General features: G+C 50.0%; 53 protein-coding genes, 1 other RNA gene, 3 pseudogenes and 1 riboswitch (2 of these 58 running past the window's edge). Of the genes and pseudogenes, 34 read left to right on the top strand and 23 right to left on the bottom strand.

The window, feature by feature from the left end; all coding sequences use genetic code 11:
* The 4 genes in view from PT300_14755 to dmsD are tightly spaced (at most 44 nt apart) and all read left to right on the top strand, a layout consistent with a single transcriptional unit that may run on beyond the window.
* Positions 1–1,685, top strand: the 3' portion of a protein-coding gene (locus PT300_14755; GenBank protein MDF7681773.1) for a dimethyl sulfoxide reductase subunit A. 742 nt of this gene lie to the left of the window's left edge; only the last 1,685 of its 2,427 coding nucleotides appear in the window; its start codon lies off the left edge, out of view; it ends in the stop codon at positions 1,683–1,685.
* Between the two features lie 10 nt (positions 1,686–1,695).
* Positions 1,696–2,313: a dimethylsulfoxide reductase subunit B gene (gene dmsB, locus PT300_14750; protein MDF7681772.1), complete on the top strand. Its 618-nt coding sequence runs from the start codon at positions 1,696–1,698 to the stop codon at positions 2,311–2,313.
* A 1-nt stretch (position 2,314) separates the two neighbouring features.
* Entirely contained in the window at positions 2,315–3,169 is an 855-nt protein-coding gene (locus PT300_14745) for a dimethyl sulfoxide reductase anchor subunit (GenBank protein ID MDF7681771.1), read from the top strand.
* Positions 3,170–3,213: 44 nt separating this feature from the next.
* The gene (gene dmsD, locus PT300_14740; GenBank protein MDF7681770.1) at positions 3,214–3,828 is read left to right on the top strand and encodes a Tat proofreading chaperone DmsD; all 615 of its coding nucleotides are present in this window, start codon (positions 3,214–3,216) and stop codon (positions 3,826–3,828) included.
* Positions 3,829–3,921: 93 nt separating this feature from the next.
* On the opposite strand, the gene lptG is transcribed toward dmsD, so the two are convergent.
* Complete coding sequence (lptG, locus tag PT300_14735; protein ID MDF7681769.1) at positions 3,922–5,004, bottom strand: LPS export ABC transporter permease LptG; 1,083 nt, start codon at positions 5,002–5,004, stop codon at positions 3,922–3,924.
* Positions 5,004–6,101 (bottom strand): LPS export ABC transporter permease LptF, encoded by a 1,098-nt coding sequence (gene lptF / locus PT300_14730; protein ID MDF7681768.1) that lies wholly within the window; start codon positions 6,099–6,101, stop codon positions 5,004–5,006. Before lptF ends, lptG begins: the two co-directional genes overlap by 1 nt.
* 249 nt (positions 6,102–6,350) lie before the next feature.
* On the opposite strand from lptF, the gene pepA reads away from it, so the two are divergent.
* From pepA to PT300_14710, 4 genes are all read left to right on the top strand, one after another.
* Positions 6,351–7,865 carry a leucyl aminopeptidase gene (gene pepA / locus PT300_14725; GenBank protein ID MDF7681767.1) on the top strand — a complete coding sequence of 505 codons (1,515 nt, stop codon included), beginning with the start codon at positions 6,351–6,353 and terminating at the stop codon, positions 7,863–7,865.
* A 30-nt stretch (positions 7,866–7,895) separates the two neighbouring features.
* A complete protein-coding gene (holC, locus tag PT300_14720; GenBank protein ID MDF7681766.1) occupies positions 7,896–8,339 on the top strand; it encodes a DNA polymerase III subunit chi in 444 nt (147 codons plus the stop codon).
* Complete coding sequence (locus PT300_14715; protein MDF7681765.1) at positions 8,339–11,194, top strand: valine--tRNA ligase; 2,856 nt, start codon at positions 8,339–8,341, stop codon at positions 11,192–11,194. The genes holC and PT300_14715 overlap by 1 nt, the downstream gene beginning before the upstream one ends.
* A 122-nt stretch (positions 11,195–11,316) precedes the next feature.
* Positions 11,317–11,814, top strand: coding sequence for a GNAT family N-acetyltransferase (locus tag PT300_14710; GenBank protein MDF7681764.1), 498 nt, complete (start codon positions 11,317–11,319; stop codon positions 11,812–11,814).
* Between the two features lie 95 nt (positions 11,815–11,909).
* Here PT300_14710 and rnpB read toward each other — a convergent pair.
* An RNA gene (gene rnpB / locus PT300_14705) (RNase P RNA component class A) lies at positions 11,910–12,283 on the bottom strand.
* A gap of 238 nt (positions 12,284–12,521) precedes the next feature.
* On the opposite strand from rnpB, the gene PT300_14700 reads away from it, so the two are divergent.
* From PT300_14700 to PT300_14685, 4 genes and pseudogenes are all read left to right on the top strand, one after another.
* Positions 12,522–12,881 (top strand): hypothetical protein, encoded by a 360-nt coding sequence (locus tag PT300_14700; protein ID MDF7681763.1) that lies wholly within the window; start codon positions 12,522–12,524, stop codon positions 12,879–12,881.
* Positions 12,842–13,450: a hypothetical protein gene (locus tag PT300_14695; protein ID MDF7681762.1), complete on the top strand. Its 609-nt coding sequence runs from the start codon at positions 12,842–12,844 to the stop codon at positions 13,448–13,450. The genes PT300_14700 and PT300_14695 overlap by 40 nt, the downstream gene beginning before the upstream one ends.
* Positions 13,425–14,265: pseudogene (locus PT300_14690) on the top strand (IS5 family transposase). Before PT300_14695 ends, PT300_14690 begins: the two are co-directional and overlap by 26 nt.
* Positions 14,266–14,331: 66 nt before the next feature.
* Positions 14,332–15,807, top strand: coding sequence for a hypothetical protein (locus PT300_14685; GenBank protein MDF7681761.1), 1,476 nt, complete (start codon positions 14,332–14,334; stop codon positions 15,805–15,807).
* A gap of 43 nt (positions 15,808–15,850) precedes the next feature.
* On the opposite strand, the gene PT300_14680 is transcribed toward PT300_14685, so the two are convergent.
* The gene (locus tag PT300_14680; GenBank protein MDF7681760.1) at positions 15,851–16,315 is read right to left on the bottom strand and encodes a hypothetical protein; all 465 of its coding nucleotides are present in this window, start codon (positions 16,313–16,315) and stop codon (positions 15,851–15,853) included.
* Positions 16,316–16,617: 302 nt separating this feature from the next.
* Positions 16,618–17,043 carry a hypothetical protein gene (locus PT300_14675; protein MDF7681759.1) on the bottom strand — a complete coding sequence of 142 codons (426 nt, stop codon included), beginning with the start codon at positions 17,041–17,043 and terminating at the stop codon, positions 16,618–16,620.
* A 112-nt stretch (positions 17,044–17,155) separates the two neighbouring features.
* Here PT300_14675 and PT300_14670 point away from each other — a divergent pair.
* The 4 genes and pseudogenes from PT300_14670 (at position 17,156) to PT300_14655 (ending at position 18,737) form a co-directional block, all read left to right on the top strand.
* A pseudogene (locus tag PT300_14670) lies at positions 17,156–17,576 on the top strand (IS5/IS1182 family transposase).
* 190 nt (positions 17,577–17,766) lie between these two features.
* Complete coding sequence (locus tag PT300_14665; protein ID MDF7681758.1) at positions 17,767–17,961, top strand: hypothetical protein; 195 nt, start codon at positions 17,767–17,769, stop codon at positions 17,959–17,961.
* A gap of 29 nt (positions 17,962–17,990) precedes the next feature.
* The gene (locus PT300_14660) at positions 17,991–18,122 is read left to right on the top strand and encodes a hypothetical protein (protein ID MDF7681757.1); all 132 of its coding nucleotides are present in this window, start codon (positions 17,991–17,993) and stop codon (positions 18,120–18,122) included.
* Positions 18,123–18,302: 180 nt separating this feature from the next.
* Entirely contained in the window at positions 18,303–18,737 is a 435-nt protein-coding gene (locus tag PT300_14655; protein ID MDF7681756.1) for a hypothetical protein, read from the top strand.
* A gap of 282 nt (positions 18,738–19,019) precedes the next feature.
* Here PT300_14655 and nadR read toward each other — a convergent pair whose 3' ends face one another.
* Genes nadR through serB form a run of 3 tightly spaced genes read right to left on the bottom strand, consistent with a single transcriptional unit; the run spans position 19,020 to position 22,638 of the window.
* The gene (gene nadR / locus PT300_14650; protein ID MDF7681755.1) at positions 19,020–20,252 is read right to left on the bottom strand and encodes a multifunctional transcriptional regulator/nicotinamide-nucleotide adenylyltransferase/ribosylnicotinamide kinase NadR; all 1,233 of its coding nucleotides are present in this window, start codon (positions 20,250–20,252) and stop codon (positions 19,020–19,022) included.
* A gap of 18 nt (positions 20,253–20,270) precedes the next feature.
* Positions 20,271–21,656, bottom strand: a complete 1,386-nt coding sequence (gene radA / locus PT300_14645; protein MDF7681754.1) for a DNA repair protein RadA — start codon at positions 21,654–21,656, stop codon at positions 20,271–20,273.
* A 10-nt stretch (positions 21,657–21,666) separates the two neighbouring features.
* Positions 21,667–22,638, bottom strand: a complete 972-nt coding sequence (serB, locus tag PT300_14640) for a phosphoserine phosphatase (GenBank protein MDF7681753.1) — start codon at positions 22,636–22,638, stop codon at positions 21,667–21,669.
* Between the two features lie 101 nt (positions 22,639–22,739).
* Here serB and PT300_14635 point away from each other — a divergent pair, with 101 nt between their 5' ends.
* Positions 22,740–23,390: a YtjB family periplasmic protein gene (locus PT300_14635; protein MDF7681752.1), complete on the top strand. Its 651-nt coding sequence runs from the start codon at positions 22,740–22,742 to the stop codon at positions 23,388–23,390.
* Positions 23,390–24,406, top strand: coding sequence for a lipoate--protein ligase LplA (lplA, locus tag PT300_14630; GenBank protein ID MDF7681751.1), 1,017 nt, complete (start codon positions 23,390–23,392; stop codon positions 24,404–24,406). Before PT300_14635 ends, lplA begins: the two co-directional genes overlap by 1 nt.
* A gap of 202 nt (positions 24,407–24,608) precedes the next feature.
* Here lplA and PT300_14625 read toward each other — a convergent pair whose 3' ends face one another.
* The 8 genes and pseudogenes from PT300_14625 to PT300_14590 form a co-directional block, all read right to left on the bottom strand.
* A complete protein-coding gene (locus tag PT300_14625; GenBank protein ID MDF7681750.1) occupies positions 24,609–25,511 on the bottom strand; it encodes a LysR family transcriptional regulator in 903 nt (300 codons plus the stop codon).
* A gap of 28 nt (positions 25,512–25,539) precedes the next feature.
* Positions 25,540–26,076: a substrate binding domain-containing protein gene (locus PT300_14620; protein ID MDF7681749.1), complete on the bottom strand. Its 537-nt coding sequence runs from the start codon at positions 26,074–26,076 to the stop codon at positions 25,540–25,542.
* Positions 26,073–26,426, bottom strand: coding sequence for a LysR family transcriptional regulator (locus PT300_14615; GenBank protein MDF7681748.1), 354 nt, complete (start codon positions 26,424–26,426; stop codon positions 26,073–26,075). Before PT300_14615 ends, PT300_14620 begins: the two co-directional genes overlap by 4 nt.
* 94 nt (positions 26,427–26,520) lie before the next feature.
* A protein-coding gene (locus tag PT300_14610) for an IS5 family transposase (protein ID MDF7681747.1) occupies positions 26,521–27,326 on the bottom strand; the annotation gives its coding sequence in 2 pieces (ribosomal slippage) (positions 26,521–26,973 and positions 26,976–27,326; 804 coding nt in all).
* A 338-nt stretch (positions 27,327–27,664) separates the two neighbouring features.
* Positions 27,665–28,359, bottom strand: a protein-coding gene (locus PT300_14605; GenBank protein ID MDF7681746.1) for an IS1 family transposase whose coding sequence is annotated in 2 segments (ribosomal slippage) — positions 27,665–28,110 and positions 28,110–28,359 — 696 coding nt in all. Because the reading frame shifts where the segments join, the coding sequence is not laid out codon by codon here.
* Positions 28,360–28,456: 97 nt separating this feature from the next.
* Positions 28,457–29,151 (bottom strand): IS1 family transposase gene (locus tag PT300_14600; protein ID MDF7681745.1). Its coding sequence is split into 2 segments (ribosomal slippage): positions 28,457–28,902 and positions 28,902–29,151, totalling 696 coding nucleotides; the frame shifts between segments, so codons are not numbered across the junction.
* A 271-nt stretch (positions 29,152–29,422) separates the two neighbouring features.
* Positions 29,423–30,274 (bottom strand): annotated as a pseudogene (locus tag PT300_14595) (IS630 family transposase).
* Between the two features lie 82 nt (positions 30,275–30,356).
* Complete coding sequence (locus PT300_14590; GenBank protein ID MDF7681744.1) at positions 30,357–30,629, bottom strand: DUF6402 family protein; 273 nt, start codon at positions 30,627–30,629, stop codon at positions 30,357–30,359.
* 425 nt (positions 30,630–31,054) lie between these two features.
* On the opposite strand from PT300_14590, the gene PT300_14585 reads away from it, so the two are divergent.
* On the top strand, positions 31,055–31,819 hold the full coding sequence (locus PT300_14585; GenBank protein ID MDF7681743.1) for a DedA family protein: 765 nt from the start codon (positions 31,055–31,057) through the stop codon (positions 31,817–31,819).
* Here the strand turns inward: PT300_14585 and thiQ are convergent.
* The 7 genes from thiQ to leuA all read right to left on the bottom strand — a co-directional run bounded on the left by thiQ (position 31,749) and on the right by leuA (position 40,057).
* Positions 31,749–32,507: a thiamine ABC transporter ATP-binding protein ThiQ gene (gene thiQ / locus PT300_14580; protein MDF7681742.1), complete on the bottom strand. Its 759-nt coding sequence runs from the start codon at positions 32,505–32,507 to the stop codon at positions 31,749–31,751. The genes PT300_14585 and thiQ overlap by 71 nt on opposite strands.
* A complete protein-coding gene (gene thiP / locus PT300_14575; GenBank protein ID MDF7681741.1) occupies positions 32,494–34,101 on the bottom strand; it encodes a thiamine/thiamine pyrophosphate ABC transporter permease ThiP in 1,608 nt (535 codons plus the stop codon). Before thiP ends, thiQ begins: the two co-directional genes overlap by 14 nt.
* Complete coding sequence (thiB, locus tag PT300_14570) at positions 34,077–35,060, bottom strand: thiamine ABC transporter substrate binding subunit (GenBank protein ID MDF7681740.1); 984 nt, start codon at positions 35,058–35,060, stop codon at positions 34,077–34,079. Before thiB ends, thiP begins: the two co-directional genes overlap by 25 nt.
* 31 nt (positions 35,061–35,091) lie before the next feature.
* A riboswitch (TPP riboswitch) is annotated at positions 35,092–35,212 on the bottom strand.
* A gap of 162 nt (positions 35,213–35,374) precedes the next feature.
* Positions 35,375–35,980, bottom strand: a complete 606-nt coding sequence (gene leuD, locus PT300_14565) for a 3-isopropylmalate dehydratase small subunit (GenBank protein ID MDF7681739.1) — start codon at positions 35,978–35,980, stop codon at positions 35,375–35,377.
* Positions 35,981–35,991: 11 nt separating this feature from the next.
* Positions 35,992–37,392, bottom strand: coding sequence for a 3-isopropylmalate dehydratase large subunit (gene leuC / locus PT300_14560; protein ID MDF7681738.1), 1,401 nt, complete (start codon positions 37,390–37,392; stop codon positions 35,992–35,994).
* A 2-nt stretch (positions 37,393–37,394) separates the two neighbouring features.
* Positions 37,395–38,486: a 3-isopropylmalate dehydrogenase gene (leuB, locus tag PT300_14555; protein ID MDF7681737.1), complete on the bottom strand. Its 1,092-nt coding sequence runs from the start codon at positions 38,484–38,486 to the stop codon at positions 37,395–37,397.
* Complete coding sequence (leuA, locus tag PT300_14550) at positions 38,486–40,057, bottom strand: 2-isopropylmalate synthase (GenBank protein MDF7681736.1); 1,572 nt, start codon at positions 40,055–40,057, stop codon at positions 38,486–38,488. Before leuA ends, leuB begins: the two co-directional genes overlap by 1 nt.
* A 776-nt stretch (positions 40,058–40,833) precedes the next feature.
* Here leuA and leuO point away from each other — a divergent pair.
* From leuO to ftsQ, 15 genes are all read left to right on the top strand, one after another.
* Entirely contained in the window at positions 40,834–41,802 is a 969-nt protein-coding gene (gene leuO / locus PT300_14545; GenBank protein ID MDF7681735.1) for a transcriptional regulator LeuO, read from the top strand.
* Between the two features lie 587 nt (positions 41,803–42,389).
* Positions 42,390–43,394 (top strand): catabolite repressor/activator, encoded by a 1,005-nt coding sequence (cra, locus tag PT300_14540; protein ID MDF7681734.1) that lies wholly within the window; start codon positions 42,390–42,392, stop codon positions 43,392–43,394.
* 523 nt (positions 43,395–43,917) lie between these two features.
* On the top strand, positions 43,918–44,376 hold the full coding sequence (gene mraZ, locus PT300_14535) for a division/cell wall cluster transcriptional repressor MraZ (protein ID MDF7681733.1): 459 nt from the start codon (positions 43,918–43,920) through the stop codon (positions 44,374–44,376).
* A 10-nt stretch (positions 44,377–44,386) separates the two neighbouring features.
* On the top strand, positions 44,387–45,325 hold the full coding sequence (gene rsmH, locus PT300_14530; protein MDF7681732.1) for a 16S rRNA (cytosine(1402)-N(4))-methyltransferase RsmH: 939 nt from the start codon (positions 44,387–44,389) through the stop codon (positions 45,323–45,325).
* A complete protein-coding gene (gene ftsL / locus PT300_14525) occupies positions 45,322–45,687 on the top strand; it encodes a cell division protein FtsL (protein ID MDF7681731.1) in 366 nt (121 codons plus the stop codon). The genes rsmH and ftsL overlap by 4 nt, the downstream gene beginning before the upstream one ends.
* Before the next feature lie 15 nt (positions 45,688–45,702).
* A complete protein-coding gene (locus tag PT300_14520) occupies positions 45,703–47,421 on the top strand; it encodes a peptidoglycan glycosyltransferase FtsI (protein MDF7681730.1) in 1,719 nt (572 codons plus the stop codon).
* 40 nt (positions 47,422–47,461) lie between these two features.
* Positions 47,462–48,949 (top strand): UDP-N-acetylmuramoyl-L-alanyl-D-glutamate--2,6-diaminopimelate ligase, encoded by a 1,488-nt coding sequence (gene murE / locus PT300_14515; protein MDF7681729.1) that lies wholly within the window; start codon positions 47,462–47,464, stop codon positions 48,947–48,949.
* A complete protein-coding gene (gene murF, locus PT300_14510; GenBank protein MDF7681728.1) occupies positions 48,946–50,304 on the top strand; it encodes a UDP-N-acetylmuramoyl-tripeptide--D-alanyl-D-alanine ligase in 1,359 nt (452 codons plus the stop codon). Before murE ends, murF begins: the two co-directional genes overlap by 4 nt.
* Positions 50,298–51,380 (top strand): phospho-N-acetylmuramoyl-pentapeptide-transferase, encoded by a 1,083-nt coding sequence (gene mraY / locus PT300_14505; GenBank protein ID MDF7681727.1) that lies wholly within the window; start codon positions 50,298–50,300, stop codon positions 51,378–51,380. The genes murF and mraY overlap by 7 nt, the downstream gene beginning before the upstream one ends.
* 2 nt (positions 51,381–51,382) lie before the next feature.
* A complete protein-coding gene (murD, locus tag PT300_14500; protein ID MDF7681726.1) occupies positions 51,383–52,699 on the top strand; it encodes a UDP-N-acetylmuramoyl-L-alanine--D-glutamate ligase in 1,317 nt (438 codons plus the stop codon).
* On the top strand, positions 52,699–53,907 hold the full coding sequence (gene ftsW, locus PT300_14495; GenBank protein ID MDF7681725.1) for a cell division protein FtsW: 1,209 nt from the start codon (positions 52,699–52,701) through the stop codon (positions 53,905–53,907). Before murD ends, ftsW begins: the two co-directional genes overlap by 1 nt.
* Positions 53,907–54,977 (top strand): undecaprenyldiphospho-muramoylpentapeptide beta-N-acetylglucosaminyltransferase, encoded by a 1,071-nt coding sequence (gene murG / locus PT300_14490; protein MDF7681724.1) that lies wholly within the window; start codon positions 53,907–53,909, stop codon positions 54,975–54,977. Before ftsW ends, murG begins: the two co-directional genes overlap by 1 nt.
* A 57-nt stretch (positions 54,978–55,034) precedes the next feature.
* Positions 55,035–56,510 (top strand): UDP-N-acetylmuramate--L-alanine ligase, encoded by a 1,476-nt coding sequence (murC, locus tag PT300_14485; protein ID MDF7681723.1) that lies wholly within the window; start codon positions 55,035–55,037, stop codon positions 56,508–56,510.
* On the top strand, positions 56,503–57,423 hold the full coding sequence (locus PT300_14480) for a D-alanine--D-alanine ligase (GenBank protein ID MDF7681722.1): 921 nt from the start codon (positions 56,503–56,505) through the stop codon (positions 57,421–57,423). The genes murC and PT300_14480 overlap by 8 nt, the downstream gene beginning before the upstream one ends.
* A gap of 1 nt (position 57,424) precedes the next feature.
* A protein-coding gene (gene ftsQ / locus PT300_14475) for a cell division protein FtsQ (protein MDF7681721.1) crosses the window boundary here: on the top strand, positions 57,425–57,671 show its 5' end (the start). The gene runs 584 nt beyond the window's last position; only the first 247 of its 831 coding nucleotides appear in the window; its start codon is at positions 57,425–57,427; its stop codon lies beyond the right edge, outside the window.

The following is a 57,671-nucleotide window of genomic DNA, read 5'->3' as shown; positions in this document are numbered from 1 at the left end:
AGGCGCGCGCCCGTTCTAATGCCCGGATGATTATGATCGATCCGCGTTATAACGACACCGCGGCCGGGCGCGAGGACGAATGGTTACCGATCCGCCCGGGGACTGATGGCGCATTGGCCTCCGCCATTGCCTGGGTACTGATCACTGAAGATTTAGTCGATCAGCCATTCCTCGATAAATACTGCGTCGGCTACGATGAAACCACCCTGCCAGCGAGCGCTCCGCGCAATGGTCACTATAAGGCGTATATTCTTGGTGAAGGGCCCGATGGGATCGCCAAAACGCCGCAATGGGCGGCACAAATCACCACCATTCCGGCAGATAAAATTATCAAGCTGGCACGGGAAATTGGCGCCGCCAAACCCGCTTATATCTGTCAGGGCTGGGGGCCACAACGCCACTCCAACGGTGAACAGACTTCCCGTGCGATTGCCATGTTGTCCGTCCTGACCGGTAATGTTGGCATCAATGGCGGTAACTCCGGTGTCCGGGAAGGGACCTGGGATCTGGGTGTTGAGATGCTTTCTTCCCTCAATAATCCGGTCAAGACACAGATTTCGGTCTTCACCTGGACTGACGCCATTGAGCGTGGCGCGGAAATGACCGCCACCCGTGATGGGGTACGTGGTAAAGATAAGCTTGATGTTCCGATCAAATTCCTCTGGTGCCATGCCAGTAATACCCTGATTAATCAGCACAGCGATATCGCCCATACCCATGATGTGTTGCAGGATGACAGCAAGTGCGAAATGATTGTTGGCATTGAGCATTTTATGACGGCATCGGCAAAATACTGCGATATTCTGTTGCCCGATTTGATGACTACGGAACAGGAAGATCTTATACCGCATGAATATGCCGGTAACATGGGATATGTGATCCTCGGGCAGCCAGCAACTTCGGCGAAGTTTGAAAGGAAACCGATTTACTGGATCCTCAGTGAGATCGCGCGTCGTCTCGGCCCGGATGTGTACCAGAAATTCACTGAAGGGCGCACACAGCATGAATGGGTGCAGTATTTGTATGCGAAGACCAAAGAGCGCAATCCGGAGATGCCGGAATACGAAGCGATGAAGCAGCAGGGGATCTTCAGGAAAAAATGCCCGCAGGAGCACTATGTTGCCTTCCGCGATTTCCGCGAAGATCCACACGCCCATCCGCTGAAAACCCCCTCGGGCAAAATTGAAATTTACTCTGAACGACTGGCCACTATTGCCGAGACCTGGGAGCTGAAAAAGGGTGATATTATCCATCCGCTCCCCGCCTATACCACCGGCTTTGATGGCTGGGATGATCCAGCTCGCCAAACCTATCCTCTGCAACTGATTGGTTTCCACTACAAAGCGCGTACCCACTCCAGTTACGGCAACATTGATTTACTCCAGCAAGCCTGTCCGCAAGAGGTATGGATCAATCCGCTGGATGCCAGCGCGCGTGGTATCCAGCACGGTGACACAGTACGGGTCTTTAACCGCAACGGACAGATGCTGATCGCCGCCAAAGTCACACCGCGCATTTTGCCCGGCGTCACCGCCATCGGCCAGGGGGCGTGGCTGAAAGCAGATATGTTTGGCGACAAAATTGACCACGGTGGTTCTATTAACATTCTGACCTCACACCGCCCTTCACCGCTGGCAAAAGGGAACCCCTCGCACAGTAATCTGGTTCAGGTTGAGAAGGTATAAGGAGTAACCGATGACAACTCAGTATGGATTTTTTATCGATTCCAGCCGCTGCACCGGTTGTAAAACCTGTGAACTGGCCTGTAAGGATTACAAGGATTTATCGCCCGATGTCCACTTTCGCCGTATTTATGAATATGCTGGCGGCAACTGGCAGCAGGACAACGGGATCTGGCAGCAAAATGTCTTTGCCTACTATCTGACCATTTCCTGTAACCACTGTATCGATCCGGCCTGCGCCAAAGTCTGCCCAAGCGGGGCGATGCACAAACGGGAAGATGGCTTTGTGGTCGTGGCGGAAGATGTCTGCATTGGCTGCCGCTATTGTCATATGGCCTGCCCTTATGGCGCACCACAATATGATGCGAAGAAAGGACATATGACCAAATGTGATGGCTGTTATGAGCGCGTCGCGGAAGGTAAAAAACCGATTTGCGTCGAGTCCTGTCCGCTGCGGGCACTGGACTTTGGCCCGATCGATAGTTTGCGGCAAGAGCATGGTGATCTGGCGGCCGTGGCGCCCTTACCGGCGGCGCATTTCACGCAGCCGAATATTGTCATCAAACCGAATGCTAACAGTCGCCCGACTGGCGATACCAGCGGTTATCTGGCGAATCCGAAAGAGGTGTAAAATGGGAAATGGATGGCATGAATGGCCACTGGTGCTCTTTACGGTACTGGGGCAATGCGTTGCTGGCGCACTGATTGTCAGCGGAGTGGGCTGGTTGGTCACCACCGAGGCCGCTGCCCGGCAGCGGCTGGTGCGTAATCTGTTTTTTCTGTGGCTGATGATGGGGCTGGGGCTGCTCGCCTCGACGCTGCATCTGGGGTCACCGCTGCGGGCGCTGAATTCACTCAATCGCGTCGGTGCCTCCGGGCTCAGTAACGAAATTGCGGCAGGCGCCACCTTTTTCGCTGTCGGTGGCCTCTGGTGGCTGGTGACCATGCTGGGCAAAATGCCGGAAGCGCTGGGTAAGATCTGGCTACTGGTCAGTATGGTGCTGGGGCTGATCTTCGTCTGGGCGATGACCCGCGTTTACCTTATCACGACGGTTCCCACCTGGAATACCGGATATACCACACTGGCCTTTTTCATGACCATGCTGTTAAGCGGCCCCCTGTTTGCCGCGCTGCTGCTGCGCCGCGCTGGCATTACCTTTAACAATGTCCTGCTTGCCCGTATCAGTGCCCTGGCGCTGATCGTCAGCATCGCAGTGATCATCTTACAAGGGATGTCGCTGGCGACCATTCACAGCTCCGTACAACAGGCGACGGCGCTGGAGCCGGAGGGGGCGACATGGCAGGTGTGGCGTGTGGTGTTGTTGACCGTCGGACTGGGTTGCTGGATTTGCCCGCTAATCCGCGGCAAAATGCCACCGAGCGGCGGATTATTCGCCGCTCTGGTGCTGGTACTCATCGGTGAGATAATCGGTCGCGGTCTGTTCTATGGCCTGCATATGACTGTCGGTATGGCGGTGGCGGGTTAGGCTATTTGTGCGGGGTTATCCCCGCACTTATCCGGATATGACAAATGACTGATTTTACAAAACATGATGATTTTTCCATCGCCGCACGCATCCTCGGTGCGCTGTTTTACTTTACCCCTGAGAGCACCGAGGCTTCACCACTGGTTCTGGCTTTTACCGCCGATGACTGGCAAACCCAATGGCCGCTGCCTGCCGAGACGCTGGCTCCGTTAGCCCCCGCCTTTAAATGTCACAGCGATGAACCCCTCGCCGACGCTTTCCAGCGTTTATTTATCGGCCCTTATGCGCTGCCCGCTCCTCCGTGGGGATCGGTGTGGCTGGATCATGAAAGCGTCTTGTTTGGCGACTCGACGCTGGCCCTGCGCCAGTGGTTGCGTGACCACAATATCCATTGCACAACCGCGCAAAACGAGCCGGAAGATCATTTTGGTGCATTACTGCTACTGACCGCGTGGCTGGCGGAAACAGGACGACACGACGAGTGCCAGCAATTGTTGGCGTGGCATTTGTTGCCGTGGTCTTCCCGTTTCCTTGAGGTGTTTATTGAACACGCAGGGCATCCGTTTTATCAGGCTTTAGGCGAGCTGGCCCGTCATACCCTGGCTCACTGGCGGTCTCAGCTGCTGATCCCAGTGGCGGTCAAAACGCTGTTTCGTTAATTATTCTGCTGCTGACAAGGCTGGCAGACTATCCGCGCTCTGCGACCAGGGGATAGCCTGTCGCTGACTAAGCGCCTGGCGTAGCAGAGAGCGTTAGCTTTTTCTCATCATCAGCCACAGGCTGATCAGGAAGAAACTGGCACAGGGCAGCAATGCACCAATCACCGGTGGAATACCGTATACCAGGGTCAGCGGGCCAAATATCTGATCCAGCACATAGAAAATAAAACCAAAGCTAATACCGGTTATCACCCTGACCCCCATGGGCACACTGCGTAATGGGCCGAAGATAAATGACAGGGCCATTAACATCATGACCGCCACTGACAGCGGCTGAAAGATTTTATTCCACATATTGAGCTGGTAACGACCCGCGTCCTGGCCACTGGACTTCAGATAAGTAATGTAGTTATACAGACCGCTTATGGATAATGCCTCGGGATCAAGGGCGACAACCCCCAGCTTATCGGGCGTCAGTTGGGTTTTCCAGACACCACTGACTTTCTGCGATCCAATAATTTGCTTCGGGTCAGTGAGGCTGGATTCATCGACCCGCGACAGTTGCCAGACCTTATTCTGCTGATCAAATTTGGCTGTCGCGGCATAACGTACCGTTTGTAAGCGATGCTGATGGTTAAAGGCATAGATGCTGATGCCGCTCAGTTCATTGTTTTCCTTAATGCGCTCGATATAGACGAAATCCTGACCATCTTTCGCCCATATTCCCTGCTGAGTGGATAACAATGAACCGCCATACATTTTCTGAGCGCGATAATTACGCGCGATTTGCTCCCCTTGCGGCGCTACCCATTCACCGATCGCCATCGTCAGTAGCACCAGCGGGATCGCGGTTTTCATCACCGCCAGCGCGACCTGAAAACGGGTGAAACCCGAAGCCTGCATTACCACCAGCTCACTGCGCTGTGCCAGCATGCCCAGGCCAAGCAACGCCCCTAACAACGCCGCCATCGGGAAAAAAATCTGCACATCTTTCGGTACGCTGAGTAGCGTATACAGCCCGGCGCCCAGCGCATCATACTGGCCTTTACCGGCTTTTTTTAACTGATCAACAAACTTAATAATGCCTGAAAGCGATACCAGCATGAATAACGTCATCATGATGGTGCTGAAAATGGTCTTGCCGATATAGCGGTCAAGGACGCCAAACGCTTGCATTATACCGATCCTTTACTAAAACGGGCGCGGAAGCGGCGCATAGGAAGTGTATCCCATAAATTTAATAAAACTGCCAGGGCAAAATAGGACAAATTGACGATCCACATCCAGAGTACCGGATCGATTTTTCCTTTACCACCGTTGGACTTAATCGAGGTCTGCAACAGAAAAAATATCAGATAGAGCAACATGGCCGGTAACATTGACAGTACCCGCCCCTGGCGTGGATTGACCACACTCAGCGGCACTACCATCAACGCCATGATGAATACCGCCAGTACCAGGGTGAAGCGCCAGTGTAGCTCCGCACGGGCGCGGTCAGTATGAGTATGCCATAATGTACGCATATCCATCTGTTCTGAATCATCCGGGTCGGCGGCGACCTCCTGATGACCGATGATGGCCTGATAGTTTTTAAAATCAGTGATCCGGAAATCGTGCAGTATCGCCGTTCCTTCAAAGCGGGTGCCCTGATTGAGAGTGATCACCTGAGTGCCATCCTGCAGGGGGGTGATATCACCGGAATTAGCGATCACAACGGAAGGCCTGGCGTTGCCTTTCGGCCTGATTTGCGCGAGGAAAACATCCTCAAAGTGCCTGCCGTGGACATTTTCAATAAACAGCACCGCGCTACCATCACTGGTTTGCTGAAATTGCCCCTGAACGAGCGCCGCAATCCCCGGATTGGCTTTCGCTTCCGCCAGGGTCGCATCCTGATAGCGAGACGACCAGGGACTGAGCCACATCACATTGATGGCGGCGATAGCCCCGGTAAAGCACGCCAGTATCATGGCTGATTTTATCAATACGCCCCGGCTCAGGCCGCAGGCATGCATCACGGTAATTTCACTGTCCGCATACAGCTTACCCAGTGTCATTAACAGGCCAAGAAACAGGCTTAGCGGCAGAATTAACTGGGCCATTTCTGGTATCCCCAGTCCCAGCAGGGAAAAGACTAAATTAGCCGGTACTTCACCATTGACAGTGGCATTGAGGATCCTTACCAGTTTCTGGCAAAAGAAAATAAGAAGCAGAATAAACAGGATCGCCAACTGGCTTTTCAGCGTTTCACGAACCAGGTATCTTATGATTATCACTATAAATACGCCCGTAAAAACCCATTTTATTGCAAGAAAATTGCTTGTTTCATGGCTTAAAGGTCATTTATTCTCTTTAATATCACTAAGATTAAATGACTCATCACTTCCCGATATCAGAGAACTTTTGCTGAATCCGGGTGGTAGTAAGATTAACATGAAGCTACCGCTACAACAGAGATAGTTACGAAAGATTGCCATCTTACCCGTAGCCAGCGCGGTTGTCTTTAAGATTCAGGAGCGTAATCCATGGAGTTCAGTGTAAAAAGTGGCAGCCCGGAGAAGCAGCGGAGTGCCTGTATTGTCGTCGGTGTCTTCGAACCACGCCGTCTCTCCCCGATTGCTGAGCAACTCGATAAAATCAGCGACGGTTATATCAGTTCACTGTTACGTCGGGGGGAGCTGGAAGGAAAAGCAGGACAGACACTCTTGCTGCATCATGTTCCCAATATCCTGTCAGAACGCATCCTGTTAATCGGCTGTGGCAAAGAAAGAGAACTGGACGAACGCCAGTATAAACAAGTCATTCAGAAGATGATTAACACCCTCAATGACACCGGCTCCATGGAAGCGGTCTGCTTTCTGACCGAGCTGCATGTGAAGGGTCGCAATAACTACTGGAATGTCCGTCAGGCGGTGGAGACCGCGAAAGAGACGCTGTACAGCTTCGATCAACTAAAAACCAACAAAAGTGAGCCTCGCCGTCCGCTGCGTAAAATGGTTTTCAATGTCCCGACCCGACGTGAACTGACCAGTGGTGAACGGGCGATCCAGCACGGTTTGGCCATTGCGGCCGGCATCAAAGCGGCGAAAGATCTTGGCAATATGCCACCCAATATCTGTAACGCCGCTTATCTGGCCTCTCAGGCCCGGCAACTGGCCGATAACTGGAGCCACAGTATCTCGACCCGGGTTATCGGTGAACATCAGATGCACGAGCTGGGGATGAACGCTTATCTGGCTGTGGGCAGCGGTTCGCAAAATGAGTCGCTGATGTCAGTGATCGAATATAAAGGTCATCCTTCGCCAGAAACGCGCCCGATCGTGCTGGTTGGCAAGGGGCTGACCTTTGACTCCGGCGGGATCTCCATCAAACCTGCCGCGAATATGGACGAAATGAAATATGATATGTGTGGTGCCGCGGCAGTTTATGGCGTGATGCGGATGATCGCAGAACTGCAGTTACCGCTGAATGTGGTCGGTATCCTCGCCGGTTGCGAGAATATGCCTGGCGGCCGGGCTTGTCGCCCTGGCGATATCCTGACAACGATGTCAGGACAGACGGTAGAGGTGCTGAATACCGATGCCGAAGGTCGCCTGGTACTGTGCGATGTGCTGACTTATGCCGAACGTTTCGAACCGGAAGCGGTGATTGATATCGCCACACTGACCGGTGCCTGCGTGATTGCGCTCGGCCACCATATTAGCGGTCTGATGGCTAACAATAACGCCCTCGCCCATGAACTGATCAGCGCTTCCGAACAGGCGGGCGATCCGGCCTGGCGCTTGCCGCTGGGCGAGCAGTTCCAGGAGCAACTGGAGTCTAACTTTGCCGATATGGCCAACATCGGCGGACGGCCTGGCGGAGCGATTACTGCCGGATGCTTCCTGTCACGCTTCACTCGCAAATATAACTGGGCACACCTTGATATCGCCGGTACGGCGTGGCGTTCAGGCAGCGCCAAAGGCGCGACAGGCCGCCCGGTGGCGCTGTTATCGCAATTCCTGCTTAACCGCGCTGGCTACACCAGCGAAGAGTCATAACCATTCAGGCGATAACCCGAAGCGAATACCATGAAAAACGCCACGTTCTATCTTCTCGACCACGACAATATCGTTGATGACCTTAGCGCTGTCGAACAACAGGTATGTGACATTGCGGCGGAACGCTGGCGTAGTGGTCAACGTGTGCTGATCGCTTGTGAAGATGAACAACAGGCTATACGTCTTGATGAAGCGTTATGGCGTCGGCCGGTTGATCATTTTGTTCCGCATAATCTGGCGGGAGAAGGGCCGCGCGGTGGTGCGCCTGTAGAGATAGCCTGGCCGGAAAAACGCAGTCATACGCCACGGGACATTCTGATCAGCCTGCGGCGAAGCTTTGCAGATTTTGCCACCGCTTTCACAGAAGTGATAGACTTTGTCCCTTACGAAGACACATTGAAACAACTGGCGCGTGAACGCTATAAAGCGTACCGCATGGCTGGTTTCACTCTGAATACGGCAACCTGGAAATAATGGACAAAACATATAACCCCCAAGATATCGAACAGCCGCTTTACGAACACTGGGAAAAGCAAGGCTATTTCAAACCTAACGGCGATGAAAGCAAGGCCCCTTTCTGCATCATGATCCCGCCCCCCAATGTTACCGGCAGTTTGCATATGGGGCATGCTTTCCAGCAAACGATTATGGATATCCTGATCCGCTATCAGCGTATGCAGGGTAAAAATACGCTGTGGCAGGTGGGGACTGACCATGCCGGGATCGCCACCCAAATGGTGGTCGAGCGCAAAATTGCCGCTGAAGAGGGAAAAACCCGCCATGATTACGGGCGTGATGCCTTTATCGATAAGATCTGGCAATGGAAAGCCGAGTCCGGCGGCACCATTACCCGTCAGATGCGTCGACTGGGCAACTCGGTAGACTGGACACGTGAACGTTTCACGATGGACGAAGGTCTTTCCAGTGCGGTGAAAGAGGTGTTTGTCCGTCTCTATCAGGAGGATCTGATTTACCGCGGCAAACGGCTGGTCAACTGGGACCCTAAATTACGCACCGCCATCTCCGATCTGGAGGTGGAAAACCGCGAGTCGAAAGGTTCGATGTGGCATATCCGTTACCCGCTGGCCGATGGTGCCAAAACCGCGGAAGGAAAAGATTATCTGGTGGTCGCCACCACCCGTCCGGAAACGCTGCTGGGAGATACCGGTGTCGCCGTCAATCCACAGGACCCACGCTACCAGAATTTAATCGGCAAATTCGTCATTGTGCCGCTGGTCAACCGTCGCATCCCGATTATTGGCGATGAACATGCAGATATGGAGAAAGGCACCGGGTGTGTAAAAATCACCCCGGCTCATGATTTTAATGACTACGAAGTTGGTCGTCGCCACCAGTTACCGATGATCAATATTCTGACCTTTGACGGCGATATCCGTGAAACTGCCGAAGTGTATGACAGCAAAGGTAATGCCTCCACGGTTTACCATGATCACATTCCGCCTGAATTGCAGAAATTAGAGCGTTTTGCGGCCCGTAAAGCGGTGGTCGCGGCCATCGAACAGCTGGGCTTGCTCGAAGCGATTAAACCCCATGATCTGATGGTTCCCTATGGCGATCGTGGTGGCGTGGTGATCGAACCCATGCTCACTGACCAGTGGTATGTCCGCGCCGATGTGCTGGCGAAACCGGCGGTGGCAGCGGTCGAGAATGGCGATATCCAGTTTGTCCCTAAACAGTATGAGAACATGTACTTTTCCTGGATGCGTGATATTCAGGACTGGTGTATCTCGCGTCAGCTATGGTGGGGACACCGTATCCCGGCCTGGTACGACGAGCAGGGCAAGGTCTATGTCGGACGCAGCGAAGAAGAGGTACGCCAGCAACATCATCTCGGTGCTGAGATTGCCTTACGTCAGGATGAAGATGTGCTGGATACCTGGTTCTCCTCCGCCCTGTGGACGTTCTCTACCCTCGGCTGGCCAGAAAATACCGACGCCTTACGCCAGTTCCATCCCAGCAGTGTAATGGTCTCTGGTTTCGATATTATCTTTTTCTGGATTGCCCGCATGATCATGATGACCATGCACTTCATTAAAGATGAAAACGGTAAGCCACAGGTTCCGTTCAAAACCGTCTATATGACCGGCCTTATCCGCGACGATGAAGGACAGAAAATGTCCAAATCCAAAGGTAATGTTATCGATCCGCTGGATATGATTGACGGTATTTCACTGCCCGATCTGGTGGAAAAGCGTACCGGCAATATGATGCAGCCGCAACTGGCCGCCAGAATTGCTAAACGCACAGAGAAGCAGTTCCCGCAGGGGATTGAGCCGCATGGCACTGACGCACTGCGCTTTACCCTGGCGGCGCTGGCCTCCACCGGGCGCGACATCAACTGGGATATGAAACGTCTGGAAGGTTACCGCAACTTCTGTAATAAACTGTGGAACGCCAGCCGCTTTGTGCTGATGAATACCGAAGGTCAGGATTGCGGCTTTCAGGGCGGCGAGATGACCCTGTCGCTGGCAGATCGCTGGATTATGGCTGAATTCAATCAAACAGTGAAAGCCTGCCGTGAAGCCCTGGATAACTACCGTTTCGATATCGCCGCCAGCTTGCTGTACGAATTTACCTGGAACCAGTTTTGTGACTGGTATCTGGAACTGACCAAACCGGTCATGAGCGGCGGAACGACTGAGGCATTACGTGGCACCCGCCATACGCTGGTCAGTGTGCTGGAGGGGCTGTTGCGTCTGGCACACCCGGTCATTCCTTTTATTACTGAAACTATCTGGCAGCGGGTCAAAGTGCTGTGTGGTGTCACCGCTGATACCATCATGTTGCAACCCTTCCCGCAGTACGATGCCAGCCTGGTGGATGAAGTCGCGACAGCAGATACCGAATGGCTGAAACAAGCGATCACGGCGATACGTAATATCCGTGCCGAAATGAACATTGCGCCCGCTAAACCCTTAACGCTGTTACTGCGTGATGCCAGCGCTGAAGTGGTGAGGCGGGTCAATGACAATCGTCAGTTCCTGCAAACTATGGCACGGCTGGAGAGTATCACCGTATTACCGGCGAATGACAAAGGACCTGTCTCGATAACCAAAATTGTCGAAGGGGCCGAACTGCTGATTCCAATGGCTGGCCTGATAGACAAACAAGCTGAACTGGCACGTCTGGAAAAAGAGGTGGCAAAAGTCACGGCCGAAATTGGCCGTATCGAAGGTAAACTGGCTAATGAAGGCTTTGTGGCCCGTGCCCCGGAAGCGGTGATTGCCAAAGAGCGTGAGAAGCTGGCAGGCTATATCGCCGCCAAAGCCACGCTGATTGAACAACGGGATACCATCGCTGCACTGTGATCCTGACGCCCTTACCCGATTGCGGTAAGGGCGTATCTGTCAGTCACAAACTGATAGCGTTGTGACTGCCAGTATAATGACCACCTTGTTCATCACTTTTATTTCGCTTATCGGGTGCGGATATGAATACAAACACCACCGTATTATTACGCCGTATTAGTGCCACAGATAATCGCGCGATCGCCGATGTGATCCGCCAGGTATCGGCAGAATACGGGCTGAGCGCTGACAAAGGCTATACCGTCGCTGATCCCAATCTGGATACGCTTTTCGAACTGTATAATCAACCACAATCGGCTTACTGGGTCGTGGTGCAGGATGGTCAGGTTGTCGGCGGGGGCGGTATCGCACCACTGGCCCAGGGGGCAGCCGATACCTGTGAATTACAGAAAATGTATTTTATGCCTTCTGTACGTGGACAGGGGATCGCCAGAAAACTGGCCGAACAGGCACTCGATCATGCCCGGCAGCTGGGCTTCAGACAATGCTATCTGGAGACTACTGCTTTTTTACAGCAAGCCACCCGGTTATACGAGCGTCTCGGTTTTGAATATATCGATAAAGCAATGGGATATACCGGCCATGTCGATTGTGAAGTCTGGATGCTGAAGCAATTATAGCCACGACGAGCGGGATGATCGCCGCGCTCTTCTCCCCTGCAGCGTGAATAGCAAAACGCCCTGCATCGCTGATACGACACAGGGCGTTTTCAAAAAGGTGAAGCTAACCGTTAAGCCGGGTTCTGTCGTGGACAGTCATTCATCTAGGCCAGTGATCGCTCACTGGCTCAAGCAGCCTACCCGGGTTCAGTACGGGCCGCACCTTATGAACCCCTATTTGGCCTTGCTCCGGGTGGAGTTTACCTTGCCATGAACTGTTACCAGCCACGCGGTGCGCTCTTACCGCACCCTTTCACCCTTACCTGATCCTGTTAACACAGGCCATCGGCGGTTTGCTCTCTGTTGCACTGGTCGTAGGCTTGCGCCCCCCAGGCGTTACCTGGCACCCTGCCCTGTGGAGCCCGGACTTTCCTCCCCTTCGCTTGTCTCTCACAGAGGACAGCGAAGCAGCGACTGCCTGGTCAGCTTCGGCGCGAAGTATAAAAGGTTTCCTTTTACTTGTCATCTTTCCCGTCTATCAATGACAGGCCGCGCCACTCCCATCCCCATGTGATACCGATCGCAAGATAAGCCTGAAAATGATTAAGCGCTGAATGATATCGTCGTTATCACTGGCCACCTGTGGTACGGTAAAGATAAAACATTTGTGGTGCTGGGTGCCGGGAATGCCAGATTACAGTTTCAGGGATTTTACTTAAGGAAAAAGAATGAACATACGTTATCCGGTACGGAAATCCGACGGACGGGAGTATAAGAACTATAACGAACTGCTGACCGATATCCGCAAAAACGCCCATGGCTGGTGGTTACTCGGCATTAATCGTTACTGGCATGGGGGCATCCATATCGGGACGTCATCATCTCCGGCTTCGGTGCTGGATCAGGAGACGCCGGAAAAATCGGTGCCGCTCCAGTTCATGATGGACGGTGAGGTGGTGGCATGGCGGGTTAACCGCGATTACGCGCTATCGAGTGTTATCAGAAACGCCCCTTGCGCCAGTCCGGCACCTTTGTGCTGGTCAAATCGGTGTACAAGCCCGACGAACAGGATGAATCCTGCTGGCTGACGCTGTATCAGCTTTACATGCACATCGCGCCATTGTCAGAATTTCCGAAACGTCCCCTTTACCGGGTCACCCAGCAAGGCCACGGGGTGCGGATGCGTCAATACTCCCGCCACGATGACAGCCGTGAAATCGCGCCGGAGGTGCTGACAAACAAACAGGGCCATGCCAGAACGCTCGTTCAGGATGACATGCTTGCCGTACTGCAACAGAAATCGTTTTTACTGGAACAACAGCCGGAGCCGTTCGCCCTGGTGCAGCATCTTCAGGACGGTAAACCCGCAGGCGATCTGTTCTGGGTCTCGATGCGTCCGGAATATCTGGAGTCTGATGGCGAATGTTACCTGTTTCTGCCTGACTGGATGCACAACGCACTGAATCATGGCGTGTTTGATGATGTGGTGGTGCCACCTGCGCCGCTGAAAGTGATGGTAAAAGCAGGGGATGCAGTCGGGTTTCTCGGTGCTCAGGATCAGGCTAGGGTGTGTCCCGTAACTATTTTTTGTACAATCTGGTATCTGTCTCACTATAGAAAGTCCTTTAGATATGGCTCGCTACGATTTCCCGGATGAGGCGTGGGCACTGATTTCTCCCATGCTACCACCTGAAAAAGCCTCTTCCAGAGGGGGACGCCCTTATTTTTCTCACAGACACGTCATGAATGGCATATTCTGGATCCTTTGTTCCGGTGCCCCATGGCGGGATTTACCTGAACGTTACGGCTGCTGGAAAACGATATATAACCGTTTTAACCGGTGGTCAAAAAGTGGCGTAATGAACAGTATTTTCAATAAATTACTTCAGATACTTGATGAAAAATCGTTAATTGACTGGGATGTCATCGCACTTGACGGAAGTAACATCAGAGCCCGAAAGCGGCTGCGGGTGCAAAAAATATCCCGATGACTCAGATGACCATGGGCTGGGTCGCTCACGCGGCGGCTTTGGCACCAAAATCCATCTGGCAACAGATGGTACAGGATTACCCTTAAGTTTCTGCCTGAGCGGTGGGCAGGCTCACGAAAGTCAGTACGCAAAACCCTTACTCAGACAAATCGGTGTTATTCGAAAAAGTGGTTGTCTGAAGTCGCGCCCCAAAGCTGTGCTGGCGGATAAAGGATACTCAGGCGGTAATCTTCGTATTTATTTAAAAACGAAGGGAATAAAGGCAGTTATTCCTTTCAAATCAAACGAAAAAGCAAGCCGTGATGGTCGTCGAACACTGGATCGTCAGTTATATAAAAAGCGCAATGTGGTGGAACGCTGCTTTGCAATACTGAAAGAAAACCGTCGAATAGCCACGCGCTCAGAAAAAACAGCCAGAAACTATCTGAGCATGCTAAAACTGGGGGCAATCAGGTTGTTTTTAAGGCGGTTGTTAGGTTAAGGGACACAGCCTAGCGAAGATAACTATCCGCAGACTATCACTACCGACTATAAGGCCCATATCGAGTTGCTGAGCCTTGATAAGCATGTGCCGGATTTGGTCGCAAACACGAAGGGGATTAAAACAGGTAAACAGTTCATCAAGCTGAAGCTGAAACGGCCGCTGTACCTGCGTAACGGCGAGGGAGAGGAAAGTACCTTTGTGCAGACGATTGCCGTTACACTCGTTGATGCCGGGAAAATTATTCCGCGTGATGCCACGTACCCGTTCACGGATAAAACCGGAGTCACCTACTTCCAGATCCGTCCGCATACGTGGATGCACCAGGACGATGTGGAGCAGCTCAGCCAGCATGATTTAGCCGGGCTAAATTTTCACTGTATTGAAGCTGAACCCACCACCGATTTTACCCGCACGCTGGATGAACGCTGGATTATTGATGCCATGAAAAGCATCTGCTCGCACTTTAACGGTGAAAAAGGCCCCGAATCGGCACAGGCAAAAATATTTTATGACAGCCTGATCCGCTGCGCTGAAAACAGAAGACCGCCCGCCCCGTATCCTGATAAATCCCAGGATGAATCACTGTTTGGCGCACTGCATACCAGCCAGATGAATATCCCGGAATATGCGCGACGGCTGATAGTGAAACACGACAGCGACTGGCACAGTACCCGCGAAGATACACGCTGGTCATCGATATTTAAGGCCAGGGATGAAAGTCCTGTGGTGAAAATGGCCAACGGAGGATTCCTGGACGCCACGCGCTGGATGGATAAGGTGCCACCGTTTGCCAGTCAGCGGTCAGTATGGCATTTTCATCCGCTGGAGTTTCTGGAGATGCTTAAACCCGCCGGAGGCAAAATCACGCTGCCAATGTTGCGAAAAATATGGACGAATACACGCAGGGGCAATGATGACGTTCTTCAACAGGTTGCCGATGAACTCAACGATAATCTGGAACGCTGCCACCTTAATACAGAAGTCAGGCTGTATCACTTTATGGCTCAGGTCTATCAGGAAACAGGCCTTGAATTTTCAATCAGTGAAAGTCTGGATTACGCTTCTCATGCCTTACCCGAAAATTTCAGATATTACAGATTACATCCAGATGAACAGCAAACAGATGGTCGTACCGAATCACATAAGGCGGATCAAGAGGCCATAGCCAATAAGGCTTACGGCGGACGGAATGGCAATACAGAGCCAGGTGATGGCTGGCGCTATAAAGGCAGGGGAATGAAACAACTTACCGGAAGAAATAATTATAGAGCGTTTACTCGGTATGCTAATAAGGTTTGGTGCGATACAGCGGATTATGAAGATAACCCAGAATTAATTACCGCATCCATAAAACAAGTTGTGCGCTCAGCATTGTTCTTTTGGGATTTTTATGGCGCTTACAAAGCAGCTGATAACGGCATAACAAAAGATGCATCATACGGTGTGACTAATATAGTAAACCCCGGTACTGGTACAAAAGATTTACGGTATGAAAATTTGATTAATTTTGTCAACGACAAAATATTTAATGGTTTTTAATGGGGGAAAAGAATAAGGACTCACCTAACGGTAAGCCCTTATTTTATTTATTGCGTGAGCGGTCATAAGAAAAAAGTGATTCGAAGTTATCTTGTATGCTTTCTTCTAAGCATTTGATTTCTTTGGTTTTCATGTTTTTCCCGCTAATTTCAACACCTGTGAATGTTGTATCCGATGGAACATTGATATCGCTTAGTGCGATAACTGAATAGTTATATTCTCCGTTATGGAATGTAATGGTATTGAAAAAATAAGGTCCAGATTTATTTCCGAGTTGAACATCTGGCGAGAAAATTCCCGAAAATTCTTTGCTGTAAAGCGGAGACTCCAGAGTTAAATCATTTTTTCTTTCATTGCCATACGTATACTTTAGAGTGTCATTCACTCGTTCTATCTTGATCGTTTTTTTGTTTTTAGTCATACACTGAAAAACTATTTCCGTATTTGCACTGGCGTTGAATGCGGAAAAAAACAGTCCAACTAAAAAAAACACAAAAAGATTTTTCACAAAATTCCCCTTAGTTTTCATCCGCACAAAGCGGTCAATTCTTCGTATTTTTTTGGCTCACATAGTGTAACACGCGTTATGTTGAACAGGCTACTGCGAGAATCGAGTACCGTAACGGCCTATTTACACATAGCCTCATTGTAAAACCAAATTACTTAGAGCTTATCTCACCAGGCATTATTGACGCAGCCAGTTTGGACACGGACAGCGCAGAGAAACCGGAGCGTACACGGAGTACGTGAGGATTTCGAGCACTGCCCAGAGCCAAAATGGCAAGTAAAATAGCCTAATGGGCCAGGCTCTTAATCATCAATAGCTATAAGTGCCCCAAGCTCACTGCCTTTAATACACTGCAAGGTAGTGAGATCTTTGTCATTCTTCATCACTGTCAGAGAAGTAGATGGCTCCTGAATATCTGCAATTCGGTCTATACTGGTTGTTAACCTGTAGCCATAATTACCATTTTTTATTATTATAGAATTAGTTGCATATCTCCCTGATAAAGCTTCAAAATTCGTTATGATTTGTTGCTTTTTTCTCGATAACTTAAGCTCAGGCTTTTTCCCAGCCTTGCCAAAAGAGTAAATGATATCATCAGAATTTTTATATAAATTTATTTGCTTGTGATTTTTAACGTCACACCTGAATATTAAATCGTTTGCGCTTGCATGAAAACATGAAACTAATAGTATCAGATAAATACATGCTAACTTTTTAGAGAATATCATAATTACTCCATTGTGTTGCTACAGTATCAATCATTAATATTTTAGTCTGAGATTAAACACATTTCCCACAAGGAATTTTAACCATATATGAAATAAAAATATAGTGCGTGGGATAATCTGTGCCGACTTATCGCTCAGCGGAACAACAGATGCACAGGCACCGCAGAGTTTGATAAACCAGAGCCACAGGAAAATCAGGGAAGCTTCAGCAGACGGTGCTTACGACACACGTTACTGCCACGATGCATTGTTGAGGAAAAAATCAGGCCACTCATCCCGTCACGAAGTGGTGCACAATACTGGTCTGAGAAGTACCATGAGCGTAACCACGCCGTAATGACGCCTGGAAAAAGAAAGTAGGCTATTACCGGCGTTCAGTGGCAGAAACAGCAATGTACCGCGTCAAAACGTTACCGGGAGGTCATCTGAGCTTGCGGGACTATGATGCGCAGGTGGATGAAGCGATGGCGATAATCAAAGCGCTGAACCGAATGACATCGTTGGGTATACCGCATAGTGTCCGGATCGCATAACGGATGTATTCGAAGGAACCATAGACTCTATCGACTACCCTTAATTTATTCAACAAAGCCCACAACATAACAAATAAACACCCATCCTTATTTGATGCGCATGTAGTACGCGTTATAATAAACAGACAGCTTAAATTAAACAGGGGTGATAACTGTCCTGATACTGAGGGGAGATGGAGAGTTAGATTTTATGAAAATTGAACATCTGTTATTTATTTCATTTGCTTTATATTCTGCGGCAGGCTTTGCCGCATTTTCCAAAACGGAAAATGTCCAACTAGCGAGTATTAACCAGAAAAGCACAGGAGAAGTTAAATCCTCATTAGACAGTTTGAATAGATCTATTGATAAACAAATTAGCAACAACCCAGGCATAATTCTTTGATTTTATCCCTGAAAGATTCATGGGGGCAGATGATTGATAAAAAATGCCAACTGGAAACCATTGATTCTAAAGGAACCGATGCACAAATAACTGAAGTGAATAATTGTCTTGTTAGAAATTATCAGGAAGAAAAGAAGTATTTTGATGCCATGCTTCCATAACCGAATTTCAAATCTCGTGGCGGTCTAAAATCTGAAAGGGTCACGGCGGAGAAGTCTCTCACGCAGAAAGCCTGAAATTGATTAACCGCTGAATGATATCGTCGTTATCACTGGCCGCTTGTGGTGCGGTAAAGATAAAACATTTGTAGCGCTGGGTGCCGGGAATAACAGGATGGGGCTGTGAGGAAAATAATAACCGTCTCTTTCGCTGTGCTGATATTGGCTGGCACAGGACTGGCTTTTAGCTGGCCCTATCTGAAAATGGGATTTGCGGATAGTGCGCATTATACCGAGGATGATAAACCGGAATACGAGTATTACACCCCTGACCTGCTAAAAAATATGCCACGCATATCTGATCATTATGAATTCAGTTTTAGCAATATCAGCGGTCCACAGGCATATGTTTTTTCAGTTCATTTTCAAGGCACGGCGGATAGTATTGCAATCCAGAATTACTTAAAAACGCAGGGATATGAAGCTCAGAAAACGTGTCATGTTGAGGCAGTATGCTGGCGTAGTTATAAGAGTAATGATGTTATTTCAATCGCTAAATTCACCTCTCCAGATGAAATTTTTGTCGATTTATACCGAAGTCCGTACACCAACCTTTAGAGCCTGGCCCATTAGGCTATTTTACTTGCCATTTTGGCCCTGGGCAGTGCTCGAAATCCTCACGTACTACGTGTACGCTGCGGTTTCTCCGCGCTGTCCGTGTCCAAACTGGCTGCGTCAATAACGCCTAATGGGCCAGGCTCTTAGTTGATGATAAATGATCTTCTTATGGTTATGACAACCGTTAACGTTCTCATCCACTGCGAAACCGGATGCAGAACTTCCGGAGTGAAACGCGATCCTTCACCCGGCGACAACCAGACCCTAGGTGAAGCGCAGCCGTTATCCTGTCTCACCCATCAACTGTTTCACCAGCCCGACGCAGCGCAGAAAACGTGAGTCATAATCGGATTCAGTGACATGTACGAAATGGATATTATTTTTCCTGAGCAATGATACCAGCAGAGACTGAAACGCTTTGCGATCCGCCGGACTGCCGAGGCTACGCAGGCCATCAGCCACCCACGGCGTGTTGTTCTCCAGCAAAATCACCAGATCAAAACGATACTCATCAATAAGCGCCTGAACAAAAGGATGTTCACATCCTTCATACTGCAGACAAAACGCCTGAGTACTGACAAAATCAGTATCGATAAATGCGACTTTGTTTGCATATTTCACTGCAAAATCAATATATTTTGCATGGCCCAGTGCGATTTTATCGTAGTCCGAATATTGTAATGCCATCTCGTCGCCACCAAGATGCGAAAAGACGTAATCGCGTCCATACTCCCAGGCGCTGGTTGTGTTAAAGATATTGGCCAGTTTATTGACCAGTGTTGATTTACCGCTGGACTCCCCTCCGAGGATGGCCACAGTACGCACAAAGAATGGTTTGACCTCAGTAGGGATATATTCCCAGTAGCGAAACGGATTTTCACGAATCTGGCTGCCACTGATATTCATAAAGGTTCGCTGTGGATCGATAAGCCGGCTTTCCAGTCCCAGATACTGCAGATATTTCGGTACATCGGCCTCTTCTGAGGTATAGACCCAATTGGGCGAAATGCCTTTATCGTGCATAAAAGCACTGATACCACGGCTCCAGGCCTCCCAGCCGTGTGGGTAAGATTCCATTCCGGCTTCATTAAACGCATGGATACGGATATTTTTCTGATATTTGAATGTTTGCAGCAACCAGCGCAATCGATCAGGCACCGTCGGCTGTTGTGACATGGCGCTCTGTTCAAACAACTGACGATCGCGAACCTCGTCAAAACCCATGATGACATGCAGCTCATCCACCTGGCTACAGGCGCGCTGAATCAGATAGATATGGCCGGTATGCAGCGGATAAAACTTACCAAAAACCACCCCAATCCGCTTTTCCTGCCAGGGAAACTCAAGATCGAGAAAACGATGTAATGCTTCCAGCTTCTGCGCACTGGGGCTTTTAATTTTAGCGTTCAGTAGCTGACTCAAATACCCTTTGGTCATACCACTGGCATCTGCCACCTGCTGTAACGTGCAACCCTGCTGCTTAATAGCAATTTTTAAGTAATCGAATGACGACATAGATAACCTCAATTGCAATCATGATAGATCGTCGAATACGCTAAGCGCATCTGAAAGCTTTTTCACTGCAAATAGCTGCATCCCATGCGGCGCTTTTTTCGGTACATTCGCCGCCGGGACGATCGCGCGACGAAAACCGTGCTTTGCTGCCTCAGAGATGCGCTCCTGGCCACCTGGCACCGGGCGGATCTCACCCGCCAGCCCCACTTCGCCAAATACCACCAGATCCTGGGGTAGCGGACGATCACGTAAACTGGAGACCATCGCCAGTAGCAGGGCCAGATCGGCACTGGTTTCCGTCACCTTCACCCCGCCAACAACATTGACAAAGACATCCTGATCAGCCATCTGCAATCCGCCATGACGATGCAGGACAGCCAGTAAAAGTGCCAGTCGGTTCTGTTCAAGACCCACCGCGACACGCCGGGGATTGGCCATCATCGAGTGATCAACCAGTGCCTGAATCTCCACCAATAGTGGCCGTGTCCCCTCCCGAATCACGACCACGGCGCTACCAGCCGTCACTTCATCACCCCGGCTGAGAAAAATGGCAGAAGGGTTGTTGACCTCACGCATGCCCTGTTCCGTCATCGCGAAGACACCCAGCTCATTCACCGCACCGAAACGATTTTTATGGCTACGCAATGTGCGAAAGCGCGAGTCAGTATCGCCATCGAGTAATACCGAACAGTCAATACAGTGTTCCAGCACTTTCGGCCCGGCCAGCGATCCATCTTTCGTCACATGCCCGACCATGATAATCGCAACACCACGCGTTTTCGCAAAGCGGGTTAAATAGGCCGCTCCTTCCCGTACCTGAGCGACGCTCCCCGGCGATGACTGCACATCCGCCATATGCATCACCTGAATTGAGTCAATGACCATCAACTGCGGTTTTTCGTCATCCGCTATCTGACAGATCTGCTCAATGCTGGTTTCTGAAAGCATATTGAGATTGGCTGTCGGTAAGCCCAGACGATATGCACGCATCGCTACCTGTTGCAGCGACTCTTCTCCGGTGACATAGAGAGTTTTCATCTCTTCAGCCAATCGGCATAATGTCTGCAACAACAATGTCGATTTACCAGCACCGGGATTACCGCCAATCAGAATCGCACTACCGGGAACGACACCACCACCCAGCACGCGATCAAACTCTTTAAAACCGGTGGAAAAACGCGGCAGCTCTTCAAGGCTGATTTCTGATAATTTCTGGACTTTCGAACCACCGGCATTGCCCGCGTATCCTGTCAGACGGTCATTTCTTGCCACCTGTGGCGAAGCAGCAAGACGTATTTCAGTAATCGTATTCCAGGCCTGACAGGCGCTGCACTGCCCCTGCCAACGCGGATAATCCGCGCCACACTCATTACAGACAAAGGCCCGTCTGGCGGCTTTAGCCACAACTCACCCCTTATTTTTGATTTATACTCGCTGAAAGGATACACAGTACGCCCAGCAAATCAGCATGACGGATGCTCACTTCCGTCTGTTCATTGACTTTTGGTTTAGCATGATAAGCAATCCCCAAGCTGGCGGCATTGAGCATGGGGAGATCATTCGCGCCATCACCAATGGTGACAGTTTGTCCATGGGGGATAGCATGCTTTTCCATTAATTGCCGTAACGTCGCGACTTTATATTGCGCATCAACGATATCGCCGCTGACCCGCCCCGTCAGCTTATCTGCGATAATCTCCAGTTCATTCGCCACGACGGTCGTCAGACCGAATTTATCGCGCAGATATTCGGCAAAAAAAGTAAAGCCCCCGGAGGCAATCGCCACTTTCCAACCTGATGCTGACAGCTTCGTCACCAGCGATTCAAGCCCCGGCATCAGCGGCAGAGACTCACGCACTTGCCACAGAATGCGGGCATCGGCATCTTTTAGCGTCGCTACGCGCTGGCGCAAACTCGCAGAAAAATCCAGCTCACCGCGCATTGCGCGTTCCGTGATGGCCGATACCTGTTCACCCGTACCGGCTAAGCGGGCGATTTCATCAATACACTCGATTTGAATCGCCGTGGAGTCCATATCCATCACCAGCAGCCCAGGGGTATGCAAATGGGGGATTTTTCCCAGCGGCGCGACATCCAGCCCTGCATCATGTGCCAGATCGGTGGTACGTGGTGTCAGCGTTCCTGCCAGCCGAATCACCTGATAATCTTCTACATTCCAGCAGGACTCGATGACCAGCGCCGCTTCCAGCTTGCGGTGCAAAGCCATCAAACGATGTTTATCAAGGCCCCGGCCATAAAGTAGCCAGCCACTACTTCCGGCATGATAATCCAGTGGCATCACTTCATCGCCACTGAGTGAGAGCGGTAGCCTCGTCCACAGAGAAACATCTTCAGGTAAGTCGCGCCAGGTCAAACAATTTGGCATTACGGCCCCACTATTTTATTCATCCCAGGAAAATGATGCATGAGGCTACCTTGTAACCCGCACTTCTGGCAACATGAAGCTGAAAATATTAAAGGTGGGATATGTTACGTGTAAAACTGAAAATCCGGCTGCATCGTGCGGTCATTATTCTGATCTGCCTCACATTACTGGTTGCGTTGATGCAGGGAGCCGCCTGGTTTAGTCAGAGTAACCAGAAACAGCGCAATCTGCCGTTAGAGGAGCTGGCGCGCACGCTGGCGCAACAGGTCGCACAGAACCTGATACCAATGATGGCCAGTGAAACTCCGGATGAAAAACAGATTAACCCGCTACTGGAACAACTCACACAACAGAGCCGGATCCTTGATGCCAGCGTCTATAACGAACGCGGCGATCTGGTGGCGCGCGCGGGAGAAAATATTCATGTTCGCGACCGGCTGGCGCTCGACGGCAAAAAAGCCGGTAGCTATTTTAATCGGCAAATCGTCGAACCGATTCAGGATAACCATAGTCTGCGCGGTTATTTACGCCTGACACTGGATACCCATACGTTAGCCACCGAAGCACAGCAGGTCGATAATACCACCAATATATTACGCCTGATGCTGCTGCTTGCTGTCGCTATCGGCGTGGTCATCACACGCACGCTGTTACACGGGAAACACACCCGCTGGCAACAATCGCTGTTTCTGCTGACCGCCAATAAAGTCACAGGCGATGAAGATAAAGATGAGCCGGAGGAAAAATATTAATGTCCACACTACGTCTGTTACTTTCCCACTCCACTGATCCGTGGTTCAACCTTGCGGTTGAAGAGTCCATTTTCCGCCAGATGCCCGCGACTCAACGTGTACTTTTTCTGTGGCGTAATGCCGATACAGTGGTGATTGGTCGGGCGCAGAATCCGTGGAAAGAGTGCAATACCCGCCGTATGGCAGAAGATCATGTGCGCCTGGCGCGTCGTAGCAGCGGTGGGGGGGCGGTATTCCATGATACCGGCAATACCTGTTTTACCTTTATGGCCGGAAAACCAGGATATGATAAAACGGTCTCAACCCAAATTGTTCTCAATGCGTTACATGCACTGGGCATCACGGCGCAGGCTTCCGGGCGTAACGATCTGCTGGTCAATACCACCCATGGTGAGCGTAAAATCTCCGGTTCAGCTTATCGTGAAACTGCTGAGCGTGGCTTTCATCATGGCACGCTGTTACTTAATGCCGACTTAAATCGTCTGGCTAATTACCTTAATCCGGATGAAAAGAAATTACAGGCTAAGGGGATTAGCTCAGTGCGCAGTCGGGTGGCGAATCTGGTCGAACTGCGGCCAGGGATCACACATCAGCAAGTCTGTACTGCAATAACGCAGGCATTTTTTGATCACTATGGTGAGCGTGTCGACGCGGAGGTGATTTCGCCCGACAATCTGCCAGACTTGCCTAATTTTGCAGATACTTTCGCGCGCCAGAAAAGCTGGGAATGGAATTTTGGCAAAGCGCCCGCATTTTCTCATCTGCTCGATGAGCGCTTTCGCTGGGGGGGCGTCGAGCTGCATTTTGATATTGAGAAAGGCCATATCAGCCGAACACAACTGTTTACCGATAGCCTGAATCCACTGCCACTGGAAACTCTCGCCACACGTCTGCAGGGTAGCCTATACCGTGCCGATGCGCTGCAGGCGGTATGTCAGACACTGGAGGCTGAATTTCCTGAGCAGAAAGATGAACTACACGAGCTTTCAGCATGGCTGGTAACGGCAATTCGCTGAATAATCTTATCAGCGGTTGTCGGTTAATGCTGCACTGGTGGGGTCACTGAGCAGTGTTAGAGCCTATCCCACCAGGCGTTATTGACGCAGCCAGTTTAGACACGGACAGCGCGGGAAACCGCAGCGTACACGTAGTACGTGAGGATTTCGAGCACTGCCCAGGGCCAAAATGGCATGTAAAATAGCCTAATGGGATAGGCTCTTATTTATTAAAACAATCTATAACGGATTGTGCATGTTCATTATTTAATGCCGCCTCCTTCCACACTAAAAATATGTCAATTAAAAATTTCTTTTCAAAATAAGGAATTAGTTTTTTATACACCACTCCAGGAACATCTGCTCGTGTATTTGATTTTGGTATGAAGAGCATTCCTCTACCTAAAGAAATATCTAATAACATAGAAAGAGTATCAGGTAACTCAGCGCGACGGATCAAGGGAAACAGTAAATTTTTAAATGCTTGTTCACATTGATCATAGTAAATTGGATTAACGTAACGATTAAACCAATATAACGGTAGATCCATAACGTCATTAAGATCTATGTACTCATTTTTACTAGCTGTGTGACTTTCTGGAATCGCTAACACCATAGGCTCTTGATGAATTAATCTATAAAAAATTTTGTTATCTTCAATGGGATGGTATGATACTACAGCAAAATCCATGTTTTTTTTCTGTAACTCTATTATAAGTTCCTTTGATGTATAATCATCTTTATAAATTATGCTATTTTCTTTAAAATCTGATAAAAATTGCTTAAATATAGGTATAAAATCAAAACTTAACGTTTTTGTCATACCTATTATTACCTTCCTACTTTCAACTGACTGAAAAGAATTTGTCAGCTGACAAAGTTTTCCCATCAATTTAATAGTTTCTTCTCTAAAAATTTCACCTTCTTTTGTTAAAAGAACATGTTGAGTGTTACGAATTAATAATTTTGAATTTAATTTGTTTTCTAATTCTTTTATTTGAACAGATAAAGGAGGTTGGCTGATTCCTAATTTTGCTGCGGCTTTCCTAAAATTGCGCTCTTCGCAAACAGCTAAAAAATATTGTAATTGTTTAATTGACGGCAATCTTCTACTATAAACTTGCATTTTTAGTCCCTCCTTTCATTTAACTAATTTATTTAATGTAACCCTCTATGTATTCTTTGAATACTTTAACTCTATTCGGGATATGACTTCTATCCCGAAATAATAAATATATAGATCTAGAGTGTCCCTCCCATTCAGGTAATACATGAATCAACGTATTATCTTTTATTGATGAATGAGTAAATTGAGATGGTACAAAACAAATACCTAAATCATCTTTAGATGCGAATATATTTACATCTACATCATCAGCTATGAAATATGCATTAACATCAATATTACAGGACTTTTGTGATCTTATGTTATTAAAAGCCCATACACTACTTGCACTCGAACCAATAATTTTGTGTTGAGATAATTCTGAAGGGTGTTTTGGGTAACCATTCATATCTAAGTAATTTTTTGAAGCACACAAAATATTTTTTGATATTAATAACTCTTTTGCAATCCAGTCACTATCTTTTAAAGTACCTACTCTTATTGCTATATCAATATTTAGAGCCGTAAGATCTACAATTCTATTACTAACCATCAAATCAATTTTAATTTCAGGGTATAACTTCATGAAAGAAAAATACATTTGCCAATCCATTGATTAGTTAAATTTATTGGTGCAGTAATTTTTATATTACCGGAAAGATTATGATAACATTCATCCAAATGCTCCGTAATCATAGCGCATTCAGATAATGGACCAAGGCATCTTTCATAATACATCTCTCCAAGACCAGTTAACGAAATTGACCTTGTACTTCGATTTAGCAACTTCCCACCCACAGAATCTTCTAGGTTAGTTAATCTACGACTAATTGAAGGAATTGGTATTGCTGTTTTTTCAAACGCCTTACTCAGACTCTCTTCTTTCACCACATTAAGAAAAAGATTAAGATCATCTAAAGAAATTGATTTTTTCATATTTGAAATTCTGTATTCATTTTTTATAGATTGTATTGTAAATGACGCAATAATAAAATCCTTTTTATCGAAAATCATTTGATAATTTAAGAGCCTATCCCAATAGGATTTTATTCCAGACAATGACACCGCAGGCAAAATGCAGCATCGCTTCATAATTTTCGACCTTCTTCTCCCAGCGCGTCAGGATACGACGGTAGCGATTCATCCAGCTGTGTGTTCTCTCTACCACCCAGCGGTGAGCCTTAAAATCTGTGGCTTTTATTGCTTCGGACTCATCTTTCCGTGACTGAATATGAGGTTCATAGCGACGACTTTTCAGATACAAATCCAGCCATTCCGCTTCATAGCCTTTGTCCATGCACAACCTGAGCCTCTTTCCCGGTCTGCCCGTCTGAGGGGCGTCAAGCGTATCCGCAACCAGCTTTATGTCGTGCGTATTTGCACCAGCGACTACCAGCGAGAGGGGAAGCCCGTTCGCATCAGTCATCAGGCTACGCTTTACGCCCTGTTTCCCCCGGTCTGTAGGGTTCCGTCCTGTTTTTTTGAACCAGCGAGCGGGGATTTCGTCATGCAGCCATCCATCGAGAGCCATGACCAGTCAATGGCATCCAGTTGTTCGCAGGCAAGCAACCCGTTCTGCCAGAAGCGTTCAAATACTCCGGCATCCCGCCACTCCTGAAATCGGCGGTGAGCAGAGCCTGGCGAGCATATATCGGTGGCATTCAGGGCATTCCACTGGCAACCTGTTCTGAGTACGAAGAAAATAGCGTTCATTGCAGCGCGATTATCAACCCGCTTTCGGTGCGTACCCAACGGGTGCTGAGTTTTATGTTCCGGAATGAGTGGAGCCATTTTCACCCAGAGTTCATCACTGCTCTGCCACTTGTTGGCCGGCATGCTTCGCCCTCAAAAATTACCATTATTTATTAGCTGACAACTCCTTTTGGGATAGGTTCTAAATTAGTTGATCTTCGCCAAAACAGTAGGTAGATGACTCCTCAATGATTTTGTTGTTTTGGTAATATTGTTTTTCATATTGCTCTGGCGATATCCCACCGTTGGCTAAATGACGACGAACCCGATTATAATAAATTTCAATATATTCAAATAGTGCTTTTTTTGTTAACTCCTAGGTTTTGTAATCACAATCATGAATAATATGGGTTCCTATACTATGAAAAAAGCTTTCCGTTACCGCATTATCCGGGTGATGTATTCAATGTGTTTATCTCGTCTCAAACATAATATTCGCGCTCAATAAAAGTACCGATGATCCTGTCATGCATTTCAAAAGATTTTGAGTACCCCAGAGTCTTACGATTCAGTCGCTTTAATCGGTTACGCAAATTCAGGTTTTCCCGTTCAATCCGCTGTGTATAAAGCTTACCCCTGATATGTTTTTCATCCGGCAGCAGATCATAAGCACTGAAGTTATCTGTACACCAGAAGGCAACATTAAAACCTGACAATAATTTCAGTAACCTGCGCAGTGTCTTTTTGCTTCTGCGTCCAAAAGTATGAGCAATAATTCGTGTGAGGCGAGGCTCCCATGCATACCACAGCCAGCGTTGCTGCTTTTTACTGCCGACAAAAGACCACATCTCATCCACTTCACAGATAAGCTGGATTTGCTGATTATCCAGCGGAAACGTGGTTACACATCGTGGGGCGAGTTTTTTAAAGTGCGGACAACGGCATTAATGCTGATATGCAGAGTCCTTGCGGTATCGCGGATACCGGCATTATTCATGGCAAGGTCAACAATTTGTTCTTTCATGCCGGGCTGGCAGGCACGGTAAGCGTAATCGACCTGGAAAGTACGGCAGCATGACTGACAGCGATAGCGCTGAAATCCAGCTTTGCCCAGACCATGCTTTTTAACGGGTTCAGTTTGTTGACAAAACGGGCATGTTACATCAATTTTAGCCATCTGGCGCACCGGTTAAAAAGAGTGATTATACAACATGATAAACACGTTGAATACATGACCATTATCCGGGTGATGTATTCAATGTGTTTATTTCGTCTCAAACATAATATTCGCGCTCAATAAAAGTACCAATGATCCTGTCATGCATTTCAAAAGATTTTGAGTACCCCAGAGTCTTACGATTCAGTCGCTTTAATCGGTTACGCAAATTCAGGTTTTCCCGTTCAATCCGCTGTGTATAAAGCTTACCCCTGATATGTTTTTCATCCGGCAGCAGATCATAAGCACTGAAGTTATCGGTACACCAGAAGGCAACATTAAAACCTGACAATAATTTCAGTAACCTGCGCAGTGTCTTTTTGCTTCTGCGTCCAAAAGTATGAGCAATAATTCGTGTGAGGCGAGGCTCCCATGCATACCACAGCCAGCGTTGCTGCTTTTTACTGCCGACAAAAGACCACATCTCATCTACTTCACAGATAAGCTGGATTTGCTGATTATCCAGCGGAAACGTGGTTACACATCGTAGGGCGAGTTTTTTAAAGTGCGGACAACAGCATTAATGCTGATATGCAGAGTCCTTGCGGTATCGCGGATACCGGCATTATTCATGGCAAGGTCAACAATTTGTTCTTTCATGCCGGGCTGGCAGGCACGGTAAGCGTAATCGAGCTGGAAAGTACGGCAGCATGACTGACAGCGATAGCGCTGAAATCCAGCTTTGCCCAGACCATGCTTTTTAACGGGTTCAGTTTGTTGACAAAACGGGCATGTTACATCAATTTTAGCCATCTGGCGCACCTGTTAAAAAGAGTGATTATACAACATGATAAACACGTTGAATACATGACCGTATTTCAGACTGTTGCGTACCATGTGAATGATGCACAACTGGACATGGGTCTGCGGGTAGACACTGTTGATGGCAAGCGATGGCGATGATCAAAGCGCTGAATCGAATGACGTCGTTGGGTATGCCGCATAGTGTCCGGATCGCATAACGGATGTATCCGAGGGAACCATAGACTCCATCGACTGCCTCTGATTTATTCAACAAAGCCTAAATTACCCTGAACTTCGGGTTCGCTTTCAGCCAGTCTCGTGTTTTCTCACTCTTGTGAATAATGTAGTTATCCACGATAAGTGTTATCGTCTTTGCCCGGCGATACGTTGCTTTCAGATGTTCTAACAGGCTGATAAATAAAGATGAGGCTTTGCTACTGCCGCCCACGTAACTGACTTTACCTGTACCACTATGCAATGCACCGGCCAGATAATATTTTTCATTCTGACCCGGTGTGACCACCCGTTTTTGCTGTCCGCGTAACTGCCAGTCAGCACCGATTTTCGGGTTGAGATGAATATCCACTTCATCCTCGTAAAACACCGGATTTTCTGCGCTGCATTGCTCCAGCGCGTTATGGATTGCCGCCATTTTCTCTTCTTTATGTGGATCGCGTATATGCAGAGTGGGTGCCGCTCTGCGCCACACCAGCCCCGCAGAAGGCAGCCAGCGGCGGACTGTGTCGGGATGAAGTTTGCATCCGGTTATCTCATTGATTTTTATTGCCAGCAGTTCGGTGCTCCAGCGGGAGCGCTGATAACCGAAATCACCGGGAGAGCGGCTGACGAGCAGAACCAGCAGTTTGCAGATTTGTTCAAATGGCCATTTGCGTTCACGGCCCGGACTCAGTGATATCAGGCCTTCCGCGCCATACAGGGTAAACCAGTTAATCCATCGGCCGATGGATGAGCGAGCACAGCAGAATGTTCGGGCAACATCGCTGACACTGAACCCGCGGCTCAACATCAGCATGGCGGTCAGCCTGCGGGCATGATTTTTATCGCGTGTTTTATGGATAGTTTTCTGCATCAGGCGTCGTTCGTCACGGGGTATTGGTGCTATGATCGTCATCGCTCAGTCCGGCTGGTGATTTGTGATGTTTGTCGATTGATCAGATCGCAAAATCCGGGCTGAGTTCCCTCAAAGTGATCTACTATTTGGCGCAGCTATTTAGTTGCTCCTTCAATCTTTTAATTCCTTTTATACTTTTCCATATCTGGGTAAGTTTAATTATCCCGTTATTTATCTGCTCATATTTCATAGCCCATGACATTTTCATAATGTCACTGTTAACCTGTGAATCAGGTAAGATTGTGGCATCAGATTCTAATGCCAATGTTCTCGATAGTGAATCAAATGCAAATGCTGGTTTTATGTTAAACCAGTGGCGTATTAGTTGTGCAGCTACAGGCCACCCGGCTGCCAGTTCACCACTTCCTATTTCATGGACCTCACAGCTCGTGATTTTCCGACTGTACAGGTCGGTTATCAGGTACAGATAAAACCAGCGGCCGCACCACGACGGGCAGCCAGATATCCCTCAATTTTTGGATCCTTTTCAGCGAGCCCCATTCAGGGTGCCATAACTGATATTTCTCAGCAACTCTCACTGGACGACAACAGACGTAAGAAAGCCCGACCTCAGTGTCAGGATAGCTGTCCCCCCCTCCCGCCGGTAAGTGCTTTGACACTTACCGATATCTCTATCAGGACAGCATATTCTGACTGATAGCCGCTTTTTTTCCTCAGAAAATAAGCGACACAGCTAATAACCTGCCCAGATCATTCATGAATTGACGAAAGCATGATGATTGTGGAAAAGTCATATTTCATTTTATGGACGAGGATATTATGCAAACAGTGCTGGATAACTTTGTCGCGCAGTCTGCGACCTGGGCGCTTATCGCGGTGATGCTGGTGGCTTTCCTCGAGTCACTGGTGTTGGTTGGGCTGGTATTTCCTGGCGCTTTCATGATGATCGGGCTCGGTGCGCTGATCGGTAGTGGTGAGATCGACTTCTGGCAGGCATGGCTGGCGGCGATGATTGGCTGTTTGTGCGGTGACTGGATTTCATTCTGGCTGGGGCGCCGTTTTAAGAACTCTTTACATCGCTGGTCTTTTATCAAGCGGTATCGTGGATTGCTCGACAAAACAAGCTGGGCGCTGCATCAGCACAGTATGATCACTGTCCTCGGTGGCCGCTTTATTGGCCCGGTGCGTCCCCTGGTGCCGATGGTCGCCGGGATGCTGGGTCTGCCGGTAAAAAAGTTCCTGTTACCGAATATCGCTGGCTGCCTGTTGTGGCCGCCGCTGTACTTTATGCCCGGGATACTTGCTGGCGCGGTGACGGATATTCCGGCGGATGAATACAGTGCCAGTTTTAAAGGACTGTTGTTAATCAGCACGCTACTGCTTTGTCTGGCAGGGTGGTTATGCTGGCGCTACTGGCGCGGTGATAAAGTGGATGATCGTCTGTCAGCTTATCTGCCTCGTGCACGTCTGCAATGGCTGGCTCCCGTGACCACTATCATGGCCGGGGGCGCGATTATCGCAGTGCTGAATCATCCGTTGATGCCGGTGTATGGCGCGATTCTGCGCCAGGTATTGAGCCATTAATTTCCGCGAGATGAACGGCGTGATAATGACCCCTTAACAGCGTCCGGGTTGCGCCATCCTGGGTTATCTGATGATTGGCCACGATCAGTGAACGCGGGGCAATGAATGCTGCATCTTCCTCGTTATGGGTGACCATTAACAGTGTCAGATGCTGTTGCTGGCAAATGTCGGCAACGAGTGCCAGCATCTCCTGACGCAGTGCCGGGTCGAGTGCCGAAAAAGGCTCATCCAGCAGCAATACCGGCTGGTTGCGTACCAGACAACGCGCCAGCGCAGCACGTTGTCGCTGACCGCCGGAGAGCTCGCCGGGTAATCGGTCAAGCAGCTCATATATCGCCATTTTTTTGGCCAGCGCGTACAGATGTTCTCGCTGTGTGGCGGTGATTTTGAGACCCGGATGGAGACCCAGCGCGATATTCTGGCCGATAGTCAGATGACTAAAGAGATTATTTTCCTGAAATAGCATGGATACCGGACGCCGCGACGGTGGGGTTGTCGTATGATCCTGACCGTTAAGTAACAGCGTACCGTGGCTGGCTGGCAAAAAACCGGCGATCATATTCAGTAGCGTACTTTTTCCGGAACCACTGGAACCCAGTATCGCGATACGTTCGCCTGGCTGCACTGTCAGGGAAAAACACAGGGTCAGATCGGGATACTGCCCGGTGAGTTGATTAAGTTTTAACATGGCGTCGTGGCAGTTTTTCTATCACAGTAAAGAGTAAAAAGCATAGCAGCAGCAGCAGCAAGGCGCTCACCGCACCTTGCTGGCTGCGATAAGCGCCCATTTGTTGATACAGATAAAAAGGCAGGGTGCGAAAGTCCGGATTGCCAAACAGGGCAATAGCGCCGAAATCCCCGACAGATAAGACGCAGGCAAAGGCCAGTGCCTGGCTGATAGGGCGTTGTAAGGCACGTAATTCAATGAGCCGCAGGCGATTCAGGCCGAGAATAGCGGAAGCCTGGCAGAGCATATTGTAGCGTATCGCGATATCGCGCATGGGATGGTCCAGCACTTTCAGGGCGTAGGGGATTGCCATCAGGGCGTTGATGACAATCACGATCATCTCCACCACATCAGACACGTTAGTGCGATTGTTGAATAATAAAAAGAGTCCCGTTGCCAGCACAATCCCTGGCATGGCGAGGATCACCATGCCGCTTAATTCCATTGCCTGGGCAGCCAGTGGATGGTGCTGAAGGCGCAGCTCCCGGCTACTCCACAGCAGCATGATGGTCAGGGTCACGCTCAGTAGCCCGGCGACCAGCGCGATACGCAGGGATGTCGCCACGGCCTGCCATAACCCCGGTTGCATTAACGCCGGGAGTAACTGATGATTGAGGCCATCGACGATCACCGCCAGCAGCGGTGGCAGTAATAACAGTAACATGCTGATAATCAGTATCGTGTCAGTCAGTCGGCTGAGCAGCGAATCATCGGGATCACGCCAGTGAGCACGGTACGAGGTGCCGATAGCCACCGTTTTACTCAGCCGCTGGGCGAGCAGTACCAGCCCGAGACAGCACGCTATCTGGATCAGCGCCAGCATCGCCGCGCGAGCAGGATCATAATCAAAATTGAGTGCCTGGTAGATCGCCAGCTCAATGGTTGTCGCGCGCGGGCCACCGCCCAGTGACAATACGACAGCAAAACTGGCGAAACAGAGCATAAAAATGAGTGCTGCGATTGGTAGCACAGGCCGCCGTAGCCAGGGCCATTCCACCAGGCGGAAAAAGTGATAGCCGCGCATACCGAGCTGTGCCGCCATCTGACGTTGTTCACCAGGAATGTTTTCCAGTGTCTGTAAGAGCAGGCGGGTGGCCATCGGAAGATTGAAAAAAACATGCGCCAGCAAAATACCCGCTAAACCGTAAGGCGAGTAATTCCATTGCCAGCCGAGAATATGGCACAAAGTCGCCAGCCAGCCCTCACGGCCATAGACGCTAAGAAGACCAAATACCGCGACCAGCACGGGCAGGATAAAGGTCATCGCACATAGCCGCAGTAAGAGCACGCGGCCGGTAAAACGGCGACGATACAGCGCTCTGGCGAGGAAGATCGCGGGAATAACCGACAGCAGGGTGGAGAGAGTCGCCTGGGTGAAGGAAAAACCGATCACATGCCACAGATAACCTCCCTCGAATAATGCCCGCCACTGCTTTTCTGGCGCACTGAACCACAGTGCCAGAAAAGCAGTCAGCGCGACGCTGCTCAGCAACAGACTGGCAATCAGTCCAGGTATCAGCGTTGCGCTATTTAGCGGCTGACCGCGCGTTGCCATGTATTCACCCAGCTCTGTCGTTGTTCAGCGACCTGTTGTGGCGTAAATTGCAGCGCCTGTTGTGGTTTTGCCAGTTCCGCAAAGCCAGCTGGCAGGGGGATCGCAGTGACCGGATACATCCAGTTACCGGTGGGGATCGCACTCTGAAAGGCGGGGGTGAGCATAAAGCGAAGGAATTTTTCTGCCAGCTCAGGATGCGGACTGGCGAGGGTTCTGGCTGCCACTTCGACCTGTAGATAGTGACCTTCGCTAAACATGGCCGCCGCATAGTGATCCTGTTTTTCGGCAATGATGTGGTAGGCTGGTGAGGTGGTGTAACTGAGCACCATATCGCCTTCCCCTTTCAGGAACAGACCATAGGCTTCACTCCAGCCTTTGGTGACCGTCACTGTTTTGCTGGCCAGCTTGTGCCAGGCATCGGCTGTCTGGTCGCCATACACTTTTTGCATCCACAATAGCAGCCCAAGCCCAGGGGTGCTGGTGCGCGGATCCTGATAGATGATGCGCCATTTTTGTGGGCTTTCGACCAGTTCGTGCAGGCTGGTCGGTGGATTTTTTAGCTTGTTTTTATCGTAGACGAAGGCGAAATAACCATAATCGTAAGGAACGAAAGTGTCGTTATCCCAGCCACCCGGTAGGGTGACGGCATCGGTGGCGATGTGGCTTTTAGCAAATAACTGACTCTGGGTCGCCGCTTCGAGTAAATTGTTATCCAGTCCCAGCACCACATCGGCTTTGCTGTTTTTTCCTTCCATCCGCAGACGATTAAGCAATGATACGCCATCTTCCAGCGCGATGAATTTCAGTTCACAATCACACTCATTTTCAAACGCTTTTTTGACAACAGGCCCGGGGCCCCATTCGGCGGCGAAAGAGTCATAGGTATAGACGGTGAGCGTTGGTCTGGCGAACGCGGGAATGGCGACCAGCGCCAGGAGTGGCAGTAATTTTTTCAACACTTTGCACCTCACAAAATAGAGTGGCAAAGGATTTTGAGTCAGCCTCAAATCCCTTCGCCGGCGTTATCCGGATCAGGTTCGACGGGTATCTTCTCAGCCAGATATGTCTGTTCAGCATAGACATATTTTTATCGGCACCCCGTTGAGTCCGGCGATAGTGTAATGATTTTGCCGGTGAAGGCAAAGCAGTTATGGTGCCGGTGATATTCCCCCGGATTTTCTGCCATGAAACGGGGCTGATGTTTCTTTACTGGCATGGCGTCGGTGATGGGCGCTGCCCACCGGCGAGGCCAGCAGGCAGTCAGTGAGCCGGATTAGCGCATAAAAGCCGGCAGATTATCCTCATAGGCAGCAATGGCAGCTTCGTGCTGGAGAGTCAGACCGATACTATCAAGGCCGTTGAGCATGCAATAGCGGCGGAAGGCGTCGATTTTAAAGGGGTAGATTTTATCTCCCGCTTTCACCTCTTCCGCTTCCAGATCGACTTCGAAGCGGATACCGGGGCTGGCCTGAACCAGCTGAAAAAGCGCATCAACCTGTTCTTCGCTCAGTTTTACCGGTAGCAATTGATTGTTAAAGCTATTGCCGTAAAAAATATCAGCGAAACTGGGGGCGATGATGACTTTGAAGCCGTAGTCCGTTAATGCCCACGGCGCATGTTCACGGGACGACCCACAACCGAAGTTTTCCCGTGCCAGCAGAATGGAGGCGCCCTGGTATTCCGGGAAGTTAAGCACAAAGTCCGGGTTGGGCTGCTGCCCTTTATCGTCCAGAAAACGCCAGTCATTAAACAGATGGGCGCCAAAACCACTGCGTGTTATCTTCTGCAAAAATTGTTTGGGGATAATCGCATCGGTGTCAACGTTTGCCGCATCCAGCGGAACAACCAGACCGGTGTGTTGGGTAAATTTCTCTGCCATGTCAGGGTTCCTTATTTAATATCGCGAATATCAGTAAAATGGCCCGTCACTGCGGCGGCGGCGGCCATCGCCGGGCTGACTAAGTGGGTACGTCCACCGCGTCCCTGACGGCCTTCAAAGTTACGATTGCTGGTGGCGGCGCAGCGCTCACCGGGTGCCAGGCGATCATCATTCATCGCCAGACACATGGAGCACCCCGGCAGGCGCCATTCAAAGCCAGCGTCGAGGAAGATCTTATCCAGCCCTTCCGCCTCTGCCTGCGCTTTTACCGGCTCTGATCCCGGAACGACTAATGCCTGCACTCCAGGGGCGACTTTACGCCCTTTGGCGATCGCCGCGGCAGCACGTAAATCCTCAATCCGTGAATTGGTACAGGAACCAATAAAGACTTTATCAATGCTGACTTTTGTCAAGGGAATGCCTGGCTGCAGCCCCATATAGGCTAACGCTTTTTCCACACTGGCCCGTTCGATCGGATCGGCAAAGGAGGCTGGGTCCGGGATGGTTGCATCAACGGAAATAACCTGGCCGGGATTGGTTCCCCACGTCACCTGTGGCGCAATCTCTTCCGCTTGCAGGGTGATGACCGTGTCAAAGGTAGCGTCAGCATCAGAGTACAGGGTTTTCCACCAGTTAACCGCATCGATGAAATCCTGTCCCTTTGGCGCATGTAAACGTCCTTTGACGTAGTTAAAGGTTGTTTCATCGGGGGCGACCAGCCCGGCTTTGGCACCCATTTCAATCGCCATATTGCATAAGGTCATCCGTCCTTCCATGCTGAGCGCGCGTATCGCTTCACCACAAAATTCAACGACATGCCCAGTTCCCCCGGCGCTGCCGGTTTTGCCAATGATCGCCAGGACGATATCTTTTGCCGTGATCCCCGGCGCGGCTTTCCCTGTCACTTCAATTTTCATGGTCTTCGCCCGAGCCTGCTTCAGGGTTTGGGTCGCCATCACATGCTCAACTTCTGAGGTGCCAATACCGAAAGCCAGCGCGCCAAAGGCACCGTGCGTCGCGGTATGGGAGTCACCGCAGACAATGGTCATTCCCGGCAAGGTGATCCCTTGCTCTGGCCCCATAACGTGAACGATACCCTGATAAGGGTGATTGATATCATAGAGTTCAACACCAAATTGCTGGCAGTTTTTCATCAGCGCCTGCATCTGAATGCGTCCCATATCGCCTGCCGCATTGATATCTTTAGTCTGGGTGGAGACGTTATGATCCATGGTGGCGAACGTTTTACCTGGCTGGCGAAGCCGACGGTGGTAAGCCCGTAAGCCATCGAAAGCTTGTGGAGACGTCACTTCATGCAACAGATGGCGGTCGATATATAACAAGGGTGTTTCATTTTCTGCCTCATAGATAACATGGGCATCGAATAATTTTTGATATAAGGTTTTTGCCATGATTACACTCCTTGCGCAATATAACGGGCAATAATGTCGCCCATTTCATCGGTGCTGACGGCAGCCGAACCGTGGGCTAAATCATGGGTGCGGATGCCTTCTGTCAGCACCTGGTTGATCGCGTTTTCGATCGCCGTCGCGGCTGCTTCAGCATGCAGGCTGTAACGCAATAACAGTGCCAGCGAGAGAATTTGCGCAATCGGGTTAGCAATATTTTTACCCGCAATATCCGGTGCCGAACCGCCAGCCGGTTCGTACAGGCCGAAACCGTGTTCATTGAGGCTGGCTGAAGGCAGCATCCCCATCGAGCCAGTTATCATGGCGCACTCATCAGACAGGATGTCACCAAATATATTGGAGCACAGCAGTACATCAAACTGTGCCGGATCTTTGATTAACTGCATCGTTGCGTTATCGATATACATATTATTCAGCGCCACATCCGGGTAAGCTGTCGCGATATCACTGACTACCTCACGCCACAATACCGAAGATTGCAGCACATTAGCTTTATCGATAGAGGTGACTTTGTGACGCCGTTTGCGGGCAGACTCAAAGGCGATACGGGCAATGCGTTCGATTTCAAACCGGGAATAGACTTCGGTATCGAAGGCTTTCTCATGTTGCCCGCTGCCTTCGCGCCCCTTTGGCTGACCGAAGTAGATCCCGCCTGTCAGTTCGCGAACGCACAGAATATCAAAGCCATTGGCGGCAATATCGGCACGCAGCGGACAAAAAGCGGTCAGTGCTGGGTACAGTTTCGCCGGACGCAGGTTACTGAACAGTTTGAAATGTTTGCGCAGTGGCAGCAACGCGCCGCGTTCCGGTTGTTCAGCGGGCGGCAGGTGCTCCCATTGCGGGCCACCGACAGAGCCAAACAGGATCGCATCAGCCTGTTCACAACCTTGAATCGTGGACTGTGGCAGAGGAGTACCATGATGATCAATCGCCACCCCCCCGACATCATACGAGTGGGGCGTGATGCTGATAGCGAAGCGCTGAGCAATCGCGTCCAGCACTTTCAGCGCCTGATTCATCACTTCCGGGCCGATACCATCACCCGGTAATACCGCAATATGATAATTTTTCGACATTACACGATTTCCTTTTTATTTTCTTTATGTTGCGCTTTACGTTGCAGCTCTTTTTCGACTTCACTGGCACGCCAGATGTTATTCAGTACATGAACCATCGCTTGTGCAGAGGCCTCAACAATATCGGTTGCCAGCCCGACGCCATGAAAATGGCGCTGGTGGTAATTGACCACAATATCCACTTGTCCCAGCGCATCTTTTCCCTGACCTTTGGCGCTGAGATCATATTTGATCAGTTCGACATCATAATGGGTAATGCGGTTAATCGCTTTGTAGACAGCATCGACCGGGCCATTACCGTTAGCCGCTTCCGATGTGATCACATCACCACAGATCAATCTGACAGAGGCAGTAGCGACGGCGTCAGAACCGGACTGGACACTGAAATAATCAAGGCGGAAGTGCTCTGGTTCTTCTTGTTGTTTATTGATAAACGCCAGGGCTTCGAGGTCGTAATCAAACACCTGACCTTTTTTGTCGGCCAGTTTCAGGAATGCCTCATACAGTGCGTCTGGATCGTAATCACTTTCCTGATAGCCCATCTCCGCCATATGATGCTTAACGGCCGCGCGGCCAGAGCGGGAGGTCAGGTTTAATTGCATCGCATTAAGACCGATGGATTCCGGGGTCATGATTTCGTAATTTTCGCGATTTTTCAGCACACCGTCCTGGTGGATCCCTGACGAATGTGCGAAAGCACCGCTGCCGACGATGGCTTTATTGGCCGGGATCGGCATATTGCAAATCTGGCTCACCGTCTGGCTGGTACGCCAGATTTCATTATGCACAATGCGGGTCTGGACAGGCAGGATGTCTTTACGCACCTTCACGGCCATAATCATCTCTTCCAGCGAACAGTTACCTGCACGTTCACCGATACCGTTCATCGCTCCTTCGACCTGCCGTGCCCCGGCGTGAATGGCAGCGATGGCATTGCCCACCGCTAACCCCAGGTCGTCATGGGTATGGACGGAGATAATCGCTTTGTCGATATTGGGAACCCGATGGTACAAATCGCGAATGATCGCGGCGAACTCAAACGGCATTGTATAGCCGACAGTATCCGGGATATTAATGGTGGTTGCCCCTGCGTTAATGGCGGCCTCCACAACCCGTGCCAGGTCGGCGATGGGGGTGCGTCCGGCATCTTCGCAGGAGAATTCGACATCATCAGTATAGCGACGTGCACGTTTGATGATTGCGACAGCGCGTTCGATGACCTCATCAAGGGTGCTGTGCAGTTTGGTCGCGATATGCATCGGCGAGGTAGCAATGAATGTATGGATCCGAAATGCTTCCGCGACTTTTAATGCTTCTGCGGTGACATCAATATCTTTTTCGACACAACGCGCCAGCGCACAGACGCGACTGTTTTTGATTGCGCGTGCGATAGTCTGTACTGATTTGAAGTCGCCAGGTGAAGAGACTGGAAAGCCAACCTCCATCACATCGACTCCCATTCGCTCAAGTGCCAGCGCGATTTGCAGTTTTTCTTTAACACTCAGGCTGGCCTGTAATGCCTGTTCTCCGTCACGTAACGTGGTGTCAAAAATAATGAGTTGCTGACTCATAATTTAAATCCTTAACCGATATTCGGGATACGATATTTGCGAACATAAAAAAACCCGCGCTGCTGCGCGGGTTTTGGTTTTTGCCGGGAGATGACTTAGTGATGAACGTCGCCCAACAGCCTGCCGCGCACAGAGGATGCGCTTAGTAGCAGGAGCGTGTTGAAATGAGCGTTAAAAATCATGGAGTCATTCTCCAGATAGAATCGATATGTACTTAGAGTTACCGGATATATCTTTTAATGTCAATCTCTGGTTGAGAAAAATATTTTCAGTGCACCCAGGCGACCCCCTTTGCATTGAGGAGCTGTCTCTGATTTTCAGTAAGGTGGCCATGCATTTCGCATCAGATAGATTCATCGATCATCCATTGTTATTTATACATCACCGAAAGGAAAAATATGATTTAAAATCAATGCATTGTTCATTATTTACAGCATGAGTAACGTAGCGTTCGGTCTCCGCTTCTCATCCACAGATCGCGATAATGGCATGATCTATTTTTATTAAGATTTTACTTATAACGTTATTGTGGTCATCAAAAATTACCGCTAATGGTTAAATAATGACCAATTCAGATTTGTTTGTTATTGTGATTATAGATATTAATGATAATAAAATGTTAACTTTGAATATCAATTACCAACAAATTTATCATATTTTAATTAAAGTAGATGAAATTGAATCTTAACTCTTTTGTAAAAGTAATAAATATGGTAAATGATATTTCTATTACCACACATTTTGAAAATGGACTTTAGTATGATGGTGACGCTAGTATGACAAGTGGAAATTCAGTACCTGAACCTCACAATACCCCTGTGCCTCACAATGGGGCAGAAGTCATAAAGCCTCAACTCAGAACCGTTGATCTTAACTTACTGACCGTTTTTGATGCGGTGATGAAAGAGCAGAATATTACACGCGCCGCTCTTTTGCTGGGAATGTCCCAGCCTGCGGTGAGCAATGCCGTTGCGCGCCTCAAAATTATGTTTAATGATGAGTTATTTGTTCGCTATGGTCGAGGGATCCAGCCAACCGCACGCGCTTTTCATCTCTTTAACGCGGTACATCAAGCCCTGCAGTTAGTGCAGAATGAGCTCCCCTCTTCAGGATTCGAACCACTCAACAGCGAACGCCTTTTCAACCTCTGTATCAGTAGTCCTCTGGATATCCATCTGACATCGATTATTTTTAATAAAGTGAGCGAAATCGCCCCCAATATCCAGTTAGTTTTTAAAGTTTCACCCAATAAAGATGCCGAATACCAATTACGTTCTCAGGAATTTGACTTTATTATTGGCTATGAAGAGTTTCGTCGACCTGAATTTTCCTGTATTCCTTTATTCAAGGATGACATGGTGTTAGTGGCTCGGTGTAAGCATCCACGTATTATCCATCCGCTGAATGAAGCCGGGATTTATCAGGAAGAGCATGCGGTTGTCGCGCTCGATAATTATGCTTCATTTAGTCTGCCGTGGTATAGCTCGGCAGGCAGGCAGGTGCGTATCGCTTATCAGGGGAATGCCCTCGATAGCGTATTAAATGTGGTTTCACAAACCAATATGGTGGCAATAGCACCGCGCTGGCTGGCCAGTGAATTTGCTACCCGGCTCCCATTGCAATTACATCCGTTACCGGTCAAGGGAAATAATCGGATATGCTATCTTTCCTGGCATGAGTCTGCCGGGCGTGATAAAGGGCATCAGTGGATGGAGAACTTACTGACAAAAATTTGTCAGCGTTAAAAGATTCTTTTATAGCTTGTTGTTTTTTTGCCATATTATATAAATTATGCCAGAATAAACCGGGTTTTATTCTGTTTATAGCGATGAGTTATACCGATTATTACTTTTATTTTTTATTAGTCAGGTTATTTAACAGAATAATGAATATATTGATTTTATGCTGTTTGCAAAACCTGACTCAGCGGGATTATCTGATTGATCATTTTATCCTGGGTAATGGCGCAATCTGAGCGCGTTACCTGTTTCGTGTACGATGCGATATCCCCGTGCTGTCTGCCCCTCGCCAGGTGATGCCAGTCACGGCGGAGACGTCATTTCGATAAATCTGATTTTGGGGAGATACGGAACCGCCTGTTTACTGTATCATTCAGGGTCTGTCACTCCCCACGTAGTGCATGTGGTACGGTGATAAAGTGATATCTCCCTGTTCTGATGCCAGATGACCACGCGGGTTATTTTTATGTGGAATGCCTGCGTGTTATCAGTAAAAGAAGTTGCTGTAGCAGCGATTCTGCGTTTAGATTTGATCAGAATGAAGCCTGGGTTAAAAAAGGTTATATTTTGCGCTTGTTATTGAAGGGGCCATTGTGAAACTGGATGAAATCGCCCGGCTGGCGGGGGTCTCGCGAACCACTGCCAGCTATGTGATTAACGGTAAAGCGAAGCAATATCGTGTCAGCGATAAAACTGTCGATAAAGTGATGTCGGTTGTTCGTCAGTACAATTATCACCCGAACGCCGTTGCTGCCGGATTACGTGCCGGTCGCACACGCTCTATTGGTCTGGTGCTGCCGAATCTGGAAAATTTGAGCTATACCCGGATTGCTAATTATCTCGAACGTCAGGCGCGTCAGCGTGGTTATCAACTGCTGATCGCCTGCTCCGAAGATCGACCTGATAACGAAATGAAATGTATTGAGCATCTGCTCCAGCGCCAGGTGGATGCCATTATTGTTTCGACCTCATTACCGCCAGTACACCCATTTTATCAGCGCTGGGCGAACGATACATTTCCGATAGTGGGTTTTGATCGCGCACTGGATCCCGAACATTTTTCCAGCGTTGTCGGTGCTGATCAGGATGATGCGGAATTACTGGCTACGGAATGGCGTCAGTTTGCCGGTGACCCTGTTCTTTATTTGGGCGCATTGCCGGAGTTGTCGGTCAGTTTTTTGCGCGAACAGGGATTTCGTGCCGCATGGCGTGATGATCCGCGTGAAGTCGATTATTTATATGCCAATAGTTTCGAGCGTGAAACCGCCGCTCATCTGTTTGATAGCTGGCTGAATACACATCCGATGCCACAATTGCTGTTCACCACATCATTCTCCTTATTACAAGGGGTGATGGATGTGCTACTACGCCGGGAAGGGCGATTGCCCTCTGATCTGGCGATCGCCACCTTTGGTGATAACGAATTACTGGATTTTGTGCAATGCCCGGTGCTGGCCGTCGCCCAGCATCATCGCGACGTTGCTGAAAGGATCCTGGAGATTGTCCTTGCCAGCCTTGATGAGCCACGAAAGCCGAAGCCGGGTCTGAGCCGCCTGCGGCGTAATCTGTATCGCCGTGGGAGCCTGAACCGAGGCTGACGGGTCATCTGATAACCGGCCAGGCGCGACGGTGACTGGCTGCCGTCGCGCTATGAAAATTAACGTTATCATCACGATTCATCGACTGCCCATCACATCGCTTTTTTGTAATATTGAGCGTCTATCTTGTCATGCGTTCCAGACTGGCTGCGTCAATAACCAAGTGGGCCAGACGCTAAGCTGTGTATTTTTGGTTACAATAAATACTAATAATAAACGCTTTTACAAGTTAAAATATCGTATTTATTGAAAATAAATAAATTATATTCTGTTGCACAGCTATTTTTTCAATCCATGCCATTGCTGATTTTTATATATTTTCAGGTCTTTTTTTTACCTGCATTGATAGTGATAAACACCATTCTTATCAGCGGGATATTTCGTCAGATCTGATACTGGATGTAAATAATCGTCTTTTAGTGTCATTGCTATTCATGTCAGCTTGACAAGCTTTTCTCCTGCTCCGTAAACTTCCTGTGGTGGGAATTTGTGGTGTAAAGTGGCAAAAGGAGAACAAGCTGGCATGTTCCGTGGGGCAACGTTAGTCAATCTTGATAGTAAAGGCCGCCTATCAGTGCCGGTACGCTATCGTGACGCGTTGCTTAAAGAGGCTAGCGGGCAATTGGTTTGCACGATAGATATCCACCATCCGTGTCTGTTGCTTTATCCCTTGCCTGAGTGGGAAGTCATTGAGCAAAAATTGTCACGTTTATCGAGCATGAATCCGGTTGAGCGGCGTGTACAGCGCTTACTTTTAGGGCATGCCAGTGAATGTCAGATGGATAATTCTGGTCGCCTTTTGATTGCACCGGTATTACGGCAACACGCCGGATTAATAAAACAAGTGATGCTGGTTGGGCAGTTTAATAAATTTGAACTGTGGGATGAAATGACCTGGTATCGACAGGTCAGGGAAGATATTGACGCTGAAAAATTCGCGACAGACGCATTACCAGAGCGTTTGCAGGATTTATCTCTATAACTATAAAACGATGGAAGATTTTACACATACCACAGTATTGCTTGATGAAGCCGTTAATGGTTTGAATATTCATTCCGAAGGTGTCTATATCGATGGCACTTTCGGTCGCGGCGGACATTCACGTCTTATTCTTTCCCGACTGGGTGAGAAGGGGCGCTTGCTGGCGATTGATCGTGATCCGCAAGCTATCGCAGCGGCGAAAGCGATTAACGACCCGCGTTTTTCTATTATCCACGGCCCTTTTTCGGCACTGGCAGAGTATGTGAACCAACGTCAGCTGATGCATAAAATTGATGGAATCCTCCTCGATCTGGGGGTCTCTTCACCGCAACTGGATGATGCCGAAAGAGGTTTTTCATTCATGCGCGATGGCCCTCTGGATATGCGCATGGATCCAACACGCGGACAATCTGCCGCCGAGTGGTTACAGAGCGCGGAGGAAGCGGATATCGCCTGGGTGCTTAAAACGTTTGGCGAAGAGCGTTTTGCGAAGCGAATTGCGCGCGCCATTGTTGAACGTAATCGCCATACCCCGATGACCCGTACCCAGGAGCTGGCTGAGGTGGTAAGCGCCGCCATGCCAGTGAAAGATAAATTCAAGCATCCAGCGACACGGACTTTCCAGGCGGTACGGATCTGGATCAATAGTGAGCTGGACGAGATAGCGCAGGCGCTGGAAGGTTCACTGAGCGCGCTGGCAGCAGGCGGTCGACTATCAATCATCAGCTTTCATTCGCTGGAAGACCGTATTGTGAAGCGTTTTATGCGTGAACACAGCCGTGGCCCACAGGTTCCCGCCGGGGTGCCAATGACAGAAGCACAACTGAGCAAACTGGGGGGACGTGAGTTACGGGTAGTCGGTAAGTGGATGCCAGATGAAAAAGAGGTCGCAGAAAATCCCCGCGCGCGTAGTTCGGTGCTGCGAATTGCAGAAAGGATGAACGCATGATCGACAATGTGACTGAAGCACTCAGTAAAGTCAAAGGATCGTTAAGTAGTCACACCCGGCATGCGCTGCCGGGTGTTATTGGCGATGATTTACTGCGATTTGGTAAACTGCCAGTCTGTCTGTTCATTGGTATCATCATTACAGCAGTCAGTGTTGTGACTACGGCGCACTATACCCGCCTGCTCACTGCGCAACGTGAGCAGCTGGTTCTGGAGCGTGATGCGCTGGATATTGAATGGCGTAACCTGATCCTTGAAGAGAACGCCTTCGCTGATCACAGTCGCGTGGAACGGATTGCGACTGTGAAGTTGCAGATGCAGCATGTTGATCCGGCGCAAGAAAATATTGTGGTACAAAAATAAGGATGATTGTGACGCATGAAAACCGCGCCCAAAATGCCAAAAGCAAAGCACAAGGAAGAGCAAACCAGCTTTATCGCGTGGCGTTTTGCTTTGTTGTGCGGTTGTATTCTGCTGGCTTTGCTGTTCCTGCTGGGGCGTGTCGCCTGGCTCCAGATAATCAGTCAGGATATGCTGGTACGCCAGGGAGATATGCGTTCTCTGCGGGTACAGGAGGTGGTGACGGCTCGTGGCATGATCACTGACCGATCCGGGCGTCCTCTGGCGGTGAGTGTGCCGGTAAAAGCCATTTGGGCCGACCCTAAAGAGCTCTATGACGCGGGCGGCGTCACGATTGATAATCGCTGGAAAGCCCTGGCGGATGCGTTAAATATGCCTCTCGATCAACTGGCATCACGTATCAATGCTAACCCCAAAATGCGTTTTATCTATCTGGCACGCCAGGTAAACCCTGATATGGCGGATTATATTCAGAAGCTCAAATTACCGGGGATTTATCTGCGGGAAGAGTCCCGTCGCTATTATCCCTCAGGCGAAGTGACCGCTCACCTTATTGGTTTGACGGATGTGGATAGTAAGGGGATTGAGGGCGTCGAAAAAAGCTTTGATCAATGGCTTACCGGTCAGCCCGGTGAACGTGTGGTGCGTAAAGATCGTTATGGCCGTGTGATTGAGGATGTTTCCTCCACTGACAGCCAGGCAGCACATAATCTGGCGTTAAGCATTGATGAGCGCTTACAGGCGCTGGTTTATCGCGAACTTAACAATGCAGTGGCATTTAACAAAGCGGAATCGGGCAGTGCGGTACTGGTGGATGTCAGTACTGGTGAAGTTCTGGCGATGGCGAATAGTCCCTCATATAACCCCAATAATTTCTCCGGAACGGCGAAAGATATCATGCGTAACCGAACGATCACTGACGTGTTTGAGCCAGGATCAACCGTCAAACCGATGGTAGTGATGACGGCGTTGCAGCGGGGTATTGTCAATGAAAAAACCGTACTGAATACATTGCCGTATAGTATTAATGGCCATGAAATCAAAGATGTGGCACGCTATGGTGAGCTGACACTAACCGGGGTGCTCCAGAAATCAAGTAACGTCGGTGTTTCCAGACTGGCGTTAGCGATGCCGTCCTCAGCGTTAGTAGATACTTACTCACGTTTCGGACTAGGAAAAACAACAAATCTGGGGTTAGTTGGCGAACGCAGTGGTTTATTTCCGCAAAAAAAACGGTGGTCTGATATCGAAAGAGCCACCTTTTCTTTTGGCTACGGGTTGATGGTAACGCCGTTACAGTTAGCTCGCGTCTACGCAACCATCGGCAGTTATGGTATCTATCGCCCATTATCGATTACCAAAGTTGACCCGCCAGTTCCGGGAGAGCGTGTGTTTCCTGAGCCGCTGGTGCGAACGGTTGTGCATATGATGGAAAGTGTAGCGCTGCCGGGCGGCGGCGGTGTGAAAGCAGCCATTAAAGGCTATCGTATTGCGATTAAGACCGGTACGGCAAAAAAAGTAGGCACCGATGGCCATTACATTAACAAATATATTGCCTATACCGCCGGTGTCGCGCCCGCCAGTCACCCTCGTTTTGCGCTGGTGGTGGTCATTAACGATCCACAAGCGGGTAAATACTATGGCGGTGCGGTTTCGGCACCGGTGTTTGGTGCCATCATGGGGGGCGTACTGCGCACGATGAATATCGAACCTGATGCATTAGCCACCGGTAATTAACAGAGAGAGTCAATTGTGATGAATCAAGGTGAGGGAACAGGTGGCAGATCGTAATTTACGCGACCTTCTCGCTCCGTGGGTGCCCGATGCACCGGAGCGAATATTGCGTGAGATGACACTGGATAGCCGGACAGCGGCGACCGGTGATCTCTTTATCGCCATCTCAGGCCATCAGACCGATGGCCGTTGTTATATTCCCCAGGCGATAGCGCGCGGGGTCGCCGCCGTGATTGCAGAAGCCAGCGGCGAGGCCAATGACAAAGACATCACGGAACGGGATGGCGTCCCGGTGATTTATCTGAGCCAGCTTGATCAGCGTTTATCTGCCCTGGCCGGTCGTTTTTATCATCAGCCAGCACAACGTTTACGTCTGGTCGGCGTGACCGGAACCAACGGTAAAACAACGACGACACAACTGCTGGCACAATGGACGCAACAACTGGGGGAAACCAGTGCGGTGATGGGTACTCTGGGGAATGGTTTGCTGAATCATATCATCACGACAGAAAATACCACCGGTTCTGCGGTAGCAGTACAACACGAACTGTTTCGTCTGGCCGGGCAAGGGGCGATCTTTGCCGCGATGGAGGTCTCTTCTCACGGTCTGGTTCAGCATCGGGTTGCAGCGCTGCCATTTGCGGCCTCCGTATTCACTAATCTGAGCCGTGATCATCTCGATTATCATGGTGATATGGAACATTATGCGGCAGCGAAGTGGCAGCTTTTCGCCGCGCATCATTATGGTCAAGCGATCATCAACGCGGATGATGAAACCGGCCGCCGCTGGCTGACAAAATTGCCGGATGCCGTTGCGGTATCGATCAATAGCACGGCGGATCTCAACGGCGCGGGTCGCTGGTTATCGGCGACCCGCGTCGACTACCACGATAGGGGCGCGACTATCTGTTTCGATTCCTGTTGGGGACAGGGTATTCTCGAGAGCCCTCTGATGGGGGCTTTCAATGTCAGCAACCTGCTGCTGGCACTGGCAACCCTGCTGGCACTGGGTTATCCGCTGGCAGCATTGCTGTCAACTGTTTCCGGTCTGCGCCCTGTTTGTGGCCGGATGGAAGTATTTAGTGCGCCAGGTAAACCGACCGTGGTGGTCGATTATGCCCATACCCCGGATGCGCTGGAAAAAGCATTACAGGCGGCGCGGCTGCACTGTGATGGCAATTTGTGGTGCGTGTTTGGCTGTGGTGGTGATCGTGATAAAGGCAAGCGTCCATTGATGGGAGCGATTGCCGAAGAGTTTGCTGATCGGGTAGTGATCACCAGTGATAATCCACGCACAGAAGATCCGGATGCCATTATCAACGATATCCTCACAGGGATGGTTGATGCCGGACGGGCGGTGGTAAAACCGGGGCGCGCGGAGGCGGTAACATATGCCGTAAAGCAGGCGCGAGAGAATGATGTCTTACTGATCGCCGGAAAAGGTCATGAGGATTATCAGATAGTCGGCCATCGCCGTCTTGACTACTCGGATCGGCTGACTGTAGCCGATCTGTTAGGGGTGGTGGCATGATAGAACTGACGTTACGCCAGCTTGCGGATATCACTCACGGTAAACGCTATGGCGACGATCGCTGCATTGATCAAGTGATGACAGACAGCCGAAAAATCACTCCCGGTTGCCTGTTTGTGGCACTGAAAGGCGAGCGTTTTGATGCCCATGACTTTGCTGAACAGGCAAAACAAAAAGGGGCCGGAGCATTACTGGTAGACCATCTGCTGGCGTGTGATTTGCCGCAGGTGGTGGTAAAAGACACCCGACAGGCTTTGGGTGAACTGGCTGGCTGGGTGCGTCGACAGGTTCCGGCACGTGTGGTGGCGCTGACCGGTTCCTGCGGCAAAACATCGGTCAAAGAGATGACGGCCTCGATCCTGAGCCAGTGTGGCAAAACGTTATATACCGCTGGCAATCTGAATAACGATATCGGGGTACCCATGACCCTGCTACGCCTGACCCGCGAAGATCGTTATGCGGTTATCGAGTTAGGGGCCAATCACCGGGGAGAAATCGCATGGACGGTCAGTCTGACTGCTCCCGATGCCGCGCTGATTAACAACCTGTCTGCTGCGCATCTTGAAGGTTTCGGTTCGCTAGCGGGCGTGGCAAAGGCAAAAGGTGAAATCTTTACCGGCCTGGCACAAGATGGTATCGCCATTATTAACGCCGATAACAATGACGAATTAAACTGGCTGAAAACCCTTGCTGATCGCAAAGTGTGGCACTTTTCACTGAATAGCACGCAAAGTGATTTTACGGCGACGGATATTCAGGTCAGCGGGCAAGGTACAGCATTTACCTTGCAGACGCCAGCGGGCAGCATCGCTGTTCAGCTCCCTTTACCGGGACGCCATAATATCGCGAATGCGCTGGCCGCCGCCGCACTGGCGATGGCGGCAGGGGCTGATTTATCTGCGATCAGAAACGGACTGGCGCAACTGAAAGCGGTGCCAGGTCGCTTATTCCCGCTTGTTCTCGCGAAAAATCAGCTACTGCTTGATGATACCTATAACGCCAATGTGGGCTCAATGCTCGCGGCAGTACAGGTATTGTCGGAAATGCCGGGCTATCGCGTACTGGTGGTGGGTGATATGGCCGAACTGGGAGAGGCGAGCGAAGCCTGTCACCGCCAGGTGGGAGAGGCCGCAACAACGGCAGGAATTGACTGTGTACTGAGTGTGGGGGTCATGAGTGAAAAAATCAGCCGTGCCAGCGCGACAGGTGAACACTTCAGCAATAAGACCGCGTTAGTGACACGTCTGCGCGAACTCTGCGCACAACACAGCATCATAACAATATTAATAAAAGGTTCACGTAGTGCTGCTATGGAAGAGGTAGTACACGCATTACAGGAGAATGGGACATGTTAGTATGGCTGGCCGAACATCTGGTCAAATATTATTCCGGCTTTAACGTCTTTTCCTATCTGACATTCCGCGCCATTATCAGCCTTTTGACTGCGCTATTCTTCTCGTTGTGGATGGGGCCACACATGATCGCCCGTTTGCAAAAACTCGCGTTTGGTCAGGTAGTACGCAATGATGGGCCGGAATCGCATTTTAGTAAACGCGGAACGCCGACGATGGGCGGTATCATGATCCTGATGGCGATTGTGGTTTCCGTGCTGCTCTGGACGGATCTTTCTAATCCGTATGTCTGGTGTGTACTGGCTGTGCTGACAGGTTATGGTGTTATCGGGTTTGTCGATGATTACCGTAAAGTGGTGCGTAAAGACACCCATGGATTGATTGCGCGCTGGAAATATTTCTGGATGTCAGTGATTGCGCTGGTTGTCGCCTTTGTATTGTATATCACCGGCAAAGACACCGCAGCAACGGTGCTGGTGGTGCCATTCTTTAAAGATGTCATGCCACAACTGGGGATGCTGTATATTTTGCTGGCCTATTTTGTGATCGTGGGTACCGGTAATGCCGTCAATCTGACCGACGGTCTCGATGGCCTGGCCATTATGACAACCGTCTTTGTCGCCGCCGGTTTTGCGCTGGTCGCATGGGCAACCGGCAATATGAACTTTGCCAGTTATCTGCATATTCCTTATCTGCGTCATGCCGGGGAACTGGTGATCGTCTGTACCGCCATTGTCGGTGCTGGCCTCGGTTTTCTGTGGTTCAATACCTATCCTGCACAGGTTTTTATGGGCGATGTCGGTTCACTGGCGTTAGGTGGTGCGCTGGGTATCATTGCCGTGTTATTGCGCCAGGAATTTCTGCTGGTGATTATGGGCGGTATCTTTGTCGTAGAAACGCTGTCGGTCATTTTGCAGGTCGGTTCCTTTAAACTTCGTGGCCAGCGTATCTTTCGCATGGCGCCGATCCACCATCATTACGAATTGAAAGGCTGGCCTGAGCCACGGGTTATTGTTCGATTCTGGATTATTTCGCTGGTGCTGGTACTGATCGGCCTGGCGACGCTCAAGGTGCGTTAATCATGGCAGATTATCAGGGTAAAGAAGTCATCATTATTGGGCTCGGTATGACCGGGTTATCCTGTGTCGACTTTTTCATGGCTCGCGGCATCACGCCTCGGGTGATGGATACCCGCAGCGCACCGCCGGGGATAGAAAAATTACCGGCAACGGTGGAATGCCATACCGGGGGACTGAATGAAGAGTGGCTGCTGGCGGCTGATCTGATTGTCGCCAGCCCGGGTATTGCGTTAAGTCATCCGCTGTTGAATGCGGCGGCCAATATGGGTATCGAAATTATCGGTGATATCGAATTGTTCTGTCGTGAAGCACAGGCACCGATTATCGCGATTACCGGCTCTAATGGTAAAAGCACGGTCACAACCCTGGCAGGTGAAATGGCAAAAGCAGCAGGGGTCAATGTAGGGGTCGGCGGTAATATCGGCCTGCCTGCCCTGATGTTGCTGAATGACCCATACGAACTGTATATCCTGGAGCTGTCCAGCTTCCAGCTGGAAACGACCTTTAGCCTGCGGGCAGCGGCGGCAACGATCCTTAATGTGACTGAAGATCATATGAATCGCTATCCATTAGGGATGCAGCAATATCGCGCGGCCAAACTTCGGGTGTATGAGAATGCCCGGGTCTGTGTTGTGAATGCGGATGATGCGTTGACGATGCCGGTGCATGGCGCGGATGAACGTTGCATTAGCTTTGGTGTGGATATCGGTGATTATCATCTCAACCATCAACAGGGGGAAACCTGGCTGCGGGTAAAAGGTGAGAAAGTACTGAATGTCAAAGAGATGTCTGTCAGCGGCCAGCATAACTACAGCAATGCGCTGGCCGCGCTGGCGCTGTCAGACGCGGTGGGGCTGCCGCGTGCCAGTAGCCTTAAGGCACTGACCACATTTGAAGGTCTGACACACCGTTTTCAGCTGGTGTTCCGGCATAATGATGTCCGCTGGATAGATGACTCTAAAGCGACGAATGTCGGGAGTACCGAGGCAGCCCTGAACGGTCTGCATGTCAGCGGTACGTTATATTTGCTACTGGGTGGCGATGGAAAGTCGGCGGATTTTACGCCGCTTAAACGCTATCTGACCGGTGATAATATTCGTCTGTATTGTTTTGGCCGTGATGGTGAACAGCTGGCGGCGTTACGCCCGGAAGTGGCGACACAAACCGAGACGATGGAACAGGCGATGCGCCAGATTGCGCCGCAACTGAAGCCGGGTGATATGGTACTGTTATCACCCGCATGTGCCAGTCTCGATCAATTTAACAATTTTGAACATCGCGGTGAGGTTTTTACCCATCTGGCGAAGGAGTTAAGTTGATGCGTTTGTCCCTCCCTGTTTTTAGCGGATTATTGCGTGCACTAAAAGGCGGGGTAATGAGCGACTGGCGGAAAGCTAACGATAACCAGATCATGTATGATCGCCTGTTATTATGGCTGACGCTTGGCCTGGCGGCGATCGGTTTTATTATGGTCGCCTCTGCCTCGATGCCCGTGGGTCAGCGTTTGGCGAATGATCCCTTCTTATTCGCCAAACGTCATGGAATCTATATTTTGCTGGCACTGGGGCTGGCGATGGTGACGTTACGTCTGCCGATGTCATTCTGGCAACACTACAGTAGTATCATGCTGATTGCCTCCATCGTGATGTTGTTGATTGTGCTGGTGGTGGGAAGCTCAGTGAATGGTGCGTCGCGCTGGATAGCCCTCGGGCCACTGCGTATTCAGCCCGCGGAGTTTACTAAACTGTCGCTGTTTTGCTATATCGCCAATTATCTGGTGCGTAAAGGCGATGAGGTACGCAACAATATCCGTGGCTTTTTAAAACCAATGGGGGTGATTTTTGTCCTTGCGATCCTGCTACTGGCACAACCGGATCTGGGAACCGTGGTTGTCTTGTTCGTCACGACCCTGGCAATGCTGTTTCTGGGAGGGGCGAAACTGTGGCAGTTTATCGCGATCATTGGTATGGGAGCGTCTGCGATCATTTTGCTAATCATTACCGAGTCCTATCGTATTCGTCGAGTTACCTCTTTCTGGAACCCGTGGCAGGATCCTTTCGGCAGTGGTTATCAGTTAACCCAATCGTTGATGGCGTTTGGCCGGGGCGAAATATGGGGACAAGGTTTAGGTAATTCAGTACAAAAACTGGCGTATTTACCTGAAGCGCATACTGACTTCATCTTTGCCATTATTGGTGAAGAACTGGGATATATCGGTGTGGTGCTGGCGTTATTAATGGTATTCTGCGTCGCTTTTCGCGCGATGATGATTGGTCGTCGCGCGCTGGAAAGAGAACAGCGGTTCTCAGGTTTTCTGGCCTGTGCGATCGGGGTCTGGTTTAGCTTCCAGGCACTGGTCAATGTCGGTGCGGCGGCAGGCATGTTGCCCACCAAAGGATTGACGCTGCCCTTTATCAGTTATGGTGGTTCCAGTTTGCTGATTATGTCAACAGCCATCATGATGCTGTTACGAATTGATTATGAAACACGTCTGGAAAAAGCGCAGGCGTTTACCCGGGGTGTGTAATGAGTGATCGGAAAAAGCGGTTAGTGGTGATGGCCGGAGGTACGGGAGGGCATGTGTTCCCCGGCCTTGCGGTGGCGCATCACTTAATGAAACAGGGCTGGCAGGTACGCTGGCTTGGCACCGCTGATCGCATGGAGGCGAATTTAGTCCCGAAGTACGGGATTGAGATTGATTTTATCCGGATATCGGGTTTGCGTGGCAAAGGGCTAAAAGCATTGCTCTTTGCCCCCGTGCGTATCCTTAACGCCTGGTATCAGGCACGCCGGATTATGCGGCGTTTCAGGCCTGATGTGGTGCTGGGCATGGGGGGGTATGTGTCGGGGCCTGGTGGACTGGCGGCATGGTCGCTCGGCATTCCGGTCGTATTGCATGAACAAAATGGCGTTGCAGGTCTGACCAACAAATGGCTGGCGAAGGTGGCGACCACGGTATTACAGGCCTTTCCTGGTGCATTTCCTCAGGCGGAAATTGTGGGTAATCCGGTGCGTGATGATGTACTGGCGTTACCCTTTCCGGAGCAGCGCTGGATGGGTCGTCAGGGGCCGATACGTGTGCTGGTCATGGGAGGTTCACAGGGGGCGCGGGTGCTGAATCAGGTCATGCCACAAGTCGCTGCTCAGTCAGGTGACGCGGTGACTATCTGGCACCAGTGCGGTAAAGATAACCAGCAGGCAGTACAGCAGGCGTATGCTGATGCCGGACAAGCACAGCATAAGGTCACAGATTTTATCGATGATATGGCTGCCGCCTATAGCTGGGCTGATGTGGTGGTGTGCCGTTCCGGGGCGTTAACGGTAAGTGAAATTGCCGCCGCAGGTCTGCCTGCGCTATTTGTGCCGTTTCAGCATCAGGATCGCCAGCAATACTGGAATGCATTACCGCTGGAAAAGGCTGGGGCAGCGAAAATCATTGAACAACCACAGTTCACACCAGAGGCTGTGGCGCAGACACTGGCTGGCTGGGATCGGAAAAAATTGCTGGAGATGGCACAATGTGCTCGTCGTACTGCGATCCCGGATGCCACCGAACGTGTTGCAGAGCGTGTTAATGCCGTGACAGAGAAGCGATAATTGTGGTGAACACCTCATCAGCTGAGATAAAAAAGAAGTGAGTGAATAGCGTAAAGAATGAATACACAAGATCTGGCAAAACTGCGTTCTATTGTGCCTGAGATGCGTCGCGTCCGGCACATTCATTTTGTTGGCATTGGCGGTGCCGGTATGGGAGGGATTGCGGAGGTTCTGGCTAACGAAGGCTACCAGATTAGCGGATCGGATCTTGCGCCCAACCTGGTGACACAGCAGCTGGCAAAACTCGGCGTGACTCTCTATTTCAATCATCGTCCGGAAAATGTGCGTGATGCGAGCGTGGTGGTGGTCTCCAGCGCCATATCGGCCGATAACCCGGAAATTGTTGCCGCATACGAAGCACGTATTCCGGTGATTCGTCGTGCAGAAATGCTGGCTGAACTGATGCGTTTTCGCCACGGTATTGCGGTTGCCGGAACGCATGGTAAAACCACCACAACGGCGATGGTCGCCTGCATCTATGCAGAAGCCGGTCTTGATCCTACCTTTGTTAATGGTGGTTTAGTGAAGGCGGCGGGGGTGCATGCGCGTCTCGGCCACAGTCGCTACTTGATCGCTGAAGCCGATGAGAGCGACGCCTCATTTTTACATTTGCAGCCAATGGTCGCTATTGTCACCAATATAGAAGCAGACCATATGGATACCTATCAGGGTGATTTCGCGAAATTAGAGCAGACTTTTATCAGTTTTCTGCATAATCTGCCATTTTATGGTCGCGCGGTATTGTGTGTGGATGATCCGGTGATTCGTGAATTATTGCCTCGCGTTGGTCGCCAGATAACAACCTATGGTTTTAGCGACGATGCCGATATACGTATAGAAGATTACCATCAGGTGGGTGCGCAGGGGCGTTTCTGCCTGATTCGCCATGATAAAGAGCCGCTGGTCGTGAAGCTGAATGCACCAGGGTGTCATAACGCACTCAATGCGGCCGCCGCGGTGGCGGTGGCGACAGAAGAAGGTATTGATGACGCAGCGATCCTGCGCGCGCTGGAAAGTTTTCAGGGAACCGGACGGCGCTTTGATTTTCTCGGTGAATACCCGCTGGCGCCGGTTAATGGTAAAAGTGGCAGTGTCATGCTGATTGATGATTATGGTCATCACCCGACAGAAGTCGATGCGACCATTAAAGCGGCCCGGGCTGGCTGGCCGGACAAACACCTGGTGATGATATTTCAGCCTCACCGTTTTACCCGTACCCGTGATCTTTACGACGACTTTGCGAATGTGCTGACTCAGGTTGATGCATTACTGATGCTGGATGTCTATCCGGCCGGAGAAGCGCCTATTCCAGGTGCGGATAGTCGCTCATTATGCCGTACTATCCGTAGCCGTGGTAAGGTTGATCCAATTTTTATCTCTGACGCCGGACAGGTGGCAGAAATGCTGGCTTCGGTATTAACCGGTGACGATTTAGTGCTGGTACAGGGCGCGGGTAATATTGGCAGGATTGCCCGCCAGTTAGCGGAAATCAAACTTGTGCCACAACAAGCGGGGATAGCGTATCATGGCTGATAAAGTCGCAGTTATTCATGGCGGTACGTCTGCTGAACGTGACGTATCGCTACATTCTGGTGCGGCTGTTCTTGCCGGTTTACGCCAGGCTGATATCGAGGCTTATCTGGTCGATCCTTGTGATGTCGATATAACCCAGCTAAAGCAGATGGGATTTACCAAAGCATTTATTGCGCTGCATGGTCGCGGTGGCGAAGATGGCACACTGCAGGGCGTGCTGGACTTTATTCAACTGCCTTATACCGGCAGTGGGGTGATGGCTTCAGCGATCACGATGGACAAAAACCGCAGCAAATTATTATGGCAGGGCGCGGGACTGCCAGTCGCACCCTGGCTGACCTTAACACGTAGCCAGTTCAGTGCCGGTCTTTCTGCCGACATTGAGCAGCAGATTGCGGCATTGGGTTTACCCTTAATGGTTAAGCCTTCCCGGGAAGGCTCCAGTGTTGGCATGTCGAAAGTCAGTGTCAGTGCGGCACTGTATGATGCGCTCACGCTGGCGTTTCAGCATGATGATGAAGTTCTGATTGAAAAATGGCTGAGTGGCCCTGAATTTACCGTCGCGATTGTCGGTGAAGAAATATTACCGTCAATCCGTATTCAGACGACAGAAACCTTCTATGATTATGGAGCAAAATATCTCTCTGACGAAACGCAATATTTTTGTCCCGGTTTTGAGGATGCCACCCGTGAGGCGGAAATTCAGGATCTGGTGTGGAAGGCCTGGAGTGCACTCGGTTGTCGGGGATGGGGACGAATAGATGTTATGCTGGATAGTGATGGTCGGTTTTACCTGCTGGAAGCCAATACTTCCCCTGGCATGACCAGCCACAGTCTGGTGCCAATGGCGGCGCGTCAGGCCGGAATGGATTTTTCGCAGCTGGTGGTGCGAATTTTGAACCTGGCGGGGTGATATGTCGCAGGCTGCGCTAAATCCCCGGAATCGCCAGAGCAAAGAAGATACGCCCCCAGGGCAAAGTAATGGCGCTCGTCTGTCCGGGATAATTTTTTTACTGGCGGTATTATGCAGTGTGCTGATCAGTGGCTTGATGGTTTTAAGATGGATGGAGGATGCGCAGCGTTTACCCCTGTCCAGGCTGGTGGTGACCGGGGAGCGTTACTATACCCGCAATGATGATATTCGTCAGGCGATTCTGGCGC

This window comes from Enterobacteriaceae bacterium ESL0689 (assembly GCA_029433525.1).
Taxonomy (GTDB): domain Bacteria; phylum Pseudomonadota; class Gammaproteobacteria; order Enterobacterales; family Enterobacteriaceae; genus JAQTIF01.
The sequence above is the reverse complement of the archived record's forward strand: the minus strand, read 5'-3'. Positions and strand labels throughout refer to the sequence as shown.

Bases quoted from the DNA above. Each gene is read 5' to 3' on its own strand.
- dmsB (MDF7681772.1), top strand. From the start codon at position 1,696: ATGACAACTCAGTATGGATTTTTTATCGATTCCAGCCGCTGCACCGGT.
- PT300_14745 (MDF7681771.1), top strand. From the start codon at position 2,315: ATGGGAAATGGATGGCATGAATGGCCACTGGTGCTCTTTACGGTACTG.
- dmsD (MDF7681770.1), top strand. From the start codon at position 3,214: ATGACTGATTTTACAAAACATGATGATTTTTCCATCGCCGCACGCATC.
- lptG (MDF7681769.1), bottom strand. From the start codon at position 5,004: ATGCAAGCGTTTGGCGTCCTTGACCGCTATATCGGCAAGACCATTTTC.
- pepA (MDF7681767.1), top strand. From the start codon at position 6,351: ATGGAGTTCAGTGTAAAAAGTGGCAGCCCGGAGAAGCAGCGGAGTGCC.
- holC (MDF7681766.1), top strand. From the start codon at position 7,896: ATGAAAAACGCCACGTTCTATCTTCTCGACCACGACAATATCGTTGAT.
- PT300_14715 (MDF7681765.1), top strand. From the start codon at position 8,339: ATGGACAAAACATATAACCCCCAAGATATCGAACAGCCGCTTTACGAA.
- PT300_14710 (MDF7681764.1), top strand. From the start codon at position 11,317: ATGAATACAAACACCACCGTATTATTACGCCGTATTAGTGCCACAGAT.
- PT300_14700 (MDF7681763.1), top strand. From the start codon at position 12,522: ATGAACATACGTTATCCGGTACGGAAATCCGACGGACGGGAGTATAAG.
- PT300_14675 (MDF7681759.1), bottom strand. From the start codon at position 17,043: ATGATATTCTCTAAAAAGTTAGCATGTATTTATCTGATACTATTAGTT.
- PT300_14665 (MDF7681758.1), top strand. From the start codon at position 17,767: ATGAAAATTGAACATCTGTTATTTATTTCATTTGCTTTATATTCTGCG.
- PT300_14660 (MDF7681757.1), top strand. From the start codon at position 17,991: ATGATTGATAAAAAATGCCAACTGGAAACCATTGATTCTAAAGGAACC.
- nadR (MDF7681755.1), bottom strand. From the start codon at position 20,252: ATGTCGTCATTCGATTACTTAAAAATTGCTATTAAGCAGCAGGGTTGC.
- serB (MDF7681753.1), bottom strand. From the start codon at position 22,638: ATGCCAAATTGTTTGACCTGGCGCGACTTACCTGAAGATGTTTCTCTG.
- PT300_14635 (MDF7681752.1), top strand. From the start codon at position 22,740: ATGTTACGTGTAAAACTGAAAATCCGGCTGCATCGTGCGGTCATTATT.
- lplA (MDF7681751.1), top strand. From the start codon at position 23,390: ATGTCCACACTACGTCTGTTACTTTCCCACTCCACTGATCCGTGGTTC.
- PT300_14625 (MDF7681750.1), bottom strand. From the start codon at position 25,511: ATGCAAGTTTATAGTAGAAGATTGCCGTCAATTAAACAATTACAATAT.
- PT300_14620 (MDF7681749.1), bottom strand. From the start codon at position 26,076: ATGAAGTTATACCCTGAAATTAAAATTGATTTGATGGTTAGTAATAGA.
- PT300_14615 (MDF7681748.1), bottom strand. From the start codon at position 26,426: ATGAAAAAATCAATTTCTTTAGATGATCTTAATCTTTTTCTTAATGTG.
- PT300_14585 (MDF7681743.1), top strand. From the start codon at position 31,055: ATGCAAACAGTGCTGGATAACTTTGTCGCGCAGTCTGCGACCTGGGCG.
- thiQ (MDF7681742.1), bottom strand. From the start codon at position 32,507: ATGTTAAAACTTAATCAACTCACCGGGCAGTATCCCGATCTGACCCTG.
- thiP (MDF7681741.1), bottom strand. From the start codon at position 34,101: ATGGCAACGCGCGGTCAGCCGCTAAATAGCGCAACGCTGATACCTGGA.
- leuD (MDF7681739.1), bottom strand. From the start codon at position 35,980: ATGGCAGAGAAATTTACCCAACACACCGGTCTGGTTGTTCCGCTGGAT.
- leuC (MDF7681738.1), bottom strand. From the start codon at position 37,392: ATGGCAAAAACCTTATATCAAAAATTATTCGATGCCCATGTTATCTAT.
- leuB (MDF7681737.1), bottom strand. From the start codon at position 38,486: ATGTCGAAAAATTATCATATTGCGGTATTACCGGGTGATGGTATCGGC.
- leuA (MDF7681736.1), bottom strand. From the start codon at position 40,057: ATGAGTCAGCAACTCATTATTTTTGACACCACGTTACGTGACGGAGAA.
- leuO (MDF7681735.1), top strand. From the start codon at position 40,834: ATGACAAGTGGAAATTCAGTACCTGAACCTCACAATACCCCTGTGCCT.
- mraZ (MDF7681733.1), top strand. From the start codon at position 43,918: ATGTTCCGTGGGGCAACGTTAGTCAATCTTGATAGTAAAGGCCGCCTA.
- rsmH (MDF7681732.1), top strand. From the start codon at position 44,387: ATGGAAGATTTTACACATACCACAGTATTGCTTGATGAAGCCGTTAAT.
- ftsL (MDF7681731.1), top strand. From the start codon at position 45,322: ATGATCGACAATGTGACTGAAGCACTCAGTAAAGTCAAAGGATCGTTA.
- PT300_14520 (MDF7681730.1), top strand. From the start codon at position 45,703: ATGAAAACCGCGCCCAAAATGCCAAAAGCAAAGCACAAGGAAGAGCAA.
- murF (MDF7681728.1), top strand. From the start codon at position 48,946: ATGATAGAACTGACGTTACGCCAGCTTGCGGATATCACTCACGGTAAA.
- mraY (MDF7681727.1), top strand. From the start codon at position 50,298: ATGTTAGTATGGCTGGCCGAACATCTGGTCAAATATTATTCCGGCTTT.
- murD (MDF7681726.1), top strand. From the start codon at position 51,383: ATGGCAGATTATCAGGGTAAAGAAGTCATCATTATTGGGCTCGGTATG.
- ftsW (MDF7681725.1), top strand. From the start codon at position 52,699: ATGCGTTTGTCCCTCCCTGTTTTTAGCGGATTATTGCGTGCACTAAAA.
- murG (MDF7681724.1), top strand. From the start codon at position 53,907: ATGAGTGATCGGAAAAAGCGGTTAGTGGTGATGGCCGGAGGTACGGGA.
- murC (MDF7681723.1), top strand. From the start codon at position 55,035: ATGAATACACAAGATCTGGCAAAACTGCGTTCTATTGTGCCTGAGATG.
- PT300_14480 (MDF7681722.1), top strand. From the start codon at position 56,503: ATGGCTGATAAAGTCGCAGTTATTCATGGCGGTACGTCTGCTGAACGT.